The sequence below is a fragment of the Dysosmobacter sp. Marseille-Q4140 genome, assembly GCA_018228705.1.
Classification (GTDB): Bacteria; Bacillota; Clostridia; order Oscillospirales; family Oscillospiraceae; genus Oscillibacter.
Genome location: CP073694.1, coordinates 910,696 through 966,761, shown reverse-complemented (window position 1 = coordinate 966,761; position 56,066 = coordinate 910,696). Strand labels below are relative to the sequence as shown.

General features: G+C 56.6%; 66 protein-coding genes (2 of these 66 only partly in view). 58 read left to right on the top strand and 8 right to left on the bottom strand.

The genetic code is table 11. The features are described 5' to 3' along the window. The 16 genes from KFE19_04780 to KFE19_04705 form a co-directional block, all read left to right on the top strand. Positions 1-139 carry the 3' portion of a hypothetical protein gene (locus KFE19_04780; GenBank protein ID QUO38829.1) on the top strand. The gene continues 59 nt to the left of window position 1, outside the view, so the window shows 139 of its 198 coding nt (coding positions 60-198); its start codon lies beyond the left edge, outside the window; it ends in the stop codon at positions 137-139. Between the two features lie 68 nt (positions 140-207). Next, positions 208-1,122 carry a hypothetical protein gene (locus KFE19_04775; GenBank protein ID QUO38828.1) on the top strand — a complete coding sequence of 305 codons (915 nt, stop codon included), beginning with the start codon at positions 208-210 and terminating at the stop codon, positions 1,120-1,122. Continuing rightward, positions 1,119-1,688, top strand: a complete 570-nt coding sequence (locus tag KFE19_04770) for a hypothetical protein (protein QUO38827.1) — start codon at positions 1,119-1,121, stop codon at positions 1,686-1,688. Before KFE19_04775 ends, KFE19_04770 begins: the two co-directional genes overlap by 4 nt. After that, complete coding sequence (locus tag KFE19_04765) at positions 1,688-2,023, top strand: hypothetical protein (protein ID QUO38826.1); 336 nt, start codon at positions 1,688-1,690, stop codon at positions 2,021-2,023. The genes KFE19_04770 and KFE19_04765 overlap by 1 nt, the downstream gene beginning before the upstream one ends. Further along, the gene (locus KFE19_04760) at positions 2,020-2,376 is read left to right on the top strand and encodes a hypothetical protein (protein QUO38825.1); all 357 of its coding nucleotides are present in this window, start codon (positions 2,020-2,022) and stop codon (positions 2,374-2,376) included. Before KFE19_04765 ends, KFE19_04760 begins: the two co-directional genes overlap by 4 nt. A gap of 376 nt (positions 2,377-2,752) precedes the next feature. Beyond that, positions 2,753-3,112 (top strand): hypothetical protein, encoded by a 360-nt coding sequence (locus tag KFE19_04755; protein ID QUO38824.1) that lies wholly within the window; start codon positions 2,753-2,755, stop codon positions 3,110-3,112. Next, positions 3,109-3,540, top strand: coding sequence for a hypothetical protein (locus KFE19_04750; GenBank protein QUO38823.1), 432 nt, complete (start codon positions 3,109-3,111; stop codon positions 3,538-3,540). The genes KFE19_04755 and KFE19_04750 overlap by 4 nt, the downstream gene beginning before the upstream one ends. A 131-nt stretch (positions 3,541-3,671) precedes the next feature. After that, positions 3,672-3,977 (top strand): type II toxin-antitoxin system RelB/DinJ family antitoxin, encoded by a 306-nt coding sequence (locus tag KFE19_04745; protein QUO38822.1) that lies wholly within the window; start codon positions 3,672-3,674, stop codon positions 3,975-3,977. Continuing rightward, positions 3,974-4,297: a type II toxin-antitoxin system RelE/ParE family toxin gene (locus KFE19_04740; protein ID QUO38821.1), complete on the top strand. Its 324-nt coding sequence runs from the start codon at positions 3,974-3,976 to the stop codon at positions 4,295-4,297. Before KFE19_04745 ends, KFE19_04740 begins: the two co-directional genes overlap by 4 nt. A gap of 298 nt (positions 4,298-4,595) precedes the next feature. Next, on the top strand, positions 4,596-5,051 hold the full coding sequence (locus KFE19_04735; protein QUO38820.1) for a hypothetical protein: 456 nt from the start codon (positions 4,596-4,598) through the stop codon (positions 5,049-5,051). Beyond that, entirely contained in the window at positions 5,048-5,446 is a 399-nt protein-coding gene (locus tag KFE19_04730; protein ID QUO38819.1) for a DUF4262 domain-containing protein, read from the top strand. The genes KFE19_04735 and KFE19_04730 overlap by 4 nt, the downstream gene beginning before the upstream one ends. A 164-nt stretch (positions 5,447-5,610) precedes the next feature. Then, complete coding sequence (locus KFE19_04725; GenBank protein QUO38818.1) at positions 5,611-6,420, top strand: hypothetical protein; 810 nt, start codon at positions 5,611-5,613, stop codon at positions 6,418-6,420. After that, complete coding sequence (locus KFE19_04720; GenBank protein ID QUO38817.1) at positions 6,401-6,868, top strand: DUF4406 domain-containing protein; 468 nt, start codon at positions 6,401-6,403, stop codon at positions 6,866-6,868. The genes KFE19_04725 and KFE19_04720 overlap by 20 nt, the downstream gene beginning before the upstream one ends. After that, complete coding sequence (locus KFE19_04715; GenBank protein QUO38816.1) at positions 6,831-7,103, top strand: hypothetical protein; 273 nt, start codon at positions 6,831-6,833, stop codon at positions 7,101-7,103. Before KFE19_04720 ends, KFE19_04715 begins: the two co-directional genes overlap by 38 nt. Continuing rightward, positions 7,100-7,423, top strand: coding sequence for a hypothetical protein (locus KFE19_04710; protein ID QUO38815.1), 324 nt, complete (start codon positions 7,100-7,102; stop codon positions 7,421-7,423). Before KFE19_04715 ends, KFE19_04710 begins: the two co-directional genes overlap by 4 nt. A gap of 1 nt (position 7,424) precedes the next feature. Continuing rightward, positions 7,425-8,828: an HD domain-containing protein gene (locus KFE19_04705; protein ID QUO38814.1), complete on the top strand. Its 1,404-nt coding sequence runs from the start codon at positions 7,425-7,427 to the stop codon at positions 8,826-8,828. A gap of 53 nt (positions 8,829-8,881) precedes the next feature. Here KFE19_04705 and KFE19_04700 read toward each other — a convergent pair whose 3' ends face one another. Together KFE19_04700 and KFE19_04695 are read right to left on the bottom strand one after the other, a co-directional pair. After that, positions 8,882-9,091: an IreB family regulatory phosphoprotein gene (locus KFE19_04700; GenBank protein QUO38813.1), complete on the bottom strand. Its 210-nt coding sequence runs from the start codon at positions 9,089-9,091 to the stop codon at positions 8,882-8,884. 156 nt (positions 9,092-9,247) lie between these two features. Further along, on the bottom strand, positions 9,248-9,715 hold the full coding sequence (locus tag KFE19_04695) for a hypothetical protein (protein ID QUO38812.1): 468 nt from the start codon (positions 9,713-9,715) through the stop codon (positions 9,248-9,250). Positions 9,716-9,855: 140 nt separating this feature from the next. Between KFE19_04695 and KFE19_04690 the strand changes: the two genes are divergently transcribed. Further along, positions 9,856-10,164: a helix-turn-helix transcriptional regulator gene (locus tag KFE19_04690; protein QUO38811.1), complete on the top strand. Its 309-nt coding sequence runs from the start codon at positions 9,856-9,858 to the stop codon at positions 10,162-10,164. A gap of 110 nt (positions 10,165-10,274) precedes the next feature. Here KFE19_04690 and KFE19_04685 read toward each other — a convergent pair whose 3' ends face one another. Then, complete coding sequence (locus KFE19_04685) at positions 10,275-12,323, bottom strand: ATP-dependent DNA helicase (protein ID QUO39521.1); 2,049 nt, start codon at positions 12,321-12,323, stop codon at positions 10,275-10,277. A gap of 258 nt (positions 12,324-12,581) precedes the next feature. Between KFE19_04685 and KFE19_04680 the strand changes: the two genes are divergently transcribed. Beyond that, on the top strand, positions 12,582-12,881 hold the full coding sequence (locus KFE19_04680) for a hypothetical protein (GenBank protein QUO38810.1): 300 nt from the start codon (positions 12,582-12,584) through the stop codon (positions 12,879-12,881). Positions 12,882-12,948: 67 nt separating this feature from the next. Here the strand turns inward: KFE19_04680 and KFE19_04675 are convergent, their stop codons facing one another. The 5 genes from KFE19_04675 to KFE19_04655 form a co-directional block, all read right to left on the bottom strand. Next, positions 12,949-14,100 (bottom strand): DUF4317 domain-containing protein, encoded by a 1,152-nt coding sequence (locus tag KFE19_04675; GenBank protein ID QUO38809.1) that lies wholly within the window; start codon positions 14,098-14,100, stop codon positions 12,949-12,951. Between the two features lie 144 nt (positions 14,101-14,244). Beyond that, entirely contained in the window at positions 14,245-14,625 is a 381-nt protein-coding gene (locus KFE19_04670) for a hypothetical protein (protein ID QUO38808.1), read from the bottom strand. Between the two features lie 105 nt (positions 14,626-14,730). Continuing rightward, on the bottom strand, positions 14,731-15,327 hold the full coding sequence (locus KFE19_04665; GenBank protein ID QUO38807.1) for a hypothetical protein: 597 nt from the start codon (positions 15,325-15,327) through the stop codon (positions 14,731-14,733). 64 nt (positions 15,328-15,391) lie between these two features. After that, positions 15,392-15,880 (bottom strand): hypothetical protein, encoded by a 489-nt coding sequence (locus KFE19_04660; GenBank protein QUO38806.1) that lies wholly within the window; start codon positions 15,878-15,880, stop codon positions 15,392-15,394. Between the two features lie 349 nt (positions 15,881-16,229). After that, the gene (locus tag KFE19_04655; protein QUO38805.1) at positions 16,230-16,766 is read right to left on the bottom strand and encodes a hypothetical protein; all 537 of its coding nucleotides are present in this window, start codon (positions 16,764-16,766) and stop codon (positions 16,230-16,232) included. Between the two features lie 576 nt (positions 16,767-17,342). On the opposite strand from KFE19_04655, the gene KFE19_04650 reads away from it, so the two are divergent. From KFE19_04650 to acpP, 40 genes are all read left to right on the top strand, one after another. Continuing rightward, positions 17,343-17,570: a hypothetical protein gene (locus KFE19_04650; protein ID QUO38804.1), complete on the top strand. Its 228-nt coding sequence runs from the start codon at positions 17,343-17,345 to the stop codon at positions 17,568-17,570. A 14-nt stretch (positions 17,571-17,584) separates the two neighbouring features. Then, positions 17,585-19,555 (top strand): NAD-dependent DNA ligase LigA, encoded by a 1,971-nt coding sequence (gene ligA, locus KFE19_04645; GenBank protein ID QUO38803.1) that lies wholly within the window; start codon positions 17,585-17,587, stop codon positions 19,553-19,555. 85 nt (positions 19,556-19,640) lie between these two features. After that, the gene (locus tag KFE19_04640; GenBank protein QUO38802.1) at positions 19,641-19,826 is read left to right on the top strand and encodes a hypothetical protein; all 186 of its coding nucleotides are present in this window, start codon (positions 19,641-19,643) and stop codon (positions 19,824-19,826) included. A 5-nt stretch (positions 19,827-19,831) separates the two neighbouring features. Next, positions 19,832-20,641 carry a hypothetical protein gene (locus tag KFE19_04635; protein ID QUO38801.1) on the top strand — a complete coding sequence of 270 codons (810 nt, stop codon included), beginning with the start codon at positions 19,832-19,834 and terminating at the stop codon, positions 20,639-20,641. A gap of 79 nt (positions 20,642-20,720) precedes the next feature. Continuing rightward, the gene (locus KFE19_04630; protein ID QUO38800.1) at positions 20,721-21,098 is read left to right on the top strand and encodes a hypothetical protein; all 378 of its coding nucleotides are present in this window, start codon (positions 20,721-20,723) and stop codon (positions 21,096-21,098) included. Positions 21,099-21,154: 56 nt separating this feature from the next. Then, positions 21,155-21,712 carry a hypothetical protein gene (locus KFE19_04625; GenBank protein ID QUO38799.1) on the top strand — a complete coding sequence of 186 codons (558 nt, stop codon included), beginning with the start codon at positions 21,155-21,157 and terminating at the stop codon, positions 21,710-21,712. 14 nt (positions 21,713-21,726) lie between these two features. Beyond that, the gene (locus KFE19_04620) at positions 21,727-22,179 is read left to right on the top strand and encodes a hypothetical protein (GenBank protein ID QUO38798.1); all 453 of its coding nucleotides are present in this window, start codon (positions 21,727-21,729) and stop codon (positions 22,177-22,179) included. A gap of 6 nt (positions 22,180-22,185) precedes the next feature. Then, positions 22,186-23,025, top strand: a complete 840-nt coding sequence (locus tag KFE19_04615; protein ID QUO38797.1) for a hypothetical protein — start codon at positions 22,186-22,188, stop codon at positions 23,023-23,025. A gap of 219 nt (positions 23,026-23,244) precedes the next feature. Beyond that, positions 23,245-23,793: a single-stranded DNA-binding protein gene (locus KFE19_04610; GenBank protein QUO38796.1), complete on the top strand. Its 549-nt coding sequence runs from the start codon at positions 23,245-23,247 to the stop codon at positions 23,791-23,793. Between the two features lie 104 nt (positions 23,794-23,897). After that, positions 23,898-24,278 carry a hypothetical protein gene (locus KFE19_04605; protein ID QUO38795.1) on the top strand — a complete coding sequence of 127 codons (381 nt, stop codon included), beginning with the start codon at positions 23,898-23,900 and terminating at the stop codon, positions 24,276-24,278. Beyond that, on the top strand, positions 24,244-24,984 hold the full coding sequence (locus tag KFE19_04600) for a hypothetical protein (protein ID QUO38794.1): 741 nt from the start codon (positions 24,244-24,246) through the stop codon (positions 24,982-24,984). Before KFE19_04605 ends, KFE19_04600 begins: the two co-directional genes overlap by 35 nt. A gap of 15 nt (positions 24,985-24,999) precedes the next feature. Then, positions 25,000-26,862: an AAA family ATPase gene (locus tag KFE19_04595; GenBank protein QUO38793.1), complete on the top strand. Its 1,863-nt coding sequence runs from the start codon at positions 25,000-25,002 to the stop codon at positions 26,860-26,862. A 46-nt stretch (positions 26,863-26,908) separates the two neighbouring features. Then, the gene (locus KFE19_04590) at positions 26,909-29,224 is read left to right on the top strand and encodes a nitric oxide reductase activation protein NorD (protein ID QUO39520.1); all 2,316 of its coding nucleotides are present in this window, start codon (positions 26,909-26,911) and stop codon (positions 29,222-29,224) included. An 80-nt stretch (positions 29,225-29,304) separates the two neighbouring features. Then, positions 29,305-29,619 (top strand): hypothetical protein, encoded by a 315-nt coding sequence (locus KFE19_04585; GenBank protein ID QUO38792.1) that lies wholly within the window; start codon positions 29,305-29,307, stop codon positions 29,617-29,619. Positions 29,620-29,721: 102 nt separating this feature from the next. Then, positions 29,722-30,261 carry a hypothetical protein gene (locus tag KFE19_04580; GenBank protein ID QUO38791.1) on the top strand — a complete coding sequence of 180 codons (540 nt, stop codon included), beginning with the start codon at positions 29,722-29,724 and terminating at the stop codon, positions 30,259-30,261. Positions 30,262-30,279: 18 nt separating this feature from the next. Further along, positions 30,280-30,987 (top strand): hypothetical protein, encoded by a 708-nt coding sequence (locus KFE19_04575; protein ID QUO38790.1) that lies wholly within the window; start codon positions 30,280-30,282, stop codon positions 30,985-30,987. 102 nt (positions 30,988-31,089) lie between these two features. Continuing rightward, on the top strand, positions 31,090-32,328 hold the full coding sequence (locus tag KFE19_04570) for a PcfJ domain-containing protein (protein ID QUO38789.1): 1,239 nt from the start codon (positions 31,090-31,092) through the stop codon (positions 32,326-32,328). Between the two features lie 142 nt (positions 32,329-32,470). After that, positions 32,471-33,580, top strand: coding sequence for an AAA family ATPase (locus tag KFE19_04565; protein QUO38788.1), 1,110 nt, complete (start codon positions 32,471-32,473; stop codon positions 33,578-33,580). Between the two features lie 79 nt (positions 33,581-33,659). After that, on the top strand, positions 33,660-34,277 hold the full coding sequence (locus tag KFE19_04560) for a hypothetical protein (GenBank protein QUO38787.1): 618 nt from the start codon (positions 33,660-33,662) through the stop codon (positions 34,275-34,277). Beyond that, positions 34,274-34,711, top strand: coding sequence for a hypothetical protein (locus KFE19_04555; GenBank protein ID QUO38786.1), 438 nt, complete (start codon positions 34,274-34,276; stop codon positions 34,709-34,711). The genes KFE19_04560 and KFE19_04555 overlap by 4 nt, the downstream gene beginning before the upstream one ends. Before the next feature lie 131 nt (positions 34,712-34,842). Continuing rightward, entirely contained in the window at positions 34,843-35,940 is a 1,098-nt protein-coding gene (locus KFE19_04550) for a HipA protein (GenBank protein QUO38785.1), read from the top strand. Positions 35,941-36,006: 66 nt separating this feature from the next. After that, entirely contained in the window at positions 36,007-36,942 is a 936-nt protein-coding gene (locus tag KFE19_04545) for a hypothetical protein (protein QUO38784.1), read from the top strand. A gap of 30 nt (positions 36,943-36,972) precedes the next feature. Continuing rightward, positions 36,973-37,761 carry a hypothetical protein gene (locus KFE19_04540; GenBank protein ID QUO38783.1) on the top strand — a complete coding sequence of 263 codons (789 nt, stop codon included), beginning with the start codon at positions 36,973-36,975 and terminating at the stop codon, positions 37,759-37,761. A gap of 269 nt (positions 37,762-38,030) precedes the next feature. After that, positions 38,031-39,173: a hypothetical protein gene (locus tag KFE19_04535; protein QUO38782.1), complete on the top strand. Its 1,143-nt coding sequence runs from the start codon at positions 38,031-38,033 to the stop codon at positions 39,171-39,173. Next, on the top strand, positions 39,173-40,210 hold the full coding sequence (locus KFE19_04530) for a YqaJ viral recombinase family protein (GenBank protein ID QUO38781.1): 1,038 nt from the start codon (positions 39,173-39,175) through the stop codon (positions 40,208-40,210). The genes KFE19_04535 and KFE19_04530 overlap by 1 nt, the downstream gene beginning before the upstream one ends. Positions 40,211-40,373: 163 nt before the next feature. Continuing rightward, positions 40,374-42,554 carry an ATP-dependent RecD-like DNA helicase gene (locus KFE19_04525; GenBank protein ID QUO38780.1) on the top strand — a complete coding sequence of 727 codons (2,181 nt, stop codon included), beginning with the start codon at positions 40,374-40,376 and terminating at the stop codon, positions 42,552-42,554. An 11-nt stretch (positions 42,555-42,565) separates the two neighbouring features. Continuing rightward, the gene (locus tag KFE19_04520; GenBank protein QUO38779.1) at positions 42,566-43,036 is read left to right on the top strand and encodes a hypothetical protein; all 471 of its coding nucleotides are present in this window, start codon (positions 42,566-42,568) and stop codon (positions 43,034-43,036) included. Then, positions 43,033-43,755, top strand: coding sequence for a hypothetical protein (locus tag KFE19_04515; GenBank protein ID QUO38778.1), 723 nt, complete (start codon positions 43,033-43,035; stop codon positions 43,753-43,755). The genes KFE19_04520 and KFE19_04515 overlap by 4 nt, the downstream gene beginning before the upstream one ends. A gap of 489 nt (positions 43,756-44,244) precedes the next feature. Further along, positions 44,245-44,901: a DUF3854 domain-containing protein gene (locus tag KFE19_04510; GenBank protein QUO38777.1), complete on the top strand. Its 657-nt coding sequence runs from the start codon at positions 44,245-44,247 to the stop codon at positions 44,899-44,901. Positions 44,902-45,013: 112 nt separating this feature from the next. Then, a complete protein-coding gene (locus KFE19_04505; GenBank protein ID QUO38776.1) occupies positions 45,014-45,958 on the top strand; it encodes a ParM/StbA family protein in 945 nt (314 codons plus the stop codon). Further along, on the top strand, positions 45,945-46,325 hold the full coding sequence (locus tag KFE19_04500) for a hypothetical protein (GenBank protein ID QUO38775.1): 381 nt from the start codon (positions 45,945-45,947) through the stop codon (positions 46,323-46,325). Before KFE19_04505 ends, KFE19_04500 begins: the two co-directional genes overlap by 14 nt. Positions 46,326-46,775: 450 nt before the next feature. Further along, positions 46,776-46,976: an excisionase family DNA-binding protein gene (locus tag KFE19_04495; GenBank protein QUO38774.1), complete on the top strand. Its 201-nt coding sequence runs from the start codon at positions 46,776-46,778 to the stop codon at positions 46,974-46,976. Positions 46,977-47,128: 152 nt separating this feature from the next. After that, positions 47,129-48,400 carry a site-specific integrase gene (locus KFE19_04490; protein ID QUO38773.1) on the top strand — a complete coding sequence of 424 codons (1,272 nt, stop codon included), beginning with the start codon at positions 47,129-47,131 and terminating at the stop codon, positions 48,398-48,400. Positions 48,401-48,446: 46 nt separating this feature from the next. Further along, positions 48,447-49,010, top strand: a complete 564-nt coding sequence (locus KFE19_04485) for a hypothetical protein (protein ID QUO38772.1) — start codon at positions 48,447-48,449, stop codon at positions 49,008-49,010. A gap of 79 nt (positions 49,011-49,089) precedes the next feature. Further along, entirely contained in the window at positions 49,090-49,866 is a 777-nt protein-coding gene (locus KFE19_04480) for an RNA methyltransferase (protein QUO38771.1), read from the top strand. Beyond that, positions 49,860-51,041, top strand: a complete 1,182-nt coding sequence (gene dprA / locus KFE19_04475; protein QUO38770.1) for a DNA-processing protein DprA — start codon at positions 49,860-49,862, stop codon at positions 51,039-51,041. The genes KFE19_04480 and dprA overlap by 7 nt, the downstream gene beginning before the upstream one ends. Positions 51,042-51,145: 104 nt before the next feature. After that, entirely contained in the window at positions 51,146-53,566 is a 2,421-nt protein-coding gene (gene topA / locus KFE19_04470) for a type I DNA topoisomerase (GenBank protein ID QUO38769.1), read from the top strand. A 57-nt stretch (positions 53,567-53,623) separates the two neighbouring features. Beyond that, positions 53,624-54,931, top strand: coding sequence for a methylenetetrahydrofolate--tRNA-(uracil(54)-C(5))-methyltransferase (FADH(2)-oxidizing) TrmFO (gene trmFO, locus KFE19_04465; GenBank protein QUO38768.1), 1,308 nt, complete (start codon positions 53,624-53,626; stop codon positions 54,929-54,931). Continuing rightward, positions 54,928-55,962 (top strand): phosphate acyltransferase PlsX, encoded by a 1,035-nt coding sequence (gene plsX, locus KFE19_04460; protein QUO38767.1) that lies wholly within the window; start codon positions 54,928-54,930, stop codon positions 55,960-55,962. The genes trmFO and plsX overlap by 4 nt, the downstream gene beginning before the upstream one ends. 80 nt (positions 55,963-56,042) lie before the next feature. Then, positions 56,043-56,066, top strand: partial view of an acyl carrier protein gene (gene acpP, locus KFE19_04455; protein QUO38766.1) — the start only. Its footprint extends 225 nt past the window's final position; only the first 24 of its 249 coding nucleotides appear in the window; its start codon is at positions 56,043-56,045; the stop codon falls past the right edge of the window.

Genomic DNA, 56,066 nt, shown 5'->3' with positions numbered 1-56,066 from the left:
CAGCGATGAGGAGGCTGAGAAGAAGGCACGGGAGATCTATCACAATACTCCGTCAAAGGACTTTGAGGCGGGGGATGACGAGAGAGACTGCGCGCTTTCTAACCGGGATACGAACACGATGGTGTTTGACTGGAGCTGAGTTATGCCAGAAAGAACAGTCAGAATTCATGTGGCCATTATGAAAAAATAGTATGGAGGAACAAAGAGATGCCGACACTGGAACAGCTCGATACGCCATATGAGCGACGGCGTGTGATCGAATATGGTGTGGATGGGAATAAAGTGGTCCGCCACTGGCATGATGTGCAGCATATTGCCGGCCCGCTTTATAAAAGTAAAGAGGAAAAAAATAAGTACGGGGAGCAGGAGATGGATCTTTACCTTTTCTTCGAAGGGGGAAAAGACGGACTCCTGTACCAGTACAGAATGAGGCATTCGGAGCAGTACACGCCTGAAAAAATGATGGAGGAAATCGAGCGGGTTGGCTATGACACGCTGGAGCATTTCTTGACCACCTTTGATCAGAGTGTGGTAGAAGGAAAATTCATTGGTGCTGCGGTCATTGAGTTTGTCCGACAGTTTGATACAGAGCGAGGAAACCGATATGCTCAGCACCGGCTGGACTATATCGCCCGACAAGAGGAGAAACACCGCCGTTTGGCAGCGGAACGCGCTGAGAAGGCGACTCAAAAAGAGGCGCAGCGGAAAGCTGCAGAACAGGCGGCGAGGGCAAAATACCTGGGCTGGGCGGATCAGATGACCGCAATGCGGTTTGGAAAGGTATCCTCCGTACTGGATGTTCTGATCCGGGTAGACGGAAAAGTGATGACTAAGCGTGAATTCGTGATTTCGCGGATGAAAGATGGATGGACTCCGACCAAAAAAGAGGGCGTTGTCAGCTACTATGGGAGCCGTTGGGATGTCAAGGAGAGTAAGCCGCGGACGGAGTACCGTCTTGCAAAAGAAAATCTCACATACAGGATCAGCAAAACGGAGTTCAATTTCGCTTCGTATTTGGCAGCACATCCTGAGAAACTCAGCCAAGCATGGAAGCAGCTGGCAATTTGCACAGATGCCGGAGGAGAGCAGCAAGCATTCAGAGAGGAGGCTCAGAAAGCATGAAACGTGGAATTACCGTGGAACGAAAGTATGACCACAACGATATCCCCTGCATTGTAATAAAAAAGAAGCGTGGAAAACTGGCTCTGGATGAAATCCAGGATATCCTCCGCTTTGAAGACTACCAGCAGTGGAATGGCCAGTATGTCCTGTTCCTCAACTGTTCGGAAGCCACGCTGGGGGGCAATGGCTGTTGGGACCTGTTGGATGAACCGCCCGGTGATACGGTGATGCTCTATGAGGTCGCGGGCAACGAGGAATGTCCCGTTTGCAGATCCAATTTGCCACCGTTCTCGTATTGCCCCTCCTGCGGCATGCCATGGTCTGATTCGGGCAAAAGTGTTGAAACCCTGTTGTCCTCCATGCGTCAGGAGGCTGCGCGCAATATCAGAGATCCCAAAGCATCTGGCGCCTCGCGCCTGGCATGGTACTGGTCGCATATCGGCGCCATCGACCTGGCCCGGCAGATGGGCGTCATCACAGAGGATCGCCGGCAGGCGCTCTATGAGGAGATGCGGCCCCTCAAGCCCACCGATACCGATGGGACTATGAATGGGGGTGCGGTCTGATGAACAAATCCAACACGATCCTCCAGATCACCAGTGAAGTGCTGGACCGATACCGCAATTCGATCAGCCGCAAGGCATTTATCCAGGCGATGGAGCGCGTGATCGAGCTGGTGCTTGGCCCTGGGGAGCACCTTCCGCAGGCGGCGTGCCCCGGTCTGCAGTTGATCCGAGCCCCCGAGATGGATACCGAGTGCCTGGCGCAGTTGCTCAGCGGGGCGTGCCCGCCGTTTCAGCAGGCAAAAGCGGACTTTGACTGCCGGGAGTTTGACTGCCAGACCTGCTGGCAGTCCTGGCTGGAGTCCGGAAAGCCGCCTGTAAAGGAGGACAACCAGTGAAGCCGTTCAAAAGCACCACCATGCTCCGCCCGCTGAACGATGCGGAGCTGCAGCTGGAGGACCCACAGTGGGAAGATGATGATACCGTCACTTTCTATATCCCTTGCTGGTTCAACGTGGATCTGTTTTTTTCCGGCCTTCATGTGGTTACGGATGAAAACGATGACTACATCAACCTCTACTGCGCCTACAACACCAAGACGCATGGCGTCCGCCTGTTCTTCACCTATGCCAACAACAGTGGGGCAGAGGAGGGAGAACAGGATTTTGAGGTCGAGGTAGCGATGGATCCGGCCACAGCGGCTCTCCTGCAGGACAAGGTTTCTGCCTGGCTGAAGCCGGAGCAGAGATAAAAAACCGTTTGGAGCATGGGCAGGGAGCTATCCCGCCCATGCTCCACTGGTGTAAAGCAACCTATTGATCAGGAGAGGAGGGCTGAAATTGCCTGAAACAAACAAAGAGCCGCGGCTGGAAGCGCCGGCGGCAAGACCCAGGAAATATGCGTTCTTCAGGTTCCAGACGGGGAAACGGCTGGCCAGCGCTTATGGTTGCTGTTCCGGCCAGGTTGACCGCCGGACCGGCGAAATCCTGGCAACCATCACCTATGGATTGTTCCAATACCGGGAGACGTTCAAGCTGAACCTGTCTGACCCGGTTCACTCTTTCCCCTATACGATAGAGGATGAAATCATTTGCGCGGCGAGAAAAGCCATGCGGTTAGGAGGCCCCATGACACGGAGGAGAGTTGTTTTCGTCCGGAAGGACGGGCGCAGGTACATCACAGAGGAGTTCAACGGGGATAAAGCCGAATACGCCGCCCGGGGAGATTGCCTGGACGGCTGTGATTTGGACTGGCCGGAGATCCGTGCGCTTTTTGTGGCGGCGGATACCTATTTGAAGTTCATCAAGGCCAATCTGACAGCACAGGCGGCGTACCACTCCTTCCTTGGAGAAGGGGGCAATGCCGGCGTGGTCTGCAACCTCCGGAAAGGGCGGAAACTGCAGCCTGCCGACAGCGTGCTGTTTATCTATGAGCAGCCCACTGCGGACGGAGCCAGATTCTTGGAACAGGAGATGACTGAGGGATGAGTACAGAGTATATTCGAGCGGTCAGCATCCGGCGGGGCCGGGTCTACTTGACTTCGAAGAGCAGCAACGATGATGTACCTTATCACGCCTGGCACTGTGAGAGCCTTTCCAAAGTCTATGGGGAGGAAGGACAGCCGGGACTGGATCGGGAGATCCTGCGGATGCTCTGCGAATATGCCGTCCTGAAGGGGCATCACCCGAGCCTTGAGCGATACCGCCATGCGCTGGAGGCGCCTGAGAAAGAGAAAATCTTCCAAGAGACAGCCCAGGCGCTCCAGGCGGCGTATGAGCTGCTCCAGCCCGAAGATCAGGCACACCCGCTCACAGCGCAATCCGAGGCGGCCCGTGCTTATCGGCTGACGGCACGGAAGCTGCAGGATCGGCAATACACAGCGCTGGCCAGGCTGTGCAGTGAATTCTCGGGGTAGGATCCACAGCCAAACAGGGGCGAATACCACAGGCCACAACAGGATGTAGCGACATTGTTGCTATATCCTGTTGACTTATTTTCTCTGCTTGGCTATACTAAAAGCAGAAGAATATATGGGAGGGATCGGACATGGAAAACATTGTATCGGCGCCCAAGACGGATATGTTCCGTTTCCGTATCAATCCGGAGATAAAAAAACAGGTAGAGGATGTCTATGCGAAAAATGGCCTGACGCTGACACAGGCTCTGAATATCTTCATCCAGCAGTCCATCAACGCCGGAGGGTTCCCTTTCCAGGTAAACGAGGAGAATGCGGAGCTAATCAAAGCGAGGGCGATGGAACGGTTGATGAAGGAACTGGAAGCTGGCGAGAACTCTGGGGAACTCATTGATGAAGCGGAAGCATACCGCCTGCTTGGAGTGACTGAACTGTGAAACTGCAGTATAGGCCGGCTGCTATTTCAGACATCGGCAAGCCTTCAGATTATATAGCTGATGTGCTCAAAAACCGTAGTGCGGCGAATAGACTCAAATCGAAAATTCTTGCAGGTGTGTCCCTTTTGAAGGATAATCCATATATGGGGACTCCGCTATCCAGTAGGTACGACGGCGTTCCGGAGGATATTCGGTTCCTTGTTATCAGTAAGCAGTTGGTCTTCTACAAGGTTACTGAAAGCGGAATTGAGGTGATCCGGGTCTTGGATGGCCGGACGGACTATCTGGTGCATCTGTTTGGCGCTGAAGAGCCGGAATAAAGCATCCATATAGGGGTGACGGCAAGGAGATGCTTGCAATCCACTGACCAATCCGCTATAATACAACCATACAGTATCCGTTGTTTGCCGCCGGCAGACACAGTAACCGTGTTTCACAGCTCCCAGAGGTCAAATGGCCTTTGGGAGCTTTTTTCGTTTTATTACGGCCTAAGCAGGCTCACAATTTGATATTCCGCGCCGAAAAGGCACCAAGCGCATGGATCGCAGCGGATCCATGCGCTTGTTTTTATATACAGACAAAGACAGCAGAGCGCAAAAGAATAGGAGGTGCATTACAATGCGAAAAGATCTAAACGCGGGCGGTTCTCTGCGGGCCGTCATGCAGCAGCATCATCTGGCGCTGGAGCAGGCGATCTGCCAACTGGCGCAGGCCGTTGGGAACCATCCCCCGGAGCGGGCGGAGATCGCCCGTTTTTTTCAGGAACTCATTGACGGTGGCTGGGACGCCTATGAGGAGGCCACGGCCCACGAAAGCGAGGAACTGAGAAAAGAGGACCAGGAGATCCTTCAGCTGCAGGAGCAGATCCGCCAGATGCTGGACAGAGAGGGCCAGAGACAATTTGACCGGTATGAAGACTGCCTGAACTGCCGGATGACCTCGGAATTGGACCAGGCTTACCTGGTCGGGTACCAGACGGCCATCCGGCTACTGCTGATGGGGATTCTGCCGGCGGACACACTGCTGGCGCGCAATGCCTGGCATGAGCCGGAGAAAGAGGGTGAGAAAACATGAAACCTGATTGGATCATTCACTATATCCTTGCCGACCGGCCCAGCAGCCATACCCACGGCCTGGATCGGCATGGCAGCCTGGAACTGGAACTGAACCTGCCTGTACCCCAGGAAAAGGCGCAGATGATTCTCAATCTGCTCGGCCTGGAGATTACAGAAAAGGGCAAGTGCTATCGGTCTGGCGACAGGGTGGACGACATATTCACACTCCCGGTCTATTTCTTCGAGACAACGCCGGCGGTGCCGGACTCTTGCTTTTCCCGGGTGATGCGTGTTCTGGTCTGTGACCCGGACGGGAAATACCCATGGGAGCCCGGCTGCGAGCCCGGCTATGCGGAGCAACTCAGTGAGGGCGAAAAGCGTGAAATGGCGCAGATTATCCGGCAGAGGTCTTAATGCCTCACAGGATTCATGTAGCGGATTTCTTATCTAAATCGCATTTCTGTTGGAAGATGCCGTATTGGTTTCGGCGGACTGCCACATTTGAGTATCGGCTGTAAAATCGTACCCCGGGGTGCGCTCGCGCGTCCCGGGTACCATTCATTTTAAGGAGGGTGCATATGGATGGCAGCAAGAAATTCAAAGACATGTTGATGGAAACAATCAAAATTACCCGTGGAAGGATCAGTGAGAATGACGTGCTCAGGGACTTTATCTCCTTTTGCGCACTTGAGATCAGTACCTTAACCGATCCGGTACATCTGGAAAGGGCAGAGGAACTGCGGACGTTGTTGGAGAGATATTCTTTAGAAGAACGGGAGGCATTTTCCCAAACCTTTCAAAAACTCTCGCAAATTGCAGCAGGGAACGTAAGTCAAGGGATTTATCCTGACCTTCTCGGCGCTATTTATCTGGAATGCCGGGCTAACAACAATGCGCTCAAACAGGACTTCTCACCGTGGGGGATTGCAGATTTGTTGGGGCAGCTTACAACGTGCCGTAGAACAGAACTGCCACCAGAGGGCTACCTTACGTTGAACGACTGCACCTGCGGCAGCGGTATCCTTCTGTTGGGAGCAGTGCAGAAGTTCGCGGATAAAGGAGGCAATCCATCCGAACAACTGGTGATACAGGCAACAGATGTGGATACCCGCTGCGTTCAGATGACCTATATCCAACTATCCCTCTACGGGATCCCTGCTGTTGTCGTGCATGGGGAAATTATTGAGATGAAGGAGTATGACCGCTGGTATACGCCGGCTTATCTCTGGGGGAAGTGGGTCTGGCGTGCCCCGATGTCCTTTGGCACTGTGCGGAATAAAAGCGATGAAACACTCAAAATGTTGGATGAGCCTATGTACGGGATCTGGCGAAGAGTGGATCAAATCTTTGCAGAAGGGAGAAACCGCCATGCACCACGGAAGCAATGAAAATAACTCTCAGCATGAGGAGATACATCGAAGAGACTGTATCTCCAGCAGTCAGCTCGTCTATATCGCGTCCCCATATGCCGGGGACATTCAGAGCAACACACAATTTGCCATCCAGTGCTGTCGTTATGCCATTCAGCAGGGCTGCACGCCGATTGCGCCGCATCTGCTTTATCCCCAGATACTGGATGATTCGGACCCAGAGCAGCGGGCCATTGGCCTCAAGCTGGGGCACCGCCTGTTGTCGGTCTGCCAGGAGGTCTGGGTCTGCGGTGGGAGGATCAGCAGCGGAATGGCTGGCGAAATCGCTTTGGCGGAGAACCTTGGCATCCCAGTTCGGTACGTCGGAGCCCTCGCCGAATACCAGAGCAGCCCTACATTAGAAGATAACCACGCGGAGGAGAATGTTGATGATGAAAGAGTTTACGGCAGTCAGCACACCGGATGAGTTAATCATCTGTATTGAGATTGATGGGAAAATCACCAAGTCTTATGAGCGCCGACGGATTTCGGATGATGAAGTCGAGGTTATACAGCACAGGAACCGCGACCGGCTTGGAAATTATTACACGACTCGCCACATCTACCGCATTTCGGAGGGCGCAGTTGTAAACTCGGATTTTGCACAGGGGTCTTGCGGGAAAGACTTATTCCCCGCAGCGAGAGAGGAGACACAGCCATGAGGTACTACAGCACGCAACGCCCGATAGGGCCGGGGACGTTCCCAAAACCGCAAGGGAATGCAGTCAAGGAAGTTTTCAACTTCGACAGCAAGACTTACTGCGAGGAGGTGGGCCGGGAGGCTTGGGGCTACATCGAGTACGAACAGCCCATCGACCCACAGGCTGCAGCGGACTACTTCCTCGTCGCGGACGGTGTTGGCTGCACGGGCTGCGTCCATGAGGCGGCCAGCCGAGACATGGACTGCTGCTGGAATTGCAGCCGCAATCCGCGCAGAAAGCCGCGAGACCTCTACAGGCACCGTCGGGCAGGGGGGAAGTGATATGCAAAATGCTGGTTTGATCCGAGAGGTGCGCGGCGTGATGACGCGGTTTGAGCCGCTGACAGAGGAGATTGTCGCCGCCTGCACACAAGATGGCCTCACCTATGCGGAATTGTCCGACGCGCTTTCCGCATATGGCCTGAGTATCGAGAAGGTTATGCATGATCCAACGAGGAAGATCTTTAACACCTGCTATGCCGACTATGATCTGGGCCTGTATGCGGACATCATTCTGCAGAGAGAATTCATCCGCGGCCCCGGCCAGGCGCAGTTTCAGAAGCTGGCCCGGCAGGGAGGCATTTGCAGAACACTGGCTGAACAGGATTGGCGCGGGTTCTACCTGAAAGACGTTCCGCTGTCAATGCTGATTTATGACTTCCAGCGGCGGTATAAGACCATACCCCATGAAACTGTGTTTTCGGTCTGGCACGGCATTTATAAGCGGATCGACTACGCCAATGGAATGTGGTCCTTGCCAGTGCTGAGGGAAGTGTTCCGGTATGCCCCGCCGCCCCGCCTTCCTGCGCTGGAGCCGGATGGCCTTATCACGATCTACCGCGGTATGGGCGCGCTGTCTCTGCCGCCGGAACAGGCGATCTCCTGGACCACCCACCCGGGAAACGCGCTATGGTTTGCCATCCACTCCGGTCAGGGCACCAAGGTTGCGGTGGCCAGGGTGCGGCCGGAGCAGATTGTGGCCCACTACCCCTCCTACGCCGAAGAAAATGAAGTTGTTATCTTTCCCGGCACCGTAACGGAGTATCGGTATGAGGACATGATCCCTGCTGTGGTAGAAACCGTGCCCCGACTTATGGCACCGGCCCTGCAGGCCTATCTCGACTTTGGGCGCCAAGCGCGGGCTTTGGGCTACCAGCAGGAAAAACTCTTTCAGCTCCACGGTCTGCTGCACGTCCTGCGCGTGTTGTTTCTCACACTTATCTACTTCTATAACTCCGGCGACCCACTGACGGAGTCAGACCGCCAGATCCTAATTTATTTCAGTTTACTGCACGATTTGGGCCGGCTGAATGAAAATGCGGATGCGACACATGGCGAGCGGTCCGTTGAATTGATCCACAAGCGCGGCATCCGGCTGCGCGGGATCCGGCTGAGCCGGAAGGAGTATCGGATTGCTGAACTGATCATCGCCCATCACTGCCGTGATGACGGCGAGGGTATTGCGGCAATCACGGCCGAGCCTGGCCTGTCCAGGAAAGAGAAAGAGCATGCCGTCCATCTCTATCACATCTGCAAGGACATGGATGCCCTGGACCGGGTGCGGTTCAATGGGCTTGATTACCGCATGCTTCGTACACAATACGCACGCCGGCTGCCGTTGGTTGCCGGCTGTCTGCTGGAGGAAGATCTCCTGACGCCGCTGGATATGGAATTTCCGGCGAAGTGAAAAGAGCCGGGGCAGAGATCCTTGATGGGATCCCTGCCCCGGTTTTTGCCTGGTCAGTCAGTAAACTGCTCCATGTAGGCGGTGACGATTTCACTTAAAAGCTCATTCCGATTGATTCGGCCGGCCAAACTCCTGGCGCCGTTGTGGTTGGTGATATAGGTCGGATCGCCGGACAGAATAAAGCCGACGATTTGGTTGACGGGAGCGTAGCCCCGCTCCCGGAGCGCCGAATATATGATTTTCAGCCTTTCCCCGTCCGTCATGCAGCCTGCGCTCGCTTTCCTCTTTCGTTGCCCCTATATTACTGGTTGACGAATGCCACCAAAAATCTAAACCCTATTGTATCATATTTTGACAGAAAGGGAAGTCCCGGAGGGAAAACCAAGGCCATCTGTTGCCAACTGAGCTGTGTAGGCCGATCATCTGACCACATCCGCAAGGTTTTGGACGTGGATCAGGCCCTTCTCCTCCCGCCGGCGGGCGTATTCCACGAGCTCACGGGAATTGCTGGCAGCGTGCCAGGTAAAAGCGATCAAATAGCCGCTGTGATCCACCATATAGCGGTTTGCGCGGACGATGGCATACTTTTTCGGCACATTTTCCATGCCCGGGGGATAAAAAGTGCTGTCATATCCTTTTGGAACAGGGATGGGACGGTCAAATGGATGGTAGGGCAGCAGCAGAGTCAGCGTCACCTCAGGGTGGCGCTTTTTTGCTGCCTTTATGACCTTGGCGGCCATGCCGTCGAAGGCACCGTAATGCCCTACCACAAAATCGGTTACGCCAGACTCCACAATCAGCTGCTCCACTGCCTGCTCAAGGGCTGGCAGGACACGCTCGTTGGCCTCGCGGTGCCCGATGAAAAAACAGGTTCTTTCGTGTTCCATGTCGCGCCGTCCAAGTAAAATAGGTATTTCCGATATTATACCTATTTTAATCATGCACATCAAGAGCGATGAATGAATAATTTGGACAGAATGAACGCCTCCATATAGTAGAATCATATAGAAAAGAGGTGGAGGTAGGTATGGAACAAGCGGATTTTATCAAACGGCTGGTGGAGCTCCGGATGAATAAGGGAGTTTCCGCCCGTGATATGAGCCTATCCATCGGGCAAAGCTCCAGCTATATCAATAATATCGAGACAGGTGTCAGTTTCCCCTCTATGACTGTCTTCTTCTATATATGTGATTTCCTGGGTGTTTCTCCGATGGAGTTCTTTGATATTGGCAGTACCAACCCTGTAAAATCGAGGGAACTGCTGGAAGCCACAAAGGGGCTCAACAACGAGCAGTTGGACAGTTTGATTTCCATTGCCAAAAATCTGAAACGATGATTTGAAAATAAAAAGTAGGACCCCGCGCCGCTCACATTCCATGAGCCGGCGCGGGGCTGTTTCCTTATTACAGCAGGTAAGGGGGCAACGGCTGCGACATAGGGGAAAAATTAGCCGCAGACCTCATGGTAGAATCGCGCTGCCTCCTGAATATCGGTGGTACGACGATGGATAGGCAGCGAGTTCCAAGTGATGTCGTGGTATCGCTCCGGATGTGTATCTCTGAGACGGCTGTCAATGATGGATACAATGCCTGTGTCGGTATAATTTCGGATTAGCCGCCCGATGCCCTGCTTCAGCTTGATAATCATTTCAGGTACACGAACATCCATTAAGGGATCCTTGGCAATCGAAGCCTTATACTCGATGATAGGATCGGGGACTGGGAACGGGAGCCGGAAGATGACCAGGTTGGAAAGGCTCTTGCCCTCTATGCTGATGCCCTCCCAGTATGCTCCGGTGCCCAGGAGAACGGAATTGGTATCCTCCCGGAATGCCTGGAGTACGCGCTCTTGGGAGGAGCCGCTTTGCTGAACAAGGATATGGAAAGGCAGGTCCCTGTTCTGGAGCGCGGCATAGACTTCCTCCATGTCCGTTTTGGATGTAAAGAGAACCAGCGCCTTACCGCAAGAGATATTCAGGATTTGAACCAGACGTTCCACACCTTCCTCGATAAAAGAATCATGCTCCCGGGTGGGATGGGGAAGGTCGTCGCAAAAATAAATCATGGCGTGTTCATCATAGGGATAGGGAGATGGTTTCGGCTCCGACAACACACCATTCCGATCAATCGGGAAACCGGTATTGTGGAGGAAATAGGCATACTGATCTTCCAATTCTCCATCAGTTGCGGAGGTCAGTGTAGCAGAAGTTAGGATCGTCCGGATTTTACTTCTGAAGTAGAGCTGGCTGAGAATATCTCTGGTATTCTTGGGGCAAAAGACTAATTCTGCCGCCGTCCCACGGCGCTCAAGCCAAATCAGCTGCTTGTGGTAATTTGCCACCAGTTCCTTGAAGGATTGCGCTGCCGCATCCAAATCGTCTGCCGCTGATGAGGCTGTCCCCCTGTGATGGTCTTTGCTTCCAAAGACCTGTATGGAACTGGACAGTGCCTGCAGTTGTCCGGAAACGGAGCGAATCAATTCGACTGCGCCATTGTCTTGGCGGAAAAAGAATCGGTCAGCATACTTCATATCACGTGCTGACTCTTCTATTTGCTGTCGAACCTGTTGATCCAAGTTCTGAAAGAGAGCGCGCACCGCTCGAATTGCGCTGTCGGCTTCTTCCAGGACGTATTCCCGATCTTCGCCACGTACCGATTTAATGGAGGCATTGATTGCATTGATCAGCTGTCGCTGGCCATGCCGCTCAGTCGTCGCGCTCCTTACTCTATCCTCCAGGTTGTGTGCCTCGTCGATCACTACCATCTGGACTTCCTCATTCATCAAGCCGTCCTGGCTGCGGTTGATTCGAAAGAGATGTGCAGTGAGGAGATCCTGGTTACAGAGGATAATGCCATTTGTGTATTTCATATTATCACGGAGTGTGGCGTACTGGCAGCGGTCTGAAAACGGACACCCAAAGCAGATGCGCCGGCTATACCGAACGACATTGATTTTATCCCAGACGTTGGATGGGATAGGGGTAGGGAAGGTGCGGCGATCCTGACAACCTTCGTCAATGAGTTGCTTGAGCCGTGCAAGCGGTTGCCCTTCAGGAGTCGCAAAATAGTCTGTCGCCCGCATTTGGCAGATGTAGTGTGTCTGCCCTTTGGCCAAAAGGACTTCCGGGTGGACACCGATCATCGGGCTGATTCGCTCAATATCGCCCATCAGCTGCTCTTGGAGGGCGATGGTGGATGTAGCAATTACAACAGGCAGCTTTGTTTTCTGATTATATAGAAGCAATGGAACAAGATAGGCATAGGATTTTCCAATCCCGACGCCGGCTTCAACTGCAATATGGTAGGAGCCGCGGATGGCGTCCAGAATCTCAAAAGCCATATCCTGCTGGCCTTCCCGAGCCTCCAAACCATACTGATGCGGTGCATTGTCCCAGAAGAATGAGGAGACACGCTCACTGATTTCATAGATGCTGGAATCCCACTTTCGCTTTCGGTTTTCAGCCGTATCAAAGATGGAGGAATAAGCCACGAGTATTGTTCCCCTTTATATATATATTCGCAACCATTATAACACTGATTCTGTGGAAGTGTAGGAGATATCCATACCGAAGATGGTTGACAAGTTTGTCAAATTTCACTAAAATTAGAAACAGAATGACTTTTGGTTATTCAAGGATTGCTTTTACTATGAAAAAGTGTGCCTCACCCCGGTAGAACTTGCACATGAGTTTCTATGAATGGTGGATGGATGAGGACAAAGACTGCTTGATAAGGAGATACATAGATGCACTTTATGGAAGTAAATGTGGAAGAGATTGATAGTTTTCGCTTTACACTGCCTGTCCACTTTATCGGCTTGGACGGCGAAGAGATGCTCCAATTCACCGTTGAGTTTGGCGAGTCCATGAAGGAGAAGGGAAACCTGGTCTTTAACGTGTGGTGCGGGTACCCGGGTGCCAGGATCAGAGCTTTTTTGATGACGGCGACTGTCAAGACGAACGGTGCCCCGGTTGACGCGATCATGAACTACCTTCAGAAGTCGGACGAGTTTTCGGAAATGTCACGGGAGTTCATTTCACATTTTTCCAAATAAATTGAGGGAGCCTGCTGCACCATGGTGCGGCAGGCTCCCTTTTTAACTGGTTGGCGAGAAGAAAGGCTTACGCTCGGCGGTCAGCGGCGGCAATTCCAACTGCCATGCCGTTGACCTCTACGCCCTCATCGGCAGGGATCAGGAGATACTTCCGCCCGTCGATGATCCGCGTCTCAACAATATAACTGTGTTTCGGGTCGATAGCGACAGAGGCGTCAGCGGTCTTTACCTCAAAGTGTTTGCTGTCGATGATGTTCTCCGGATTCAGAACAGCGCCGTCGCCGAACTGCTCACCGCATTGCGCCTCAAAGGCAGCGACCTGGGTGTCCGCGACCCCGCAGCCCTTCAGTATGGCGGCAACCTCCTGGACGGAAACTGTCAGCGGTTCCGGGTCTTTGCTCTCCTTATGCTGCTCGATTTTGTCGAGGAGCTGCTCATGCACTGCCTGCACGACTTCCATATTGAAGGAGTCATCCAGCGCGCCGCTGAGCGCTGCCTGGAAGCCCTCCCGCTGCTCGGCGGCGGAGAGGGGCGGTTCCGTATGGAAAACGGCGGCGATGAACTCGTGATGTACCTGGTCCGGCGTCCTGGTATAGAGGAGCGCATTATAGATGTTTGCGGTCCGGTCATCGAAAGCGGGGAAGAGGAAGCCCAGCTCCGGCTGTGAGACGATCTGGCTGGCCATGCAGCTGTGGAACTCATTGTCTCCGGAGAAAAAGCCAAGCTCCGGTTTCCCGTCCTTGACCGGGCAGATGCTGCAAAGGATGTAGCGGAACACCTCATCGGAGGCGTCTGGCTGAAGCTCGTCGTCTTTGCTCCGGTGCGGCACATCATAGACATCGCAGGCCAGGAGGATCAGGTAGTTGCAGTCCTCCATCTCCAGGGAATCAATGACGGTCTGATAGAATCTGTTCCGGGCTTCCGCATCCTTTAACTCAGAATCCCGCAGGGCGGTCAGCAGGCGATGCTCGTCGCTGTCCATTACCTGCGCTGTGGAAAACACGATGTCGATCAGGTTGCGGCCCAGTCCGCCGGAGAGTCCTTTCTTCAGAAGGCTCAGATACTTTTCTGACTCGTCCTGGGGCATGGTGCCCAGAGATTCGTCCAGGTAGGAGATGATCTCCCTGCTGCTGTTTACATAGCACCCGTAGATACGGCTGATGGCGTTTTTATCGGGACGAAGACGGCGGCGAAGCTCGCCCAGCTCTTTCACTGTCATGCTGATACTCCTCTTGAAGTCGTTGGATTTAACCGCGCGTACGAAGGCGGCGTGTCCTATTTTAGCCGATATGGCGTCAAAAAGCAATGACAGTTCTGGCCGTGTTTTGAACCGCACGTTTTCCCTTGCAAGCGGCCATCTTGTTCAAGCTTCTTCCTCTTTTTTATAAAACGGGCACAGCTCCGGATTTTTACTGCAGGTGTTATCCCAATGCAATCCCGGGACAAGGAAGGGAACGTTTCGGCACTGGACTGAGCCGCATCCGCCATCCAGCCAGAAGCCCTCAAATGCCGGACATTCGCTCCGATAGTACGACTTTCCGGGACGCTCAAAGCACGCCCATTTGTCAGATGGGTCAATCACCGTGTCTACCCAGGTGCCTGTAAGTCCCCTGCGATGAAAATATTCTCTCGCCTCCACAAAGCCGGGGAGGTCCCAAAGGCCATCATGCACAGGCGGCGCGACATCCGGCATCGCAATCTTTCGCTGGCGCAGCTGCTCTATGGCGTCATCTTTCTTCGACATTTTTTGTTCCTCCCAAATAGTAGATAATAATGTCATCCGGATACGGTTTCCGCATGGATGAATGGCGGGGCAGTCCTTACAAGGGCTGCCCCACCAAAAGAAACGTCAATCTTGCTCGTCCTGATTAGGTTTGTGGAACCGGGTGCATTTGCAGTGACCATAAGGGTCGCTGATCCTGAGCCAGTAGCTGCTCACCTGAACGATACGCCCGCAGTTCCGGCAAAGGCATTTCCAGCGCACCTCTTTGCTTTTGATCTTCGGGTTGTAGACCCGGCCGAGTACAAGGAGATATCCAAATTCTTGCCCCGTCAGATCGTGTTTGAGCGGTGCGCTGCGGCAGCCGCATGATTTTGTTTTCCCACTTCTGAGGCTGCTGGAGAAAACAGAGACAGTGTTGCCGCAGGTGCACCGGCAAATCCACTTTGCCTTGCCGCCGGTGACCGATTCGTCCCGACGCAGCACCGTCAGATGCCCGAAAACCTTGCCTGTGAGGTCCACCAGATTATTCGATGGTTGGTGCCTGAGACAGCCGCAGGACCGTGTCCCGTTCGGCAGCAGGAGCCTGGTGGAAGAAACTACAGTCTGATTTCCACACTCACATTGGCAAAGCCACATGGGCCGTCCACGCTTTCTATCTTCCGCCCGCCTGAGGACGGTCAGCTTCCCGAACTTCTGCCCGGTAAGATCCTTCAGTTGTCCCATGTTATATCTTCCCCCCGGACAGACTCGAAGGCTTCAGGTGTGATGTATTTATTCGCCTGTTTGCTCATACCTCATAGACCTTCTCCTCTGTTCTGACATAGCTGTCGTAGTAGACGGTGTCTTCCTCCGTGGAGCAATAGACGCCGATATGAAGCTGGTGTCCAGGTGCCTTCTCAGGGTTGTGTTCCACAAAGCAGACGCGCTCCGAACTGCCGTCTTTCTGGAGCAGGTCGATGTTGATGCAGGGAAAATCATCATTTGGAAATACACTGACTTCGAGTGTGGAGCCATCCGGCGTGACCAGTCTGGCCACCGGGCCGTTCAATTCCACCGATTTGAAGTCAACCTGAGTGAAGCACGTGGGGGCGCAGAGATAAAACTGACCGTCCAGTTTAACCACATCCCCAACCGACATGCTGCGGCTGGTCTTGGGGTTCGGACGGTCATCACGGTTATATAGGGCGAAGAAGTTTTCCAGAATGCTGGCTCTGCGGGCAATGGGATCTTGTGGCAGAGGCCCACGGAACTCCAGGTTCCCATGAAAGACCGGCATATAGTACTGGGAGGGACCGGGCCGGCGTAGGGGCGGTTGTGGTCGTGCATTTTCAGCAGCAGCCCACGCTCGCTTAATACGGCAAAGGGCGCTTGGTACAGCGTGACGGGGATCTTCGTCACATCCTCATCCATGACTTCCGCAGCTCCGGTAGGCATGGACCGCTGCTCTTCCAGACAGCTGCGGCAGATATCGCCGCCAACGTAGTCGCTGGACATCTGGTAGTGTCCGGAGCCCTTCGGATGCTCCCAGACCAGCTCGGCGCCGCAGCGCCGGCAGTAGGTAGAGTTGGGATCTCTGGTTTGTGACATGGTAGTTCATAACCTCCTATTCGTTGTGGCACAGGGCCTTAATCATCCTCGGAATCCGGCTGATACACGTTTTGCCTGGCTTTGTCGGCATCCCAGTAAGGCAGGTACCGCGCTCCTCCAAGTTCCAGATAGAAACAGTAATGCTTGAGTCCATCATCCATTTCCACAATCTCGCCGGAATTTACAGCAACGCCCAAAAGCTGCGCGGCGGTGCTGTCTTCCAGACCGGAGAAGAAAGCCATTGGCGACAGCTCAACAACACCCTCCTGCCGGACGGCGCAGCGGAACTCGCTCGGGACCTCGCCCTCGTGGAACATGCTGTGCATACAACGTGATCTTATGTTCTTAAAGGTATAGATCCGAAACTCGCAGGGCCATTTCTTCTTCGGGCACCAGTCGGGTGGATAAACTTTGCATTCCTTCTTTTTGAACACACGTGGCTTTTTCCCGGCAGTACAGTAGGTCTGGCCAAACTGCAGATTGACACCGCGTTCCCGCCTGGGTACTGGATCCAGGTAGGTTAACCGGTTCGGGCAGCTCGTGCAGCGGTAGGGATCCAATCCTCGTTCAGACATAATTCGACACCTCCTGCTTTTGCCGATCTCGTTTCGTCGTTGATTTTGACATTTAGCTGTGAAACTCCTTTCTGATATTGGGCTTTGGACTTCGTGCCGTGTATGTGAACGGGCTTCGGCCCGGAACACAGGGTTATGCCTCCGGAACGGAGGCGCATCTATATAAAAAAGCGAGCAGGAACGGTTAATCCCTGCTCGCTTTGTTGCCGAAACCGGCTCGGAAAACAAAAAATGCCATCGCCCCGGAGGGGTGATGGCACATTGGAAACACGGTCTACTTTGCCGAAAGGCTCAGATACTGTTATCCAAAGTATATCCTATTCACTGAGAAAATGCAATCCCCCGGGAGTAAATCCTTGCCCGGCAGGATAAGGCTTGCATTTTACTCGGCGGTCGGGTATAATAGCGCCATAAAGTATCCGTTGATTGCGCAAGCGATCATCAGTTGCCGTGTTTCAAAGCGCCTGAAGGCAGATCAGCCTTTGGGCGCTTTTTTATATATAATACGGGCCTTCGGGCCACAGGATGGGACGCTGAAAGGCGTCCCTTTTTTTCGTTTCCGGGGAGGTGAGTGATTTGGAAACCGAAAGACCGAACGAGCACGTTCCGGCGTGCCAGAAACTGACCATCCACATCGTGGTTGAAGACGGCCGCGTTCAGGCTGTGTATGCAAACTGCCCTTTGGCGCAGGTTGATGCGGAGGTCCTGGATCTGGACGATGCCAAGGTATCGGACGATGCAGAATTGGAGTCCGTACGCCGGAGCATTGCTGAAGCGGCGGGCCGATGCACGAAGATCTATTGACTGGAGGCATAAGAATGCAGAACTTAGAGCGAATGAGGGAACTCATTCAAACGATCAACGAGGCAGACGAGGCCTACTACAAGTACGATGCCCCGATCATGGCGGATCTGGACTATGACCGGCTGTATGACGAGCTGGTGGCCCTGGAGCGGGAAACCGGGACCATCCTGTCCTCGTCGCCCACCCAGCGGGTATCCGGCGAGGTGCTGGAGAGCCTCACCGCCGTGCGCCACACCCGGCCGATGCTGTCCGCTGATAAGTGCAAAAGCGTTGCGGATATCCACAAATACCTGGGCGGCCATGAGGCAGTCCTGAGCTGGAAGCTGGACGGCCTCACCCTTGTGCTGCGCTATGAGAACGGGAAACTGGCGCAGGCGATTACCCGGGGCGATGGCCTGCAGGGCGAGGATGTCACCCACACGGTGCGCATTATGAAAAATGTCCCGCTTGTCATTCCCTGTAAGGAGCCGCTTGAGGTCCGGGGGGAAGGGGTCATCAGCTGGAAGGAGTTTCACGCCCTCAACGGGACTCTGGACGAGCCGTATGCACATCCGCGGAACCTCGCCGCAGGCAGCGTCCGAAAGCTGAACGCGGAGGAGGTCCGGGAGCGCGGGCTTTCCTTCATGGCCTTTGACCTGATCAGCGACAACCTGGGCGGCAGCACCAAGTGGGAAACCCTGCGCTTCCTGGCACAAATGGGGTTCACTACAGTGGGTTATTCCATCCTGGCCGGCGGCGCCTCGGAGGAGGCTGTCCGTCAGGCGATGGACTTCTATCAGCCCAAGGAGTATGCCTATCCGACGGACGGGCTGATCTTCGAGTTCAACGACCTGGCCTATGGCCGCTCCCTGGGTGCCACCGGGCACCATGAAAACCGGATGATCGCCTACAAGTGGCCGGACACCAGGTACGAAACCAAGTTCCGCCGCCTGGAGGTCGCCACGACCCGCACGGGGATGATCAGCCTGACCGCCGTTTTTGATGATGTGGTCATCGACGGCACCACGGTCAATCACGCCTACCTCCACAACCTGGACAACTTCACACGGCTGGTTCTGGGACCGGGGGACACCATCAGCGTGTATAAAGCTAACATGATCATTCCGCAAATCGCCGAAAACAAGACGAAAAGCGGAGGGTGTCCCTTGCCCGATGCCTGCCCCTGCTGCGGCAGCACGCTTGTGGTTCGCCAGAGCAGTGGCGGGACCCGCCAGCTGTACTGTGACAATGAGGCGTGCCCCGCCCGGCTGGTGCGGAAGTTTGTCCATTTCTGCAGCAAAACCCGCATGGAGATCAAGGGGCTGGATGAGCAGACGCTGACAACCTTTGTGCAGCATGGCTGGGTCAAAAACTACGGTGACCTGTATGAGCTGGAGCGGCACAAGGAGGAGATCCTCAAAACGCCGGGCTTCGGCGAGAAATCGTTTGTCCGGCTCCAGAAGGCGGTGGACGAGCGGCGCACCTGCACGCTCAATCAGTTCATTGCCGCTCTGGGTATCCCGGAGGTGGGACGCCACGCCGGCCGGATCTTGAACCGGAAGTTTGGCGGCTCCTGGGATGCTTTCGAGCGGGCCATCCTGGATCAGTTTGACTTCACGCAGTTGGAGGATTTCGGCCAGGTGATGAACGACAACATCTATTGCTGGTACAGCGACGAGGAGGAGGCCAAGCTCTGGCGGCCTGCCCTCAACCATATCACATTTCTGAAGGAGGAAACTACTATGCCTGAAGCGCAGAACAACCCCTTTGCCGGTAAGACCGTTGTAGCGACCGGCAAGCTGGATAACTACACCCGCGACGGGATCCAGATGAAGCTGCTAAGCCTGGGGGCCCGGCCCGCCAGCTCTGTCAGCAAAAAGACGGACTATCTGATCATTGGTGAAAACGCTGGCAGCAAACTGACTAAGGCGCAGACCCTGGGCGTCACGACGCTCACGGAGCAGCAGTTCCTGCAGATGTTGGCTGACGCCGGGATCGAGGCATAACCCATCTGGGACCGAAAGGAACACAACAACGCGGGGGCATCCAACTATCGGATGCCCCCGTATTCTTTGAAAGGAAATCATCAATATGGATATCAGAGAACGAATTGCAAATGCCAAGTCGCCGGAAGGGGACTTCATGCCGCAGTTTGAAAAGGCTGAGGAGTACCTTCTGAACCTGTGCCGAAAGTTCCGGGATATGACTATGGACCAACGGCCCGATACGGACGGTGTCGAAACCGCTGCCAAAGACCTGGAGCCGGTGAATGTGTGATTGGGATGGAAAACGACAACAAGCCGGTATCGCAGGACAACTGGGGTCAAATCATCCGTAAGGATGCCAAGGGGTGCTTTGTGGAGGTCAGAAACGACACCTTCCACCTTGACAAAGTACACCTGCAGTTTGTGTCCTATGACACCACAAAGCCAAAAGGCAGCCGTTATGTAAACAACATCAGCATATACATTGATGTGCCGGAGTTCCTGGCCCTGGCCCAGGAGGCCGCCTCCGGCACGCTCCACATGCGGATGCAGCAGTATAAGCAATCCGGAAACAAAGACCCTCTTTATGAGCATCTGGGCGGCACCTCAGCCAAGTATCTGACGAAATATGGACGTCCCCGTCCGGATGGAAAGAGCCTTTCCCGGGTCGTGCGGCTGACCGTTGCGGCAAAGTCGGATTATTTCCTCACCGCCGACAGCGGGCCGGGAGAGGAGAATAAGACCGGGCTCATTGTCCCGCGGTTCGGGACAAAGCCTGAACAGCATGTTTCTGTGATCCTCAGTTGGCGGCAGCTCAATGAACTGCTGCTGACGACGGTCGAGCACTACCGAGCCTGGCTCGCCGCAAAGTACGCTTCAGAATGGGCTGCGGTCCATGCCCAGCGCGCCAGCGGCAGGAACAGGGTGCGTGGGGAACAGGGGAGAGCGCCGCATTCAGCGGCGCCAGCCCCGGCACCGAAACCTCCGGCTCCCGCTGCACCTGCACAGAAAGCGCCTGCTCAGCAGGCTGGATTTGCAAGTGCCTTTGGCAGTGTTTATGGCAGTGGAAATGGCAAGTCCGGCGCGGGTGACAGGAAGATGTTTTGATGGTATAATCCTATTATCTACTCCTGTCTCTAAGGATGAACAGCGATTGAGCTGGAAATTCAGACAAGGAGTGGAACCTATGAAGTATTGTCCCTATTGCGGCGCTTCCCTTGTGGGAGGCGCCGCCTCTTTTTGCGCGGAGTGCGGCAAAAAGATCCCCGCCCAGACAGAGGCACCCCAATCGAAACCAAAGCCTAAGGGTAAGACGAGTGTGAGGGAGCGCCCGGCGCCTAAGCAAAAGCGCCGAAGCCCTCCAACCGGCCCGGCGCATCCGGCGAAACGGAAAAGGAATCCTATGGATATCAATTACGATGGCTATTATGACGATGTAAAGCCAGTGGATGCAGGGGAACAGGAGGAGGGAGTGGATCCTGAAATGGTCAAGAAGGTCGCCATTCTCCTGGCTGGCGTTTTTGCTGTGATTCTGGCGTCCGTGGCGCTCATGATGCTGTTGTAATCGGGCCGCCCCGTCCGTGTAATAGAGCAAAAGATGATAAGGATGGGGTGAAATGTATGATGTACTTATCGAAAGGTCTGTCCGTCCCGGAAAAGGACGGCACCGTCAGGGTATCCCACTGCGGCAGGATCTTCGCCCTTGGACCGGAGATGGCTGCTTTGTGGGAATCTGCCAGGCTGGCGCCAAAGCCTGTCCCGCCGCAGAAGGCCCGGTTCGTTGAGCGCCTGGAGCAGTCCGGCCTTGCCGTCACCACACAGGAGGAGGGCGGCCTGGCGCTCTACCGCCTGCTTTCCGGGAGCATTATCTGTCCGCAGGCCGAGCCGGAGGGGCAGTTTTCAGAAGCGGGTGGCGACGGCCGTATCTGGAGGTGGATCCAACACGCCGGCCTGCGCCTCACAGCCAGCGAGCTGATCCGACTGGAGGAGCAGGGGACAGACCCGACGCCGAATTTGCTCGGGGAAGAGGGACGGCAGCTACTGACGGAAAAGCTCTACTCAGCCCGGACGATCCGGGAAGGCGCTTTGGAGCAGGAGATGGAGCACTCTCCGGCGCGGGATGGTCTGGTTGCTGTGCTCCTTCGCCTCTTGCATGCGGGCTGTCTGTTTTTGGTATAGGAGGGGATAGAACAATGAAACAGGACTGGAAATCGCTGCCCCCCGCGCTTCAGCACCAGTTGATCATACAGATGGGGCTGGCGGTGTGCTGCCTCGTGTTGGCGATTGGCGCTTTGGCTTTCATCTCATTCTCGGTATCCGTCCCGTTCCTTTTGGGCGCCGCGCTGCTGACCATCTGTGCCGCGCGCCTGTACCGCACCGGGATGCGGGGACAGTATCTCATTCTCCGCGGGGTTATCCTGAAGGTAGAGAGGACTGTCCTCCGCCAACGGCCAAAATCCATACTGTTGGAGGCAAACGGGAAGGCGTTGCTGGTCATGCTCCGCAACAGGCATGCCGCCGTCCGGGAGGGCGACACGGTGACGCTGTATATTGCGGATACCGCTCCACTCTATGAATGGCAGGGGATCCACCGACTGCATGCCTACCTGGCGATGGTGCCGGGCAGACAGGACGGGGTTCAATGAGGAGAAATGGTTTACCATCTTTTTAATTACTGCATCCAGGGCATTTGGTATCGGGACAGTTTTCCCCTTTCTGATGATGATTTTGAGCGCATTATGAATGCCTTGGAAGGGAAAGTGCCAGCCAATGTGAAAATCTATCACTATGGAGTGCCTGGGCGGAAACGCTATGACTTGACCAATCCTGTCATACTCAACAGGCCGGTGCTTTCTCTTGATCCCTTTTCTATGGCGCAAGCGCGCATCCAACAGCCGGCATCCATATATGATAAGCAGCGCCGTGAGGTGTTCCCGGCCATCCGCAGGCTTGGTCGGTATGTAATCTATCAAGGAGCCAATGACTGGCCAAAGCTTTCCTATTTGGATGGGAACCGCTTGAGCATGATGGTCCCGATGGAAGTTGCTCCTGTGTCCTTAAAAGAGGCGCTGGATTTTGTCAGGCCTAATCACCGCCACTGTGCGGTGCCTCAGGGACACAAATTTTCTGTTGGGCTGACGGCTGACGGCGCCTTGATCGGTGTGGTCATTGCCAGTACACCGAAAGCCAGAGCATTGAATGACGGGCGCACTTTAGAGCTCAACAGGATATGCTGTGATCCGGTCTATCGGAATGCAGTCAGCAAGGTCAGCGGCGCGGCGATCCGCGCGGCCAGGGCCATGGGGTACCGGCGTATCGTGACCTACACGCTGCCACAGGAGTCCGGGAGCAGTATGCTTGCGGTTGGCTTCCGGCAGGACGGGATGACAGCGCCACGGCCAAATGGCTGGAATTGCAGGAGCCGCCCTCGCAAGGTGTCGGAAAAATATCCGGGTGGTGAGAAGATCCGCTGGATTTTGAATTTGGAATAGGGAACGATGGTTAAATATTGACCTTTGCATTTCTCCATGCTATAATCAAGTCAATAGTAACCGTGTTTTCTGACTGAAAACAAAGTTCCCGTGTACCACAGTGTCAAATGGCGCTATCGCGCCGTTTGGCACTTTTTTTGTTTTCCGCCCGCGCCAATGCGGGTTGAAATAAAATCATTTGTATGCAGGGTGAGGCCTGCGGAAAGGAGCAAAAAAGCCATGATGAAGATCTTTATCTCAGATGCCGTTGTGTCCAGAGGATACGACGGCGCGCCGGCGATCCGCCTTTTCAACAGCGAGAACGGCGGCGAGTTCGCGGTTTTCCAGGTTGGCATTCGCAAATACGACAGCCGGGCGGAGAACAACCACCGCTGGGTCAACCTGAAGGTCAAGGCCTTCGGCGACCTCTGCGAGCGCATCAAGAAAATGTCGCTCAAGGAGGGTTCGTTCATTTCCCTGTGCGGCGACTACGACGAGGAGCGCTGGACGGACAAGGATACCGGCGAGGGCCGTTCTGCGCCGGTCATCGTGCTTGATGACATCAAGTTCTCCCACACCGGCGGACAGAAGAAGGAACAGAACGGCAACGGCCAGGATACGGGAGGCCAGGGCCAGCAGGGCTACTCCCAGGCGCCCGGAGCTTCCAAGACCGCACCTGCGGCTCCGGCGCAGTCCGGCCAGACCATGCAGGCACCCACGGAAATGCCCCAGAACTTCACGGGGTATGAGAGCTTCAGCGGGGGACAGAACCCCTTCTTCCCGGGCTGAGGAACTGGAAACAATAATGACCACAGGCGTAAAAGAGCGCACATGAAGTAGGATCCGTCCACTCCATGTGCGCTCTTTTTTGCGTTTCTGGGGAGGTGATGGATTTGAAAAACAAATCTTTTGTGAAAACAAGCGTTAAACACCGGTCGAAAAAGCTGGATGTTGTCCTGCGCCGGCTGACCGGCGACACGATGACAAAAGACCAGCGACTGTGCCTGCAACACGCCTTGGACTGTCGGAGGCAGTATCGGCTGCGGCTGTGTAGAACCGGCTGCGATTTCAAGAAGGCCGTGTCGCCGGGACAGGCGAACAAGGACTGCGGCAAGCGCGTCAGGATGCTGCTTGGTAAGAATTGCGGCATGATGGCGGCGCTCGTCAGCAGCAAGACGCAGGGAAGGGGGGATAACACCGTCTATCTCTACCTGCCAGAATCGAAGGAGGCAATGGGTGATGAAATGCAAGAGGAAGATGCAAAAGAGGCGTGATGTCCTGACCGTCATCGGCATGATGATCCTGCTGGCCTTCATTCTCAGAATGTGGCCGATCCTGCTGCTGATGCTGATCGGTGTGTTTTTCTACGCACTATGGATGCTGTTCCACATGGATGCGGCGCCTCAGCAGCCGGCTCAGGCTCCGCTTTTGGCGCTGCCTCCGCCTGCGTCGGAGGAGTCGGTGCTGAACACGGCTTTCTCGGTGCTCCAGCGCAGGATCACCGAGCAGGTGCTGCTGCGGTATCCCAATGCCAGATGGGTCTGGGGTGTTGCAGATGCCCGGGATCGGTTCGACCACGGCGGAGAGCTGAGCATCCTGCTCAACCGCGCCGGCGGATACCGGAGAGCTGTGGTGCAGGTGAACAACCTCCAGTTCTGCGGGCTTCAGTATCCAACGGCCGAACAGCCGCAGCAGCCGGCCTCAGAGCCGGAAACTGAGCCGTCGGAAGAGCCGGAACAGGAGCCGGAGACAGTGGACTATGGCCTTCTGGCGTTTGAGTGGGTGGAGGCAAATCTCCAGGCGCTCAACGCCCAGTGCAATGAGGTGATTGGCAGCGGGAAGGACAGCTTCCGGATCCCCGCCAGCCAGCTCCCCCATGGGGACAGCTGGCCGCCCATCTGCAAGGAGCTGCTGAGGAACGGCTTTTTCGCCGCGGAACCGCTGGCGGACGGCATCCAGGTGCAGATCAAAGTCAAATAGGGAGTGTGAACAAAAATGAGCTCGAAACTGTTTGCTTTCAGCCGGCCTTTGCCTGCGCCTTTTGACAAGGCGAAGAAAAAGGTGAAGGTATCGTCCAAGTACAGCAACGGCACGGAGGCAACGCTGTGCAGCACGGTGGTCAAGGCTGTCCAGGCGTATTTCAAATGCAAGGACGGCTCCGCACCGGGTGCGGTCGGACTCTGCGGCACAAAGGGTGTCGCGGAATATAAGTCCGCCTCCGGCCCGGAAGTGTACCATCTGGCAATCTACGATCCTGCCGGCGGAGCCATGCTGGCCAGTATCTACAACAAGGACACGGAGATGCTCGAAACCTATGCCGTCCGCAACAATGGGCAGGACGGCGCGGCGATCATGATGTCGATGCTCCCCGCCCTGATGGCGGACGATGAGTTCCGGGAGAACCTGGATGCTCTGGAGATCCAGTATCAGGGCGGCTACCCGGACATGGGTGAGGCGACGGAGCGCATGGCCATCCTCTGTGACAATGCTTACCGGCGCATCAATGACAGCTCCTGCGCGGCGCATCTGCCGACCAGTATTGACAGCACCGGCAATGTGATGCGGGTGTCCACCACCCATATCGACTCCGGGAACTTCCGGCCGGACACCGTGGTTGCCGGGATGTTTACTATCCTGGCCAACAGCACCGTGCCGGAGAAACTGGAGATCAAACCCGCCACGCCCCACAGCGATTTTGTGGGGAAGTATGTGCTGGATACGACGCGGGTACTCACGCCCTTCGAGCAGAGCCTGGTGCCGGTCCTGGCTCCCTGGTATGTGCTGCCCGAGGAGGTGGTCACCATCTGCAAGCACGCCAAGCAGTCCACCGGCAAGGCGCTGCCCATGCGCAATTTCCTTTTGCGCGGCCCCGCCGGCACGGGAAAGACAGAGGGTGCCCGCGCCATCGCTGCGGGCCTGAATCTGCCGTATATGAAGTACACCTGCTCTGCCGGGACGGAGATCTACGACCTGATCGGCCAGGTGTTCCCCGACACGGATGGGCCATCCACCGGCGACGCCGAATTGGACCAGCAGCGGGCGCAGCTCAAGGAGATGGGCGGCATCACCTATGAGAATGTTAAAAAACTCATGGGCCTGCCTGACCTGGATGACATGGACTACGATCCCGCCGGGACCTATCAGAAGCTCACCGGCGCGGAGAAAGCCGATGCCACGTCCCAGGACTGCATGGGCCTGGTCATGGAAATGGTCACCGACAAGCTGCAGCAGCTTTGCAAGGTGAAGCCCGAGTCCTCCGATGGCCGGCAGACCTATAGTTACATCGAGACGGATTTCATCCGCGCGCTCAAGCACGGCTATCTGGTAGAACTACAGGAGCCCACGACCATTATCCAGCCCGGTGTGCTGGTGGGCCTGAACTCTCTGCTGGAGCAGGGGGGATCTATCACCCTGCCTACCGGCGAGGTGATCCACCGCCATCCGGACGCAGTGGTCGTGGTGACTACCAACGTCAGCTATGAGGGGTGCCGGGGCGTCAACCAGTCGGTTTTGGACCGGATGAATCTTACCCAGGACATTGAACTGCCCGCCCCGGAGATCATGGCGCAGCGCGCTATGAGCATCACCGGCTGTGAGGACGATGTTCTGGTGGGGCGTATGGTCCAGGTCGTGACAGACATGGCGGACTATTGCCGCAAGAACGGGATCTCGGACGGCAACTGCGGTATGCGAAGCCTCATCGACTGGATCATGAGCACGGAGATCACGGGAGATCCCTACAGCTCCGCGCTCTACACCATCGTGAGCAAGGCCACTTCCGACGAGGAGGACCGGGATGCTTTGAAAGCGACTGTGCTGGAGCCTATATTCGCGCCCAAGCGCAAGAAGGCGGTCTGAACAAAAAACTATGATTTAGAAGGGAGGACAGTTACTCTTGGCAAGAGTGAGTCATAAAAAGATCAAGCAGCTGATCGCGCAGAAACAGTCCAAAATCACAGACCGCCAGTTTTTCACCTCCCGCATCCTGGCAGCCCATTTTGCCGATATCGCCGCCGCCCAGACGCGGCGGTATGGCTGCCGGCGGCGGGTGAAGCTGGACATCAAGTGGGAGCCCAAGTCGCCGAGTTTGGCCCGCACGGACAATCTCTTGATCCATATCAACGCCGGCAACCCTTTTGTGACCAAGCAGAAAGGCCGTCAGGTGCGGTATGAAATGGTCAGCGGTCTGTTTACCCATGAGCTGGGACATGTGCTCTACACGGACTTCCTGCTCTACCAGTCCTATCACGCCTTCCTGGAATCAGGAAAGTGGTTCCCGGAACCGCCGCCCCTTCGGAATATCACCGAGCGGGACGCAGAGGCGGATTTCCTGGCCTTCCAGGCGTCCGACCCAAAAAACAGGGAGCTCGTTGCCCTCGTGACCCACGATATCCTGAACATCCTGGAGGATGGCTACATTGAAAACAGGATGCTGCTGGACTATCCCGGCATTTTGGGCAGCAGTCTTGAAAAAATACGTCAGGTCCAATTTGATGACCACCCTTCTATGGAGGATATGATTGAACAGGAGGCGGACGGCGGCCACATTTGGCAGAGCATTCACAGCGGGCTCCTCTCCTATATGCTTTGGGGCAAACTCAAGTACGGCGGAACGCCTCTCTCGGACGAGCGGATCCAGATGGTCTTTTCCCTCCTGGGCGATTTGGATAAGGCTCTGGTCAGCAGGGATGCCCGGGACCGGTGCAGGACGGCAAACTTGATCCTGATCCGCTGCTGGTCCCATATCAAGGATTTGCTGGAGAACATCAAGGAGCAGGCGGACAATACCGCTTCGGAAGGCGGCGGTTCCGGGTCCGGTGACCCGAACGATCTGCTGAGCACCCTACTCTCCGCCCTTGCCGGCGGCAGCGAGGAGGGCACCGGGGAAACGTCTCCTGTAGACGGCAGTCCCGCGCCATCGGAAGCTACATCGGCTACCGGCTCCCAGCGTGCCGCAACTGCGGCTTTGGCCGCGGGCAGTGCGGACGGCGAGAGTGAGGAGCAGGACCCCGAAAAGGCCGAAGCAAAGCCCTCTGGCGGGGAGAACGGTGAAGAATCTGGCGAAGAAGACGCCGGAGGCCCTTCAGCAGACGCTTCTCACGCTGAATCCAGCCAGAATGGCGACGGCGGCTTGGAAATGATGCCGGGTGCCCCCGGTTCACCCCAGCAGCATCAGAAGGTGTCGGACCAGGAGGGTGGCCGCATTCCGCTGCATGATACCAGTGAGGTTTCCGCACCGGAGGGCGGCAGCACGGAACATGACGACAGCTACGAAGGTGCTGGCTACACCGGGGCCGCCGACGACGTTGAACGGCTGCTGAACCGGATCGCAGAGAACAGCGTGACCACGGAGTTGGAGCGCCAGCGGACAGAGGAGCTGACAGAACTGGCCCAGAGCATCTCTTATGGGGACATCCATGACGGCGTCAGCAAGACAGTTCATCGGATTGCTTCCGTCAGTGAGGAACTGAAGGAGGAGTACCAGTCCATCGCCGGCGATCTTCTCCACATCTCCAAGCAGCTGCAAAAGTCAGTTCTCCAGCAGATGCAGGACAGCCGTCGGGGCGGCAAGCAGACGAGCCTGCTGATGGGCAGACGTTTGGACGCCCACGCGCTGTTTCGGACGGACTCCCGGGTGTTCTACAAAAATGCGCTGCCCAATGAGATGCCCGCGCTCTGTGTGGGACTCCTGTTGGACGAGTCGGGAAGTATGTCCTGGAACGACCGGGCTACCTACGCAAGGGCGACGGCAATCATCCTCTATGATTTCTGCCAGGCGCTCGGGATCCCTATTACCGTGTATGGCCACTCCACGTCCAGAGGCGTCGATCTCTATTCCTACGCTGAGTTTGACGCCATTGACCGGGATGACCGTTATCGGATGATGGACATTTCGGCCCGGGGCAGTAACCGGGACGGCGCCGCGCTCCGCTTTGTGGCGGAGCGGCTGGTACACCGGCCGGAGGACATCAAGCTGCTGATGCTGGTGTCCGACGGACAGCCTGCGGACGCCGGCTACGGTGGCACCGCGGCGGAGGAGGACCTGCGCGGGATCAAGCATGAGTACCAGCGCAAGGGGGTCCTGTTTATCGCTGCGGCCATCGGCTCCGATAAGGAGAACATTGAGCGCATTTATGGTGACGCCTTTCTGGACATCACCGATCTCACAAAATTGCCGGTCAAACTGGCCGGCATCATCAAGCGTTTTATTCGCTACTAATTGACAGCAGGGGAGGGCCGCACAAGCGGCTTTCCCCTGTCCGTTTACGGAAGGAGTATCTGATCATGGTAAAAAACGCGATGGATAGTTCTCTTGGCGTTTCCCTGACCGTGTCTGCCGTCTGCTGCCCCGTGGAGGCGGGTGAGGACCCCGCAGGTATCGCGCGGTATGTGCAGGCGGTGCTGGAGCCGGTGTTTCATCCGGCTGGAATTGCGGTCGAAGTGGCGCCGCTGGCGTATCAGCCGTGCGGAAAGGTGCCGGTCATCATTACGCTGGACGGGCAGGACCCCCGGCTGTTGTGGTACTACAAGGGGATGCCTGCTGAGGCGCTGTCGGAGGAGCTGTTTTGGCTCCTGTTCGACCTTCCCCTGGTCGCTGACCGTGTGCCGGCCTGAGCGCATAAGCCTGGCAAACAAATCCTCTGCCAAACAGATTTTCAAAAAAACGAAGAACGGGCCGGCCGCATCATGCCGCCCGTCAAGGAAAGGAGATCCCACATGGATACCATGACAAGAAACCATATCTTCATGGAAAATATTGATCTGATCAACCGCACGCTGCGCCGCCACCGGCTTTTGCTGTATGCCCTGCATCTGGAACTGGACGACGTCTACCAGGAACTGGCCATTGCCGCGCTCCAGGCCATCGACACCTACGATGACCGGCGCTGCGATTCGATTACCGTTCACATCTGGGCGAAACTTCAGTATGCAGTCCTGACCATCAAGCGGCGCAACAAGCCCCATGGCATTATGGCCTGTGAAGGCTTTGCACCTGGCGTCCTGTCCCAGGAACTGTCGGAGGACTATGAGTATCCCGCTGTTGCCGAAACGGGCAGCGACGATGACCTGATCCGGGAGAAGCGTCTGCGGCAGGCCTTGGCCAGACTGGAGCCTCAGGAGCGCCGTGCGGTGCTCGATTATCTGGATGGGATGAAACCCGCACGGAGATCTGAGAAGAACAGTTTTGACGCCGCGCTGGAAAAACTGCGCGACTTCTATCTCAGCACATACAGAACGGCCAGGTTTGGGCTGTAAAATTGGGGGAATATCCACATGAGCTACACAGCTATCGGCTCCGGCTCCATTACTCTGAATGCCGTGTCCGCCGAGGAACAAAAAGATCTCCAGAAAGCTCTGCTGACCCGGTATGACAGACTCCGTACGGCTGACTTGGCGCAGTGCGGAGATGATATGGCTTACCAAATTGAGAGGGAGTATCAAGAACTCACTCAGGCGATGTTAAAGTACAATGACCCCTTCTGGTGGCTTACGGTTGTTTTCAAAGAGGCAGGGTTCACTGAGGTGGAGCGAAACCCGAATGATGTGGCCTTGTCTATTGAGCTGTCATATTACAACAACTACTATGAGGACATGATTCTGGAACTGCTGAATACGCTGGTTCCCTTTACAGCAAAAGGCTTTATTTCCTACCGCGGTGAAGAAGGTGATTTATGGTGCCATGTTTTTGCCGGCGGGGAATGGACTGAGCGGAGCGGCCGCATCTGCTATGATGAACCGAGGCCTCAGTTCGAGGAGAGCAAGCAGAATCTGGAGCGCTTGATCGAGGAGATCCGCCGGCAGGTGATCTATGATGACCGCCCGTATGAGGATAAGGCGCGCGACCTTCTCAAAGCCTTTGAAGCGCATGACCCGGATGGCGTTCTGCTCGCCTTGAGCGGCAGGCGGCTCCATGAGCATGGAGTCGCTGCCGGTATTTGGCAGGACGGCGGAGAAAGTGCGCATCCTGATGAGGGCGAGTAAATCACGCATCAAGAAATGCGGCCTGGGCTGTTTCTCAGCCCGGGCCGCGTCTGTAACGATGAATTCCGCATCAAAAACTATTTTAGAATGGAGGGTGCTCGTATGGCGAGCGAAAATGTGTCGAAAACTGTGTCGCTGAAGGACTACATCATCGACATGCAAAGTGCAGCCGTGAAAGGTTCCGCCCAGTATGAGGTCGTGCTGGAGAACAACACGGACTTTATCATTAAGCGGCGGACGGCAACCACGGACCGGGAACTGGTGATCCTGGTGAGCAAGGGCCTCTATTACATCAAGGACTGCAAGACCGGGCACATCGAAGAACTGAAGGAACAGAGCCTGAACACGTTCCTCCGGGAACTGAAGGACGGGATGGTCGCCCTGCATGAGGTACACTGGCTGAGCAATCTCTACCGTGAGTCCGTCGGCCTGATCATGCAGGTCATCACCGACGAAACCCTGACGGACATGTGCCGGCATAACGTCCTGGTCAATACCTTTGATCCCACCTGGTACACTCGCTACTGGAAGCAGAACAGCAAGCTCTTTATCAGACTTTACAATATGTTTCCCAGTATGGCGGATCGAAAGAAATACCAGGCGAGCATTCCGGCCATCTTCTGGATCGAGGAGCAGTACGGAGCCAATGAGGCTATGTTCTTTGCCGAAAAACTCGTCCAGTCCGGGATTATGGAGCTGGATTTCAACCAAAATGGCTATTCCTACTATGAACGCCAGATTTCGCACGACCCGGGCTGGTTTCTCAAGGTCATGGCATCGCCCCACCGCGTCAATCTGCGACGGTTCATCGACTACATTCTGTTTGACCTTTATGCCCAGGGATATGCCAGCGTGACCAAAAGTTTCTTCGTAGAATACCTGGATTACCTGGAGATGCAGCAGAAATTCTACGGAAAGGTCAAAGAGAAGTATCCCACGCATTTCAAGACTGAGCATGACATTATGGCGCTCAAGGTCAATCAGGCCAGGCTGCTTGCCAAGTGCGAGGACTTTGAGCAGCAGAATGAGTCTATCAAGGACCTGGCCTACTCCGGAAGCGGGTACTGCATTGTGGTCCCCACTAAGCCGGAGGAACTGGCGGAGGAGGGGATCAACCTGAGTCACTGTGTCGGCCAGTATATTGACCGTGTAGCAGGAGGGGAGTGCCATATCCTGTTTCTGCGGCGCCGGGGCGCTCCGGATCGGTCTTTGGTAACGCTGCAGCTGAGCGGAAAACAGATCTGCCAGGCGCAGGGATTCAACCGGCGGCCGATCACGGACCAGGAGCGCAGGTTCCTGGTGCAGTGGGGCAGGGAGAAGGATATTCAGATTGCGGTGTAGGGAACTACATGCAGGCCGGCATAAGTGCGCTTGTGGCCGGCCTGCATGCGGCAATTTGCCCTCCTACACCAAAATAGACAACTACTACAAGTAACAGCCACGGTTGGGTGGCAAAATGGATTACGAAAGGAGAACATTCTACATGAAAGCTATCAGCATTGGAAAGCGGTATGAGATCCACGAGGACTCTCTCAAGGCCTATGACAAGCTCCCGGTTAATACTTACACCGTTCGTTTTGACAAGATGAGCGGTTTCTATCTGGAGGCACGCTCCAGGCTTGCCGTTACGGAAAAGGTGTATGGGATTCACCCGGAAAAGGCTGACAAGGTTCTCAAAGCATTCACGATGTTTGAGCGGAATCTGGGCGTCATCCTCAGCGGCTCCAAAGGGATCGGGAAGTCCCTGTTTGCCCGGCTTTTGTCCGCTAAGGCGCAGGATGCCGGCTATCCCGTCATCATCATTGACCAGTACATCCCCGGCATTGCTGCCTACATCGAGTCGATTGAGCAGGAAGTGGTCTTTCTGTTCGATGAATTTGACAAGACCTTCGGCAGCGTCTGCCCTGGCGCCAATGAGGCGGATCCACAGTCAGCGTTGCTGAGCATGTTCGATGGGACCGCTCAAGGGAAAAAGCTTTTCATCATCACCTGCAACAGCCTGTATAAGCTCAACGACTACCTTGTGAATCGTCCGGGACGGTTCCACTACCACTTCCGGTTTGACTATCCTTCCCCGGAGGAGATCCAGGCGTATCTCACCGATAAGCTCAGACCAGCCTATATCGGTGAGATTAGAAAGGTTATCCTGTTTTCCAAAAAGGTGGCGCTGAACTATGACTGCCTGAGGGCGATTGCGTTTGAGTTGAACCTGGGACTCCCCTTCGAGAAAGCGATTCAGGATCTCAACATCATCAATCTCCACGAGGAGTGCTACAACGTCACACTGCACTTCCATGGCGGCAGAACGATGACAGCCAAGCGCTGCCAGTTGGATCTGTTCGGCGATGACAGGCCTGAGCGTGTCTGCCTGCAAGATGAGCATGGCCGCGACCTGTTAATCGTCGAGTTTGATCCGCAGATGTGCGTCTATGACTATGAACGCCATGCGACCATCGTGCCCGCGGAGGCGCTCTCCCTGGACTACATTGATTATTACGAGGAGGAAACGGTGGCGGAGATTAAGAAACTGGTGCCGGACTATCTTTCGTTGACCAGAGCCGCAGAGCGGAACCTTCATTATCTGACGGCGTAAAGCCGTACTGCAAGAGAGGGGTTGGATTCGATCCGCCCCTCTCTTTATCAAAACCGACATATTGCTTAGGAGGCTCCATATGAAATGCAATGAACGAAATTGCTTGTGGTGCGCCTGGCGCGCCGCAACCGGGCCGGAAAACGATCCCACTCTCTGTTGCGGACATCCATCAAGTCAGGTGCGGCATCGTTTTGGAGGTTGCAATACAGCTGAAAACTGCAAAGCGTATCTGCGGGATGACCCAGGCCTAAAAATCAAGGTCAAGCGCGATACCAGAGAAATGCTGATGAAGGGTATCCATCAAATGGTTGTGGATAATGGGCAGTTTCAATCCGCAGAGGCAATTCTGGACTACTTTAGCCCTGATACCTACGATAGCCCCAAAGAGATCACCTGCGATGACTTTGATGTGGTAACTGAGGTTCAGTTTGGCGGTAGTGAGGGAATTTATCTTGATTGCTACGCAGAAGGCAGGATTCAGCCGGAGTGCGAGAAGAAACGCTGGCACCTTGGCACTTATAAGACCCTGGAGACATCTCTGAGCGCCATGCAGACACTGGGCGCCCTGGGCGGCGCCCTGACGTATTTCGCTTCGGAATACCTCTGGGAAAACGGCGAGCGGTTTCTCTCAAACCGTGATCTGCGGATCAGGGCACTTCAAAAGCGACAGAAGAAAGAGGAGGCTGAAAAATCTTGAGTTACACGACTTGGCACAATTACGGGTACGGAATCTGCGTGGATGACATCAAGACGCGGGATGTTACGCGCCTGGAGTCCATGCTGAAATTGGCGCCCAACCTGGACCGGGAGATACACAGGTGGCTGGAGGAATGCTCCATCAGCGAGCCAGTTTGGGATGACTATATGGAGTTCGACCAGGACTTTATGCTTGGCCTGGCAACCATTCTGCAGAAAGTGATTGAAGAGGCGGAGGGCCTGTGCCTGACTGCCTGTGACAATTGCGACAGCAGGACCTACCTGATTTACCAGCCGCGGTACCCCTGGGCGCTGACGCAGGCGGATCGGGATCTGACAGAAGAACATCTCGCTGCCATGTTCGGGCGATATGTCGGGATGCTTACGGACGAGGTGGTGGATGTTGACTACCAGGAAGTGGAGAACGGCGGCTGACGGCCCTTTCTGTGGTTAAATCTAAAATCAGCAGGCATGGTAAACTGCCCTTGAAACGGTACGAGGATGTTGCGGATCATGCGAAAGCTGTGTATAATAATATCATTCGGCGGGAAGGGGGGTCAGCAGGCATGGCGGCGACGGAATATGTCCTGATGAATCAGGATATCCCGGTATTGGATTTCACCTGCCGCAGGAATGAGTTTGACGAGCCGGAGTTCTTTGAAGGCACCTGGCATGTGGACTACCGCCCCATCGGCTATCGCGGTCTGGCTGCATTCCTGGAGCATCGGAAGGCCCCCAAGCATCGGGAGCACATCCGTCAGCTTCTGGAGCAGTATGGCTGTGATGATCTGGAGGGTTTCCTGCAGGTGACCCGCGCCCTGTCCCTGAACGACACCTTCTGGGTGAAGCGGCAGGGGGAGGTTCTGCAGTGGCGGGATGTATCCCTCTACACCAATCCCTTCAGCGAAGTGATCAGCGAGGCCGCCTTTGACGGCACCGTCAGTGAGACGGATTTTTCCTCTACCTCCCCTGAGTTCGGGACAGACGGTTACTACGCCAAGTGCTGGATCCGGGAGGAGAGCGGGATCAAGCTCTATAAGAGCGGCAGCGCTTTCCTGGAGATCGAGCCTCTGTCCGAGTTCCTGGCGTCGCAGCTGGCGGAAGGCATCTGCCGGCAGGCGGTTTTGTATGATCTGGATTACTACCATGGGAAACTGATCTCCAAGTGCCCGTTGTTCACAAGTGAACCGGTAGGGCTGGCCAAGGCAAGCGCGGTGTTCCACGGCGCTGAGCATACGATCCCCGACCTCCTGCAATATTTTCGCGGGATCGGGAGCGAGGACGCTTTCCGGCGTATGTGCATACTGGACGCGATTATCCTAAATCCGGACCGGCATTATGGGAATTTCGGCGTCCTGTTCGACACCGCCACCATGGAAGTTCTTCAGATGGCGCCGGTATTTGACAACAACAAGAGCTTGCTGCCGGAGCTGGACAACGACCAGCTGGCAGCGCCCGACTGGTATATCGCCCGGTGCCGCCCGCGGATTGGCAGGGACTTCATCCTGACCGCCCGGGGACTGCTGACGGATGAGATCCGGGCAGACCTGGAGCGGACGCGGGATTTTACCTTCCGGCAGCACCCGAAGATCCAGGCGGAGCAGATGCGGCTGGATGCCCTGAGCGGTATCGTGCGGGAGCGGATCAGGCAGATCCTGGCGTAGACTGGAAGCAATTCACAATGGTTTTGGGGACCACAGGCACATGCCTGTGGTCCTCATTTTTGCGTTATGATGGGAGGAACTCAACAAATGATGAAGCAAAATAAGGCTTTGACCAGCGTCGTATCCTATCCAGAGCGGGGACAGGGCGGAAACAATCGCTACCGCGGCAACTGCTCCCCCAAACTGATCGAAGATCTGATCGCCCATTTCCGGCCGCATGAGGTCTGTGACTATATGTGCGGCAGCAATACTACCGCCGATGCCGCACGCACCATGGGGATCGTCAGCCATACCTACGATCTGCACAGCGGGTTTGACCTGCTGCACACCGACATTAAGGAGCGCCCTGAGTTCATCTTCTGGCATCCGCCATACTGGGATATCATCCAGTATTCGGATGTGATGTATCGGGCCAGTGAAGTCCAACAGCGCTATGGCTACGATCCGCGCCAGTTTGATCTCTCCCGCATCGCCACCTGGGAGAGCTTTGTTCAGGCTATGAATTACTGCATGATGAAGCAGTTTTGCGCCTTGGAGCAGGGGGGACGGATGGCCGTCCTTGTAGGTGACATCAAGAAGAAAGGGAGACTTTTCAGCATGCTTTTTGAGCTGACGAAGCCCGGTGTGCTGGAGAATGTCATTATCAAAGCCCAGCATAATTGTATGTCCGACCAGCGAGTTTACAGCGGCAAGTTCATCCCCATTGTCCATGAGTATGTTCTGTTGGTGAGGAAAGACGCGCCGCTGGCGGTTCCTCTGCTGATGACATACCGGGTTCAGAGCGACATCCGGGATATGCCGGGCCCCACATGGAGGGACATTGTTGCCGGCGTGCTGGAAACCTGCCGGGGGTCTGCTTCCCTGGAGGAGATTTACCGGCAAGTGGAACCCCACAAACGGGCCCAGAGCCAACAGTGGTGGAAGGAGAAGGTGCGGCAGACCCTGCAAATCAATCCTCAGACTTTTGAGCACATGGGGCGGGGAGTGTGGCGGCTGCTCTAATGTTCAATACTATTGAGGAGATAAGAAATTATGGACTTTTATGAGTTAAAAAACAAGTACTTTTCCCTGGTCCGGAAGAAAATGATTAACGACTATAAGATGGGAAACATTGATTTCATGGAGTCGGAGGAACTGCTCGATCATATCATAGAGAGGATTGGAGTGTATCAGGACCATGGGAAATCCGATGATGAAAGCATTGCTTCTGCATTCAGGGATTTTCATGGAAAACTCCTGGCTTTGCGTCCGCTTACTTTAGGGTACACGGTTGGAGCATCCTACGATGGGCAGTCAACGATCCCGGGAGCAGAATATGTGTCAGTATTTCGAGGGCTGGTTGGCACAGAGTTTGCGGATGAAAGCATGGCGACAAAGTTTGCGGAACGAGATGGAGTGAAGCTCATTTTCGGCTTCCCTCCGATTCCGGATGGGTTATATGTGGATACAGAGAAGAATCGAAAAATCATTGAAGAATACCTCAACTCTGTAGCAAGCCCAGGTATAGGTGTAGAAAAAATGGCTGCAAAGGCCAAAGACGATATTCTTCTCGAAGAAGTAGATGCGCTGGAAACCATTTTATCGTGCATGAAGATTGAGGATATAACCATAAAGGTTGTGAAGGGCAGACTCATCGCAGATGATGCGGATGGAAACCACTGGGAAGAAAATGAAATCTATGATTTTATACTCAATGAATGCCTTGCTATTACTCCAAATGGGGTCTTGGCTCGGGGGCTTTGCATAAAGCAGGAATTCCTTGATTCGGTTCTGCACTATGCTGCGCAGCGAGGAGTGAAGGTAAACAGATTGACGATCTGAAAGACGGGGTGCCATACTGAAGCCCAAGTCGGCTTCATAGAGGTTGACGAACGTATGGAAGGATGATATAATCCAATCATACAGTATCCGTGCCACACCTAAGGTGTGCATAGTTGACCGTGTTTCCAAGTGCCATTTGCAGCAATGCAGATGGCACTTTTTTATTTTCCGGCCCATAATTACGGCATAGACAGCGTTCCTTTGCAGGAGCGCTGTTTTTGCATATACAGTGGTGAAATCCTCAAAAAACGAAAGGAGATTTGAAAACCATGGTGAAATCCTGTTGTGACAGCTACCACACCCAATTCAGCGACTTCTCCGCCATGCTGAGCTACCATGAGCAGGTCCGCAAGAGCAGCCTGTGGGAGCGCACCGAGGTCAAGAAGCTGCAGGTGGCGGCGCTGGACAAGACCTCTCCGCTGTATGAGGATACGGACAGCTTTGACCCCTCCGTATCCCGGGATGCGGTCAAGGACACTGCGGAGAACCTGAAACTGGCCATCAAGCTCCGGGACAAGTTTTTCCCCCTGCGCGATACCGCCTATAAGAGCCTGTTGGACCGGGCGAAGATCGGCGGCTCCGCGCTGCCCAAGCTCTCCCGGGAGAAGCTGGCCGACGTGATCAACGCATGCCTGGCCCTTCACAAGGACAGCGCCCTTTTGCTGATCCGCGACGAGAAGGTGTCCGCAGCCCACTCCGGCGACAGCCGGGATTACTCCGTGCTGGAGATCGACCAGTTGCTGGACGGGCTTCAGAGCAAGATGGATGAGCGTTTCCCGGGCAATCAGTTTTCTGCCGGGTATGTGGACCACGCCATCACCAGCGCCTCCTGGACGCTTCCCGGCCAGCGGGAGGAACTCCTTGACACCTACATCAAACTGCTGGCTGCGGAGGGCAAGTCGTCCATGGCAGCCAAGCTGATGCCGGGTATTCGATTCTCCACATCGGATACCGGCATGGCCTCGGCTAAGGTGTCGGCTCTGCTGGCCGGACTGCAGTACCCCATCCACATCGGCGGGATGATTGCCGTAGAGCACCGCCGGCAGTCCAAGGTGCCTGATTTTGTTGGGAGCCTGGATATGCTCTTTGCTCAGTTCGGAGATTCCGTTGCCAGACTGACCAGCCTGCTCTCTGTCCATTTGGATCACCCGGTCAATGCGATGACCGCGGTGTGCAAGCGCCTGACACTGCCTAAGAAGGCGGCTCTGGAGGCCATCAGCATGTTCGAAATGGCGGTTGGCAATGACGAGGCTACCGCCCATGACGTGTTCGTGGCCATGCAGGAAATCCCCTTCACTCTGAAGACGCAGGGGGTGCCGGAGAGTAAGCTGCTGGCGTTGCAGGAGAACATGGCCCGGGCGCTCACCATCAACTGGCGGGACTACGACTACGCCAAAGAGGTGAAGTGGTAATGGCCGCGCCCAATATCCTCTGCGATTGTACGGGAATGACCAATGAGATGTGGCTCAAATGCCGGGAACACGGTCCGAAGGGCAATATTGAATATACCGTTGGCGGCAGTGATGTCGCAACGATTTTCGGCCTTTCCCCGTGGACGACGCCCCTGGAACTTTGGATGGTCAAAAAGGGGCGCATGAAGCCGAAATCGCCTCCGAACCCCGACCAGTTGGCCATGGGACACATGTTGGAGCCGATTGCCGCTCACTTCTACGCCCAGAGGACGGGAAACACCGTCACGGACGACAACTATCTCTATCAACACGCCACGCTGGAGTACGCGCTTGCCAATATTGACCGGCGCTACACGCGGAAAGAAGATGGTGAGGGCGGCGTCCTGGAGTGCAAATCTCTGACCTACCACAAAGCGGCAGATTGGGCTGACGGAGCCATCCCCATCTACTACGAGCTGCAGCTGCGCTATTATCTTGCAGTCCTGGACGAAAAGCACGGAGCTTTCTCGGCTCTTTGGGGCAACAATCCGGAGAATGACTTGGCCACGCCTCACATTGAACAGGTTCAGGCCAAGGAGGACATTATTTTTGAGAAGCTGGACCGATGGATCTGGAGCTTGCGGCATGATAAGCCTCCTACCATGGAGGATGTTCAGCCGCAGCTGGCAATGGATGCCCTGGCGCGGATTTACGGCGCCGGTAAAAAGGGACTGCCCACCATTGAGTTTCCCAGGAAATATGAGCCGCAGCTTCGGAAAATCGCCGCGCTGCAGGAGGAAAACGCGCAACTCAAGGGCGCTATCAAAAAGAACGAGGAGGCTATTGAGGCACACAGCGTGCGGATCGCGGAACTGATGAAAGAGCACGAGCATGGGATCCTGACCACGACCACAGACAAATTGCTGGTGGATTTTGTGACGAGTACATCCCGGCGCGTCAGTTCTGAGTACCTGAAGCAAAACTATCCATCCATTTATGAGGAGGCACGAAAGCCGTCCAAGAACCGGAAAGTCAAAGTAACCATTCAGTCTCTGTGATTTTTGGACAGGCGTGGGGAGCGGCAGAATCGTTCCCCACGCTTTATTTCAAAGAACAAGCTGGCGGTATTACTGGAAAGCAAAATCGGAGTGCTGGGCCGGGGTATGGAATGAGAGGTTTCTCATACAAGCAGCCCCGCCAGCAAGAAGGAGGCTCAAATAAATGAAATGCAGTTTCAGCCGCCTGCTCTATCCCAAACGGTTGGAGGAGGCGCGGGACGGCAGCTACATGATCGCTCTGTTCAAGCCGAATGAGAAGGTGCTGGACGCGCAGGGCAATCGCCTGAGCAGCATTAAAGTGGTGGGGCACTTCCTGCCCACGGTGGCAAGCGTGAAAGTCGATATGATCGGGCACTGGAAAAAGGACGCCCGCTATGGGCTCCAGTTTGAGATGGAGTCCTATGAGGAAATTGTCGGCTCTGACAAGCGCAGCATCGTGGCCTATCTCTCCTCGGGAATGATTCCCGGGATCGGGAGCGTCCTTGCGGAGCGGATTTATAACACGTTCGGAGCGCAGACGCTGGAGGTGTTGGATCAAAACCCAGCGCGTATCGCGGAAGTGCCTGGCATCAGCAAGAAGAAGTGCGAGAAGTTTTGCTCGGCATATATGGAGACACGGAGCGCCCGAAAACTCATCAACATGTTGGCGCCCTTCAATATCAGCGCACCGCAAGCAATCAAGCTGCGGGAGCAGCTGGGATCGGATGCGCCGGCCCTTCTCACACAGTTTCCCTACATGGTGTTTGAGCACGACCAGATCGACTTTGAGACGGCAGACCAGTTGGCCCAGGCCAACGGGATAGCGCGAAATGCGCCTGAACGGCTGGATGCCGGGCTGCTCTACACCCTGAAACTGGCGGAGCACGACGGGCATCTTTGTATGCACAAGGAAGCCTTTGTGAGAAAGGCGGTAAATCTGCTCCACGCGCCGCAGGTGACCTGGAAGGGTGTGGCTCAGCGCGCCTTCGAGATGATCCAGAGCGGCCGTCTGATCCTCTACAACGACTATGTCTATCGCCCGATCATGGCGAGGGCAGAGGAGGAAGTGGCAGCCGGGATCTGTGATATGCTCAAGCGCGACAAAATGCCCTATATGGGCGATCTGGACGATGAGATCGACAGGCAGCAGGCTGAGATGGGCTTCACCTTTGCACAGGAGCAGCGTCACGCCATCCGAACCGCGCTGACTTCGCCCGTCTGCATCATATCGGGAGGACCCGGCACTGGAAAGACATCTATTCAGCGGGCGATCCTGAATATCTACAAGAAGGTATTCCCAGACTCCGATGTGGTATGCTGCGCCCCCACAGGACGCGCGGCGCGGCGCATGGAGCAAAGTACCGGGTATCCGGCATCCACCATCCATAAGGCGCTGAATCTGACGGCAGGCGAACTTCACAAATTGCGGGAATTGCAGCTGCTGGAGGCTGACCTGGTACTGGTGGACGAGGTGAGCATGATGGACATGGTGACTACATGGTGCCTGTTCAACGCCTTGCCGCCTAACTGCCGGCTGATCCTGGTTGGGGATGCTGACCAGCTTCCATCTGTCGGACCGGGCGCGGTGCTCAATGAACTGCTCGCCAGCGGCCGGCTACCGGCAGTGATCCTGGACAAGGTGTTCCGCCAGAGCGAAGGCAGCCTTGTGGCGGAAAATGCGCAGCGGATCCGGCACGGTGTATCGGAGCTGAACTTTGGCGACGATTTCCAGTTCTGGGCCTCCGCAGACGAGGTGCAATCGGCGCAGTATCTCATGCGGCTTTACAAAAGGGAAGTTGCAAGATTCGGCGTGGATAATGTGGCGCTTTTGACCCCATTCCGCAAAAAATCGGAAACAGGGGTCTATAGCCTGAATGCGGCCCTCCATGACGAAGTCAACCCGGCAGTCCCCGGGAAGGCGGAGATTGAAGTCGGGCAGCGGGTCCTGCGTGTAGGTGATAAGGTCATGCAGATGAGAAACCGTGACTTTGCCAGCAACGGCGATATCGGATATATCTGCACCAGTACACAGGGAGAGGATGGCCTTTTGGTGGAGGTCGATTTCGGCGATGACCGTGTTGTCGCCTACGAGGACATCGAAGCGCTACGGCAGCTGGAACTGGCCTACGCCACCACGATCCATAAATCCCAGGGCAGTGAGTACGACGCTGTGCTGATCAACATTCAGGACATGCACGGCAAGATGCTCAACCGGGCGCTGTTCTATACGGCGGAAACCCGTGCGAAGAAGCGCGTCATCATTGTGGGCGACTGGGATGCCGTCGTGCGGGCCATCCAGACCGCGGACACCAAGCGCCGGCATACGATGCTGGCCATGCGGATCAACGAATTGACAAAAGAATAGGAGGATGAACAATGGCTACGGTGCTTGAAAACTACTATGGGTACCGGCAGCAACTGCTCCAGCGGATGGCCCAGCCGCCGATCAGCCCTGCTGACCTGTGGCTCTACGGTGAGATCTTGTATCGAATCGGCGTTCTGGAAACCTGCCAGATGTACCTGCGCAGCGCGCCCATCACCAGAGAAGTGCCCTGCTTGCAGGGGCATTACATGATGCTGGATGCTTACGTTCAGAACCTGGCCAGAGAGCGGCGTTATGGCCCGAACCGGGGCCCCGATACGCAAAAAGAGCGGGATGCGGCTCAGGTCAATCTGGAGCGGGTGATCCAGGATTACCGGAAGCGGTTTACCGGCTTTCAGCCCGCGGAGCCTGAGGCTTATCAGAAGGAGATTGGCCGGGTCATCACGACACTGCTGCCTGCGTGGCTGCAGTACCGGAACACCTTTGTGCCCCTGAAGAATAAGAAGGAGGAGAACAGGTCATGAACGATGGAAAGCAGGCCGCTCTTTCGGCCATCCAGAAGATCAATGCGGTGGAAGGGTTCGATCCGACGCCGCTTGCAGTGGAGTATGTCGACCTCAACACCCAGGAGAAGCGATCCCGGCTTCCGGTGATGGCGCAGCTGGCGTGGTTCCGGCTCAAATATCCGGAGGGGCGCGTGTCTGTTGCAGTTACCGCCGCCAAGGACTGCTTTGTGGCTACGGCCAGGGTCTATCCCAGCTACACAAACCCGCCCGAACAGTACCTGTCGGAGGCGACCGCATCCCGCGGCTACCAAGCCGACAAACCAACGGTATCTCCGCGTGAATGGGCGCAGACCGCCGCCATTGGGATCGCTCTTCGCAATGCCGGCTTTGGACTTCAGTTCAGCGCGGCCGGTGATTCCTTCGACTCGCCGGCTGTGGACGAGCTGGGCGGCATCATCTGGAGCGGGGAGGACGAACCCCAGGCTCCGCTGACGGCTGACATACCGCCGGCGGCTGCTCCGGTGGCAACGCAGTCCCCCGCAGAGCCGGTGGATCCGCTGGAAAAGGCCATGAACACGCTCTGTCCCATCAGCAAGTACAAGGGCAGAACGCTGGGACAGGTTCTCCGTGAGGACCCCCGTGCTATCCTGTGGGTGGCGACCAAATTCACCGGGGATCCGGAGGTCTCGGCAGCTGCAAAGCTCATTTGTGAGCAGTCCGTGGAGCAGAGCGCCTGAGAAAGTGTGGGGGCGGCCAGTTGAATGGCCGCCCCCAGAGAGGAGCGTTCCATGGAATTACGCTACCAAATGACCGATATCCTTCCTCTGCTGCCCATCCCGCAGCCGCCGCATGGGAGAAGCGCCTATAACATTCCATGCCCACTTTGCGACAGGCCGGGCACAAGAGAAAAACATTTGAATATCAACCTCAAACGGAATGTGTATCGGTGTCCCAAGTGCGGACAATTCCAGGGCGGCGTCTTCGATCTATATGCCTACTACATGGGCATCCCGCGGGATAAGGTGCTGGAGGATATAACGGCAAGACTGCATGGAGGCTCGCCAATCCCTTCCGGGAGTGGCGGATCCAGAAAGAAACTGCAACCTCCTCTGATGAAACCCCAGGCAAGCCTTGCGCCGCTGGAAGAACGTGATCGTGTATACCGGGCGCTTCTTAGCCGTTTGACTCTTGCGCCGGATCACCGAGAGAATTTGCTCCGGCGCGGATTGACCGATGAAGCCATAGAGCGTCTGGGCTATAAATCTACGCCGGTCGTAGGCTTCCACGCTCTGGCCCAATCCCTGCTGGACGAGGGCTACACTCTGTTCGGTGTCCCTGGGTTCTACCGGGACGAAGATGGGCGGTGGACGATGGCCGTATGGCGAAGGGGCATCCTAATTCCCGGGACCTACCTTGGGAAGATCCAAGGCTTTCAGATCCGCCTTGACAACAAGATGAAAAAGGGCGGTAAGTTTTTGACCTTTTCCAGCAGAGACGAGTTGGACGGCGCCATGGGTGAGAACTGGTGCCACCTGGTTGGCCCGGTGCGGGAGCGGATATTGCTCATTGAAGGATACATGAAGGCTGACATTGTCAATTACTTTACAGGGCAGACTATGCTTGCCATTCCTGGTGTGACTTCATTGCAGCACCTGGAGGCGGCCCTTCGGGATCTGATCCCGCTTGGCGTCCGCCATGTCATGACCTGCTTTGATATGGACTACCTGAAGAACTGGCATGTAGAAAACGCATATCGAAACCTGGTGGCTCTACTGGGGAAACAGGACATCACATTCGGTACTTATCTATGGCTCCCGGACCACAATGGTCTGGACGACTACATCTGGGAGTTCTGCATGAATCAGGGCAAGGCGCCAGAGTAGCAGAGGACAGCGGGGCATTCGCAGAATGCCCCGCTGTTTTTACGCATTCTGTTGCAAAAACGCATTTTGCCCGGTGTAATGAAGTACCAAGATAGATAAGGAGTGGTTCCTCATGTTGTTTCCCATTGACCATGGCAATTCGGCCATGAAGACGGTCAACTTTGTATTTCCGTCCGGGCTGATCGACAATCCCATCCGGCCGCCTGTAGATACGGAGATGCTGGAATACGATGGTAAGTTCTGGACGCTGTCCGGCCAGCGGATCTCCTATATGCGGGATAAGACCAAGGACGAGAGGTACTGGATCCTGACGCTGTTCGCCATCGCCAAGGAACTGGAGAAGAGCGGAAATACGAGCCCTATGGTCGAGGCGGATCTGGCGGTCGGCCTGCCGCCGGAGCACTACGCGCTGCGGCAGCGATTTGCGGACTATTTTAAGCGGGGGAGGGTAAACTTCGTTTACAACGGTGCTCCGATCTGCCTGCTGATCCGGCATGTGTTCGTCTATCCTCAGGCCTACGCCGCTGTGGTGCCGCAGGCGGGGCGCCTGAAGGAGATTCCGCGCACCTTTATCATTGACATCGGCGGCTACACCACGGACGTCATGCTCCTGCGCAACGCGGCGCCGGACCTGCAGTTTTGCCGCAGCCTGGAGATGGGGGTGATCCCCATGTCCAACGACATCATCAGCCGGGTGAGCGCCATGTACGACATTAAGATTGATGACGATCACATTGCGGACATCATCCAGGGCCGTCCTACCATCCTGCCGCAGGAAGTGCGGGACGTTATTTTTGCAAAGGTACGCAGTTATGCCTGCGATATTCTTGACAAACTGCGGGAGCTGCAGGTCGATCTGCGTGCGAACCCTGCCATCTTTATTGGGGGCGGTTCGATTTTGTTCAGGTCCTTTGTGGAAGAGTCGCCCCTGGTGGCGCATACGGACTTTGTGACGGATCCCAAGGCAAACGCCATCGGCTACGGGATGCTGGCCACTGCTCAGCTGCGGCGGATGGCTCCGCAGAATTACGGAGGGGAGTTCTTTGCGCAGGGATGACAAATACCGATTTTCTCTCAGCTGGGGTAAGGACACCGCTGAGAAGATCGCTGTTGGGGACCTTCTTGAGAAGCTGAAGAACCACAAGAGCGATCTGATCGTCCAGGCAGTCTGGGAGTTTATCGGAAATCATCCGGAAGTGATGGCGGAGAACACAAAAATAGTGATTGCCGTCCAGTCCACGCAAACGGACGAGCAGATCCTTGCACAGATCCAACGCATGATCGACGCCTCGATGGAAAGGCTCAAGGACAGCATGAAGTTGCAGATCCTACAGGAACAGCACGGAGGGCAAACGGCTCCTACTGGACCCAATCAGCAGGATCTGGATGACATGCTTGACAATCTCACAATATTTGACCAGTGAATAGGGACAGCCCTGCGCCTTCCAGCGGCGTGGGGCTGTTCTTTTGTGGCAAAACTGCCGGCAGAAAACGGGGAATGAGGTGAAGACGAAATGGTCTTCCAGGAAGGCATCCTATTGCACCTTGACAAACAGGCGTGCTGCGCCTCATATTCAGCAGCGGGTACGTTGCGTGTATGGAGAGCCGCACAGGCAGACCAGGCCATGATCCCACATAGGGAAGGGAGGACAAGGGGGAGCCGGATGCTGTGTGCAGACGAGCTGTGGCGGCTTGGTGGCCATGACCCATACTCGTTGATCATGATACGTCGCTTTGGCCGTGATCCGAGCGGTAGTTATTCCGTCGCAGGTTGCGGGAAGTGCCAGAAGCTCGGGGAGTAAGTCTCGCGGAGCGGCCCAGCCAGCCGCCGCCCGCTGCTTTCTTTTGAACATTTCCTTGGAGGAGATGAATAAATGGAAAAGAAAGAGGTGCCCATTTGGGAAAAGGCCAATCTGACGATTGATGAAGCGGCGGCCTATTTTGGGATTGGGACAAATAAACTGCGCGATATTACCAGTAACCCTGACTGTGACTTTGTTATTTGGGTCGGGACGAAGAGGCTGATCAAGCGGAAAAAATTTGAGAAATATTTGGAAGATGTAGATGCCGTGTAGGGCATGAAAAAAGGGCCTGGATATAGATTTAGACTATGTCCAGGCCTTTGACTTTTCGTTCATATCAGTACAAATGACGCACAGGTTGAAAAAAAGAGGCTCCTGTATTATAATTAAATGTGTAATTAGGAGGCTCTTGGAAAGGAGTAACCGTGTCCGAAAAACGACGCGATAATAAAGGACGACTCCTGAGACAAGGGGAATTACAACGCAACGATGGCAAGTATGAGTACAGGTATTATGATGAAAAGGGGGAGAGAAAAAGCGTATATAGTTGGAAACTGGTAGATACGGATCGGATCCCATCCGGTAAAAGATGCAACGAATCACTGCGCTCAATGGAGAAACGGATTCGCAGAGATCTCGAAGATGGAATACATACACATGAAGCGGACCGAACGACTTTGAACGGCCACTTTGATCGGTATATCGCCCAGAAGATTGAGATCAAGGAATCTACCAGAGGAAACTATAAGTACATGTATGATAAGTATGTCAGAGATGAAATCGGATACATGAAGCTGGCCAATATCAAGTATAGTGACATCAAGAGATTTTACCTGTCGCTGATTCATGAAAAAGGCTTTAAGCCTAACAGTATGGAAATCATCCATACCATACTTCATCCGGTTTTCTCTACTGCAGTTCGGGATGGCATCATTCGATTGAATCCGACTGATGGTGTCATGAACGAGATCAAAAGAACCCACAACTGGGAAAAACCGAAAAGAAAAGCCTTGACAGAATCGCAACAATCTGCTTTTATTAGTTATGTTTCTTCATCGCCGACCTACAAACACTGGCTACCTATTTTTACTGTGTTGCTCGGGACCGGGTGTAGAATCGGCGAAGTTGTAGGGTTAAGATGGCAAGATTGCGATTTTGCTGAGGGAATAATCTCCATAAATCATAACCTGGTTTATCGCAAACGTGAAAAAACAGGGAAGATGGGTTTCCACGTTACAACGCCTAAGACAAGTGCGGGAATCCGGATTATTCCGATGCTTGAGGAAGTTCGGCGTGCTCTTCTCCAGGAGCGACTTCGTCAAATGGAAGATGGCTTCAATGATACTGTGATTGATGGTTATAGTGGATTCATTTTTTCATCCAGATATGGTGAGGCAATTAGTCCGCATTGCGTCAATCGAGCTATTGAACGAATATGCCGAGATTACAATGCTGAGGAAACGATACGTGCTAAGCAAGAAAAGCGAGCGCCGCAGCTCCTGCCGCATTTTTCATGCCACAACCTAAGGCATACATTTTGCACTCGCTTTTGCGAGAACGAGAAAGATCTCAAGGTTATTCAGGAAATCATGGGGCATGCGGATATCACGACAACAATGAATATTTACAATGAAGCTACGAAGGAAAGAAAAGTGGCCAGCTTCGTTAATCTTGAGGGGAAGATCCGGGTAAGTTAATTTACACCTGATTTTACACCAGTTGAGGAAGTGACGATGGAATATTATGAAACAATATAAGAACATTATGGCCCAGCTTCCGGGCAATGCTGAAGATATGGGAACTTGCGGGGGGATACAGAGCACCGGTTTTCTGTTCCCCACCATGAAGCCCGAGGGCGCGAAGAAAGAGGAGAAGGCGGCGGACGCGCCCAAGGCCAGCGCCCCCAAGGTGGAGGCGGCCCCGGCGGCTATCGATTTTTCCAAGGTGGAGATCGAGCCGCTGTTCGCCGACTTCGTGGATTTCGAGACCTTCAGCCGGTCCGACTTCCGGGCAGTGAAGGTGAAGGAATGCACGGCCGTGCCCAAGAGCAAAAAGCTGCTGAAATTCGTCCTGGACGACGGCTCCGGCACCGACCGGGTGATCCTCAGCGGCATCCACGACACCTATGAGCCCGAGGAGCTGGTGGGCAAGACACTGATCGCCATTACGAACCTGCCGCCCCGGAAGATGATGGGCATTGACTCCTGCGGCATGATCATCTCCGCCATCCACCACGAGGAGGGCGCAGAGAAGCTCCACTGCCTGATGGTGGACGACCGTATCCCCGCGGGCGCCAAGCTCTATTAAACCATTTCCGTCCCCGGGCCAAAAGGTCCGGGGACGCACCCCCTCCCTCCGGTGGGGGAGGTTATCAAAAGGAGCCGCTATGGAGACCATTACCAGCCGGACCAATCCCCTGTGTACCCACTTCCGCAAGCTGGCCTCCTCCCGGGCCTACCGGGAGAGGACCGGGGAGTGCCTGTGCGACAGCCCCAAGCTGCTGCGGGAGGCGCTGCTGTGGGGCCAGACCGTCACGGCGGTGCTGTATACCGAGGGGACGGACCTGCCGTCCCTGCCTGCCGCCGCCCGGGCCTCCCAGGTGACGGAGAGCGTCATGCGCTCCGTCAGCCCCATGGAGACGCCCCAGGGGGTGGTGTTCTCCTGCGCCATGGCCTCCACAGACCCGCCGGAGCGGCTGGAGCCGGGCCGGTATCTGCTGCTGGACGGCGTCCAGGATCCGGGCAATGTGGGTACCATTCTCCGCACCGCCGACGCCTTTGGCTGGACAGTGCTGCTGCTGCCCGGGTGCGCCGACCTCTATAACCCCAAGACCTTACGGGCAGGCATGGGGGTCCAGTTCCGGCGCCCCGCCTATGCCTGCTCCCTGGAGCGGGCGGCGGAGCTGGTGCGCGCCGCGGGGCTGCCATTGTACGCTACCGCCCTCATGGAGGATACCGCCGATGTCCGGGATGCGGACCTCGCCCACTGCGCCGTGGTCATCGGCAGTGAGGGGCGGGGGATCTCCAAGGAGGCCCTGGCCCTGTGCGGCCGGACCGTCAAGATCCCCATGAACGACACCTGCGAGTCCCTCAACGCGGCGGTGGCCGCCGCCGTGGTGTTGTGGGAGGGCGCCAGGAACGACGGGAGGCGTGCGCCATGCTGAAATACTGGCTGTGGCTGACAGAGCTGCCGGGCCTGACCAACCAGACCCGGCTGGCTCTGCTGCGCCATTTTCCAACGCCCGAGGACGTGTACTACGCGGACCCGGAGGAGGTGCTGCTGACCGAGGGCATCACCCGGGCGCAGGCGGCGCTGGTGAAAAACAAGGATCTCTCCGCCGCGGACCGGATCCTGGCGGAGTGCCAGCGGCTGGATCTCCGCATCCTGACCCTCCAGGACGCGGCCTATCCCGGCCGGCTGAAGAACATCTACGACCCGCCCTGCCTGCTGTACGTCCGGGGCCGCCTGCCGTCCTTTGACGAGGAGGCAGCGCTGGCGGTGGTCGGCACCCGGGACTGCACGCCTTACGGCATCGCCTGCGCGGAGAAGCTGGGCTACGGATTGACCCGGGGCGGCGCCGTGGTGGTCACGGGCCTGGCCCGGGGCATCGACGCCGCGGCCACCCGGGGTGCCCTCCGCTCCGGCGGCGTCACCGCGGCGGTGGTGGGCAACGGCCTGGATGTGCCCTATCCGCCGGAGAGCCGATACCTCTATGAGGACGTGGCTGCCGCGGGCGTGCTTTTGAGCGAGTATCCGCCGGGGGCGGAACCCGCCGCCTGGCATTTTCCTGTCCGCAATCGCATCCTCTCCGGGCTGTGTATAGGCACCGTGGTGGTGGAGGCCCCGGAGCGCAGCGGCGCCCTCATCACAGCCGGCACGGCCACGGAGCAGGGCCGGGATGTGTTCGCCGTTCCCGGTCCCATCGACGCGCCCACCAGTGTGGGCTGCAATGAGCTGATCCGGGACGGCGGGGGGATCGTGACGGACGCCCGGGACATCCTGAACTTTTACGCGGAGCGGTTTCCGGGCAAACTGCGGCCGGAGGAGGCCCGGCACCGGCCTCAGGTGCTGGGCTATCAGGCCCGGCAGAAGGAGGAGGCAAAGCCGGTGCCGCCCTCCGTGAGCCTCTCCCGCAATGACCTGAGCCTGACCGACGACCAGATCGCCCTGCTGCGGGCCCTCCCGGCGGAGGAGCCCATGCTGGTGGACGATCTTGTTGAGCTGACCGACCTTCCCATCCGCCGGGTTCTTTCCGCCCTGACGGTGCTGGAGATCGAGCATCTGATTGAACAGCACAGCGGCAAGCGGTACACCCGCGCCGTGACACTGACGGAGTGAGACCGTCCGCCTCCGGGACCTTCCCCGGCCCGGAGACGATTCCCACAGGGGCTTTGGGGGAAAGAGCGGCCGGGGCGGGGCCCCGTCCGAATTCGGAGGTAACTATGGCAAAGCACAGCCTGGTCATCGTGGAGTCTCCCGCGAAGGCCAAAACCATCGGAAAATACCTGGGCAAGGACTTTGAGGTCACCGCCTGCATGGGCCACCTGCGGGACCTGCCCAAGAGCGTGCTGGGCGTGGACCTGGAGCACGACTTCGAGCCGGTCTACCAGCCCATCAAGGGCAAGGAGGACATCATCTCCGCCCTGAAAAAATCAGCCAAGAGCGCCGACATGGTGTATCTGGCCACCGACCCGGACCGGGAGGGGGAGGCCATCTCCTGGCACCTCAAGCAGCTTTTGAACCTGCCGGACGAAAAGACCCGGCGGGTGACCTTCAACGAGATCACCAAGAAGGTGGTCCAGGAGAGCATCCAGGCCCCCCGGGACATCGACCAGAACCTGGTGGATGCCCAGCAGGCCCGTCGTATCCTGGACCGGATCGTGGGCTATGAGCTCAGCCCCCTGCTGTGGAAGAAGATCCGCCGGGGCCTCTCCGCCGGGCGGGTCCAGTCCGTGGCCACCCGGATGGTGGACGACCGGGACCGGGAGATCGCGGCCTTCCAGCCGGAGGAGTACTGGACCCTGGACGCCAATCTCCTGGGCAGCGATCTCAAGAAGATCCCCTTCGCCGCCCGCTACCACGGCAAGGACGGCAAGAAGGCGGATCTCAAGTCCGCTGCCGAGGTGGACGCCGTGGTCCGGGAGACGGAGAACGCTGCCTTTACGGTCAAGAGCGTCAAGCGCACCGACAAGCAGCGCAGCCCCTCGCCGCCCTTCACCACCTCCACCATGCAGCAGGAGGCGTCCCGGAAGCTCTCCATGACGCCCCGGCGGACCATGGCCATCGCCCAGCAGCTCTACGAGGGCGTGGACATCGAGGGCGAGGGCTCCGTGGGCCTCATCACCTATATGCGTACCGACTCCCTGCGGATCAGCGAGGAGGCCATTGCCGCCACCAAGCAGTTCATCCTCAGCCGGTACGGCCGGGACTACTATCCCCCCCAGGCCCACCGCTACAAGGCAAAGGCCAATGCCCAGGACGCCCACGAGGCCATCCGCCCCAGCAACGTGGAGTGGACCCCGGAGCAGCTGAAAAAGGACCTGACCGGGGAGCAGTACCGGCTCTACAAGCTGATTTGGAGCCGGTATGTGGCCTGCCAGATGGCCAACGCCGTCTATGACAGCGTCTCCGTGGACATTGACGCCGCGGGCCACAGCTTCCGCTCCAGCTCCTCCAGCCTGAAATTCTCCGGCTATACCGCCGTGTACGAGGAGGGCAAGGACGAGGAGAAGGAGGAGAAGGAGTCGCCCCTGCCGGCCCTGCGGGAGGGAGAGACCCTGACGCTCAAGGACTTCTCGCGGGACCAGCACTTCACCCAGCCCCCGGCCCACTACACCGACGCCACCCTCATCCGCGCCATGGAGGAGCAGGGCATCGGCCGGCCCTCCACCTACGCGCCCACCGTGTCCACCATTCTGGACCGGGAGTATGTGATGAAGGAGGGCAAGTATCTCCACATCACCAACCTGGGCCGGGTGGTGACGGAACTGATGAAGGACAAATTCACCGACATTGCCGATCTGAAATTCACCGCCCACATGGAGCAGAAGCTGGACTCTGTGGAAGAGGGTGCCACGCCCTGGAAGAGCGTCCTGCGGGACTTCTACGGGGACTTTGACCGGGATCTCAAGCAGGCGGAGAAGGACCTGGATGGCGTGCGCATCAAGGTGCCCGACGAGGTCAGCGAGGAGATCTGCCCCGAGTGCGGGCGGAATCTGGTGGTCAAGTCCGGCCGGTTCGGCCGCTTCCTGGCCTGCCCGGGCTATCCTGAGTGCAGCTTCACCATGCCGTTGGTGGTGGAGATGCCGGGCCGCTGCCCCAAGTGCGGCGGCCGGCTGATGAAGCGCACCGGCACCAGCAAAAAGACCAACAAGCAGTACACCTACTACTGCTGCGAGCATATGAACAGCCGGGACGAGAGCGCCAAGTGCGACTTCATGACCTGGGACGTGCCGGTGAAGGACGACTGCCCGGTCTGCGGCCAGACCATGTTCAAAAAGGCCGGCCGGGGCTTCAAGCGGCCCTTCTGCATCAACCCCGCGTGCAGCAACTTCCTGCCGGAGGAGAAGCGGGGCTACCCCAAGAAAAAGACCGAGGACGCTGAGACGGCTCCCGATGGGGAGCAGGACGGCGCGCCGGCAGCCGAAAAGGCCGCGGCGAAAGAGACCGCTGCCAAGACTGCGAAAAAGCCCGCGGTGAAAAAGACGGCCGATAAGACCGCTGCGACCAAGACCACGGCGAAAAAGACGGCCTCCAAGGCTGCGGCTGCCAAGACTGCCGCGAAAAAGTCGGCGGCCAAGACTACCGGAACCAAAACCGCCGCGAAAAAATCCGCCGCCAAGAAAGACGCCTCCCAGGCGTGACCCCCGGCGGACCCGCCCCCGCCGGGGGCGGGAAATGCGAGAGAGAGGGACGAGCCAATGGAAGTGACAGTGATCGGCGCGGGCCTGGCCGGCAGCGAGTGTGCCTGGCAGCTGGCCCGGCGCGGCGTCCATGTGACGCTGCGGGAGATGAAGCCGGAGAAGAGGACCCCCGCCCACACCACAGCGGATTTCGCGGAGCTGTGCTGCTCCAACTCCCTGCGCTCCGATCAGCTGGAAAACGCCGTGGGCCTTTTGAAGGAGGAGCTGCGGCGGCTGGACAGCCTGATCCTCGCCTGCGCCGACGCCACGAAGGTGGAGGCAGGCGGCGCCCTGGCGGTGGACCGCCACGGCTTCGCCGCCCTGGTGACGGAGAAGATCCGCTCCCACCCCAATATCACCGTGGTGCCCGGTGAGGTGACGGAGATCCCCGAGGGGGAGGTGGTGATCGCTTCCGGCCCCCTGACCTCCGACGCCCTGGCGGAGCGCTTACAGGTCCTGCTGGGGGAGGACAGCGCCCTCCATTTCTTCGACGCCGCGGCCCCTCTGGTGGCCGCCGACAGCGTGGATATGGACCGGGCCTGGATGGGTTCCCGGTACGACAGGGGCACTGCGGACTACGTGAACTGCCCCATGACCGAGGCGGAGTACGACGCGTTCTGGCAGGCCCTGACCGCGGCGGAGGAGGCCCCGGTCCACGGCTTTGAGGACAAGCAGGTCTTTGAGGGCTGTATGCCGGTGGAGGTCATGGCCCGCCGGGGCCACGATACCCTCTGCTACGGACCTCTGAAGCCCCGGGGACTGAAGGACCCCCGCACCGGGCGGGAGCCCTACGCCGTGGTGCAGCTGCGGCGGGACAACGCCCAGGGGAGTGTGTATAATCTGGTGGGCTTCCAGACCCACCTGCGCTTTCCGGAACAGCGGCGGGTGTTCTCCATGATCCCCGCCCTCCACGACGCGGAGTTTCTGCGCTACGGCGTCATGCACCGCAACACCTTCCTGAATTCTCCCCGGCTGCTGGACCGGTACTACCGGCTGAAAAGCGCGCCCCGCATCTCCTTCGCCGGCCAGATGACCGGCGTGGAGGGATATGTGGAGTCCGCCGCCTCCGGCTTCCTGGTGGGCGTGGAGACGGCCCGGCGCCTGCGGGGCCTGCCGCCGGTGAATTTTCCCCAGGAGACGGCCATCGGCGCCCTGGGGCTGTACGTGTCGGACACGTCCGTCACCGCCTTCCAGCCCATGAACATCAACTTCGGCATCATCCCGCCCCTGGATCACCGGGTCAAGGGCAAGCGCAACAAGAACGCGGAGCTGTCGCAGCGGTCCCTGGCCATCATCGAGCAGATAAAGGAGGAGGTCCTCGCATGAAGATCATCGTAGACGCCATGGGCGGCGACAACGCCCCCCAGGCCATCGTACAGGGCGCTCTGGACGCCCACCGCGCCCACGGGGTGGACATCATCCTGGTGGGCCGGGCGGAGGAGGTGCTGCGGGCCGTGGAGGCTTGCGGTGAGAAGAGCCTGCCCGCCGGCGTGGAGATCAAGGACGCCAAGGAGGTGGTGGAGATCGCCGACGATCCCGCCATGGCCTTCAAGCTCAAGCCGGACTCCTCCCTGACCGTGGGGCTGAACTTGCTCAAATCCGGTGCCGGGGACGCTTTCGTCTCCGCCGGATCCACCGGCGCCCTGCTCTCCGGAGCAACGCTGGTGGTCAAGCGCATCCGGGGCATCCGCCGGGCGGCCATGGGCCCCCTGGTGCCCACGGCCGCGGGCCGGGCGGTGCTGTGCGACTGCGGCGCCAACGCCCAGTGCACGGCGGAGTACCTGCTGCAATTCGCGTATCTGGGCAGCTTCTACGCCCAGCGGGTCCGGGGCATCCAGCGGCCCAAGGTGGGCCTTTTGAACATCGGCGCCGAGGAGGAGAAGGGCGACGACCTGCGCCACGAGGCCTACGCCCTTTTGCAGGAGGCCGCGGAGGCGGGCCGGATCAACTTCATCGGCAACGTGGAGGCCAACGACGCCATTATGGGCGCCGCCGACGTGCTGGTGGCCGACGGCTTCACCGGCAACGTGATGCTCAAGACCATGGAGGGAACGGCCAAGTTCCTGCTCAAGGAGCTGAAAAAGGCCATGACCGCCAAGACGCTCAACAAGCTGGCCGCCGGGGTGCTCAAGGGCGACCTGATGGAGATGAAGAAGCTGATGGACCCCGCCGAGGTGGGCGGCACGCCGTTTTTGGGCATTACCCGGCCCGTTATCAAGGCCCACGGCTCCTCCGACGCCCGGGCCATCGCCAGCGCGGTGCTGCGGGCCAAGGAGTACGCCGAGAGCGGATTCATCGCCGACGTGGAGGCCAACATCGACTACATGAAGGTCCGTATGGCCCCGGAAAAAATTTGATTTGCTATTGACACCGGGAAGGGTGTTGCCGTATGATTACCCCAGTAAGAACCGACCATAATCCGTGAGGAGTGATCTGCATGTCCAACGAGGATATTTTCCAG

Excerpts from the sequence above, each read along its gene's own strand:
- KFE19_04775 (QUO38828.1), top strand. The coding sequence starts at position 208 with ATGCCGACACTGGAACAGCTCGATACGCCATATGAGCGACGGCGTGTG.
- KFE19_04770 (QUO38827.1), top strand. The coding sequence starts at position 1,119 with ATGAAACGTGGAATTACCGTGGAACGAAAGTATGACCACAACGATATC.
- KFE19_04765 (QUO38826.1), top strand. The coding sequence starts at position 1,688 with ATGAACAAATCCAACACGATCCTCCAGATCACCAGTGAAGTGCTGGAC.
- KFE19_04755 (QUO38824.1), top strand. The coding sequence starts at position 2,753 with ATGACACGGAGGAGAGTTGTTTTCGTCCGGAAGGACGGGCGCAGGTAC.
- KFE19_04750 (QUO38823.1), top strand. The coding sequence starts at position 3,109 with ATGAGTACAGAGTATATTCGAGCGGTCAGCATCCGGCGGGGCCGGGTC.
- KFE19_04745 (QUO38822.1), top strand. The coding sequence starts at position 3,672 with ATGGAAAACATTGTATCGGCGCCCAAGACGGATATGTTCCGTTTCCGT.
- KFE19_04735 (QUO38820.1), top strand. The coding sequence starts at position 4,596 with ATGCGAAAAGATCTAAACGCGGGCGGTTCTCTGCGGGCCGTCATGCAG.
- KFE19_04730 (QUO38819.1), top strand. The coding sequence starts at position 5,048 with ATGAAACCTGATTGGATCATTCACTATATCCTTGCCGACCGGCCCAGC.
- KFE19_04725 (QUO38818.1), top strand. The coding sequence starts at position 5,611 with ATGGATGGCAGCAAGAAATTCAAAGACATGTTGATGGAAACAATCAAA.
- KFE19_04720 (QUO38817.1), top strand. The coding sequence starts at position 6,401 with ATGCACCACGGAAGCAATGAAAATAACTCTCAGCATGAGGAGATACAT.
- KFE19_04715 (QUO38816.1), top strand. The coding sequence starts at position 6,831 with ATGATGAAAGAGTTTACGGCAGTCAGCACACCGGATGAGTTAATCATC.
- KFE19_04710 (QUO38815.1), top strand. The coding sequence starts at position 7,100 with ATGAGGTACTACAGCACGCAACGCCCGATAGGGCCGGGGACGTTCCCA.
- KFE19_04705 (QUO38814.1), top strand. The coding sequence starts at position 7,425 with ATGCAAAATGCTGGTTTGATCCGAGAGGTGCGCGGCGTGATGACGCGG.
- KFE19_04700 (QUO38813.1), bottom strand. The coding sequence starts at position 9,091 with ATGACGGACGGGGAAAGGCTGAAAATCATATATTCGGCGCTCCGGGAG.
- KFE19_04695 (QUO38812.1), bottom strand. The coding sequence starts at position 9,715 with ATGGAACACGAAAGAACCTGTTTTTTCATCGGGCACCGCGAGGCCAAC.
- KFE19_04690 (QUO38811.1), top strand. The coding sequence starts at position 9,856 with ATGGAACAAGCGGATTTTATCAAACGGCTGGTGGAGCTCCGGATGAAT.
- KFE19_04680 (QUO38810.1), top strand. The coding sequence starts at position 12,582 with ATGGAAGTAAATGTGGAAGAGATTGATAGTTTTCGCTTTACACTGCCT.
- KFE19_04675 (QUO38809.1), bottom strand. The coding sequence starts at position 14,100 with ATGACAGTGAAAGAGCTGGGCGAGCTTCGCCGCCGTCTTCGTCCCGAT.
- KFE19_04670 (QUO38808.1), bottom strand. The coding sequence starts at position 14,625 with ATGTCGAAGAAAGATGACGCCATAGAGCAGCTGCGCCAGCGAAAGATT.
- KFE19_04665 (QUO38807.1), bottom strand. The coding sequence starts at position 15,327 with ATGGGACAACTGAAGGATCTTACCGGGCAGAAGTTCGGGAAGCTGACC.
- KFE19_04660 (QUO38806.1), bottom strand. The coding sequence starts at position 15,880 with ATGCCGGTCTTTCATGGGAACCTGGAGTTCCGTGGGCCTCTGCCACAA.
- KFE19_04655 (QUO38805.1), bottom strand. The coding sequence starts at position 16,766 with ATGTCTGAACGAGGATTGGATCCCTACCGCTGCACGAGCTGCCCGAAC.
- ligA (QUO38803.1), top strand. The coding sequence starts at position 17,585 with ATGCAGAACTTAGAGCGAATGAGGGAACTCATTCAAACGATCAACGAG.
- KFE19_04640 (QUO38802.1), top strand. The coding sequence starts at position 19,641 with ATGGATATCAGAGAACGAATTGCAAATGCCAAGTCGCCGGAAGGGGAC.
- KFE19_04635 (QUO38801.1), top strand. The coding sequence starts at position 19,832 with ATGGAAAACGACAACAAGCCGGTATCGCAGGACAACTGGGGTCAAATC.
- KFE19_04630 (QUO38800.1), top strand. The coding sequence starts at position 20,721 with ATGAAGTATTGTCCCTATTGCGGCGCTTCCCTTGTGGGAGGCGCCGCC.
- KFE19_04625 (QUO38799.1), top strand. The coding sequence starts at position 21,155 with ATGATGTACTTATCGAAAGGTCTGTCCGTCCCGGAAAAGGACGGCACC.
- KFE19_04620 (QUO38798.1), top strand. The coding sequence starts at position 21,727 with ATGAAACAGGACTGGAAATCGCTGCCCCCCGCGCTTCAGCACCAGTTG.
- KFE19_04615 (QUO38797.1), top strand. The coding sequence starts at position 22,186 with ATGGTTTACCATCTTTTTAATTACTGCATCCAGGGCATTTGGTATCGG.
- KFE19_04610 (QUO38796.1), top strand. The coding sequence starts at position 23,245 with ATGATGAAGATCTTTATCTCAGATGCCGTTGTGTCCAGAGGATACGAC.
- KFE19_04600 (QUO38794.1), top strand. The coding sequence starts at position 24,244 with ATGAAATGCAAGAGGAAGATGCAAAAGAGGCGTGATGTCCTGACCGTC.
- KFE19_04595 (QUO38793.1), top strand. The coding sequence starts at position 25,000 with ATGAGCTCGAAACTGTTTGCTTTCAGCCGGCCTTTGCCTGCGCCTTTT.
- KFE19_04585 (QUO38792.1), top strand. The coding sequence starts at position 29,305 with ATGGATAGTTCTCTTGGCGTTTCCCTGACCGTGTCTGCCGTCTGCTGC.
- KFE19_04580 (QUO38791.1), top strand. The coding sequence starts at position 29,722 with ATGGATACCATGACAAGAAACCATATCTTCATGGAAAATATTGATCTG.
- KFE19_04575 (QUO38790.1), top strand. The coding sequence starts at position 30,280 with ATGAGCTACACAGCTATCGGCTCCGGCTCCATTACTCTGAATGCCGTG.
- KFE19_04570 (QUO38789.1), top strand. The coding sequence starts at position 31,090 with ATGGCGAGCGAAAATGTGTCGAAAACTGTGTCGCTGAAGGACTACATC.
- KFE19_04565 (QUO38788.1), top strand. The coding sequence starts at position 32,471 with ATGAAAGCTATCAGCATTGGAAAGCGGTATGAGATCCACGAGGACTCT.
- KFE19_04560 (QUO38787.1), top strand. The coding sequence starts at position 33,660 with ATGAAATGCAATGAACGAAATTGCTTGTGGTGCGCCTGGCGCGCCGCA.
- KFE19_04550 (QUO38785.1), top strand. The coding sequence starts at position 34,843 with ATGGCGGCGACGGAATATGTCCTGATGAATCAGGATATCCCGGTATTG.
- KFE19_04545 (QUO38784.1), top strand. The coding sequence starts at position 36,007 with ATGATGGGAGGAACTCAACAAATGATGAAGCAAAATAAGGCTTTGACC.
- KFE19_04540 (QUO38783.1), top strand. The coding sequence starts at position 36,973 with ATGGACTTTTATGAGTTAAAAAACAAGTACTTTTCCCTGGTCCGGAAG.
- KFE19_04535 (QUO38782.1), top strand. The coding sequence starts at position 38,031 with ATGGTGAAATCCTGTTGTGACAGCTACCACACCCAATTCAGCGACTTC.
- KFE19_04530 (QUO38781.1), top strand. The coding sequence starts at position 39,173 with ATGGCCGCGCCCAATATCCTCTGCGATTGTACGGGAATGACCAATGAG.
- KFE19_04525 (QUO38780.1), top strand. The coding sequence starts at position 40,374 with ATGAAATGCAGTTTCAGCCGCCTGCTCTATCCCAAACGGTTGGAGGAG.
- KFE19_04520 (QUO38779.1), top strand. The coding sequence starts at position 42,566 with ATGGCTACGGTGCTTGAAAACTACTATGGGTACCGGCAGCAACTGCTC.
- KFE19_04515 (QUO38778.1), top strand. The coding sequence starts at position 43,033 with ATGAACGATGGAAAGCAGGCCGCTCTTTCGGCCATCCAGAAGATCAAT.
- KFE19_04505 (QUO38776.1), top strand. The coding sequence starts at position 45,014 with ATGTTGTTTCCCATTGACCATGGCAATTCGGCCATGAAGACGGTCAAC.
- KFE19_04495 (QUO38774.1), top strand. The coding sequence starts at position 46,776 with ATGGAAAAGAAAGAGGTGCCCATTTGGGAAAAGGCCAATCTGACGATT.
- KFE19_04485 (QUO38772.1), top strand. The coding sequence starts at position 48,447 with ATGAAACAATATAAGAACATTATGGCCCAGCTTCCGGGCAATGCTGAA.
- KFE19_04480 (QUO38771.1), top strand. The coding sequence starts at position 49,090 with ATGGAGACCATTACCAGCCGGACCAATCCCCTGTGTACCCACTTCCGC.
- dprA (QUO38770.1), top strand. The coding sequence starts at position 49,860 with ATGCTGAAATACTGGCTGTGGCTGACAGAGCTGCCGGGCCTGACCAAC.
- topA (QUO38769.1), top strand. The coding sequence starts at position 51,146 with ATGGCAAAGCACAGCCTGGTCATCGTGGAGTCTCCCGCGAAGGCCAAA.
- trmFO (QUO38768.1), top strand. The coding sequence starts at position 53,624 with ATGGAAGTGACAGTGATCGGCGCGGGCCTGGCCGGCAGCGAGTGTGCC.
- plsX (QUO38767.1), top strand. The coding sequence starts at position 54,928 with ATGAAGATCATCGTAGACGCCATGGGCGGCGACAACGCCCCCCAGGCC.